50 protein-coding genes, 1 tRNA gene, 1 pseudogene and 1 riboswitch (1 of these 53 running past the window's edge) are annotated in these 57,671 nt (G+C 48.2%); of the genes and pseudogenes, 20 read left to right on the top strand and 32 right to left on the bottom strand.

What is annotated here, in order from left to right; all coding sequences use genetic code 11:
- Positions 1–68, bottom strand: partial view of a YcxB family protein gene (locus ACLTD4_RS10495; RefSeq protein WP_117623551.1) — the 5' portion only. The gene continues 1,078 nt to the left of window position 1, outside the view; the window shows 68 of its 1,146 coding nt (coding positions 1–68); the start codon lies at positions 66–68; its stop codon lies off the left edge, out of view.
- Between the two features lie 316 nt (positions 69–384).
- On the opposite strand from ACLTD4_RS10495, the gene ACLTD4_RS10490 reads away from it, so the two are divergent.
- From ACLTD4_RS10490 to ACLTD4_RS10480, 3 genes are all read left to right on the top strand, one after another.
- A complete protein-coding gene (locus ACLTD4_RS10490; protein ID WP_117623550.1) occupies positions 385–819 on the top strand; it encodes a MarR family winged helix-turn-helix transcriptional regulator in 435 nt (144 codons plus the stop codon).
- Positions 820–2,112: an MATE family efflux transporter gene (locus ACLTD4_RS10485; protein WP_412331299.1), complete on the top strand. Its 1,293-nt coding sequence runs from the start codon at positions 820–822 to the stop codon at positions 2,110–2,112.
- 126 nt (positions 2,113–2,238) lie between these two features.
- Positions 2,239–2,886 (top strand): class I SAM-dependent methyltransferase, encoded by a 648-nt coding sequence (locus ACLTD4_RS10480; RefSeq protein WP_172683599.1) that lies wholly within the window; start codon positions 2,239–2,241, stop codon positions 2,884–2,886.
- A gap of 221 nt (positions 2,887–3,107) precedes the next feature.
- Here the strand turns inward: ACLTD4_RS10480 and ACLTD4_RS10475 are convergent, their stop codons facing one another.
- On the bottom strand, positions 3,108–3,875 hold the full coding sequence (locus tag ACLTD4_RS10475; protein ID WP_029467140.1) for a DUF6062 family protein: 768 nt from the start codon (positions 3,873–3,875) through the stop codon (positions 3,108–3,110).
- 264 nt (positions 3,876–4,139) lie between these two features.
- Entirely contained in the window at positions 4,140–4,352 is a 213-nt protein-coding gene (locus ACLTD4_RS10470) for a hypothetical protein (RefSeq protein ID WP_147342759.1), read from the bottom strand.
- Positions 4,353–4,814: 462 nt separating this feature from the next.
- On the opposite strand from ACLTD4_RS10470, the gene mobV reads away from it, so the two are divergent.
- Positions 4,815–5,771, top strand: coding sequence for a MobV family relaxase (mobV, locus tag ACLTD4_RS10465; protein WP_009297867.1), 957 nt, complete (start codon positions 4,815–4,817; stop codon positions 5,769–5,771).
- A gap of 18 nt (positions 5,772–5,789) precedes the next feature.
- Positions 5,790–6,179 (top strand): hypothetical protein, encoded by a 390-nt coding sequence (locus tag ACLTD4_RS10460; protein WP_009297866.1) that lies wholly within the window; start codon positions 5,790–5,792, stop codon positions 6,177–6,179.
- Between the two features lie 46 nt (positions 6,180–6,225).
- Here the strand turns inward: ACLTD4_RS10460 and ACLTD4_RS10455 are convergent, their stop codons facing one another.
- Positions 6,226–6,801 carry a hypothetical protein gene (locus tag ACLTD4_RS10455; RefSeq protein ID WP_009297865.1) on the bottom strand — a complete coding sequence of 192 codons (576 nt, stop codon included), beginning with the start codon at positions 6,799–6,801 and terminating at the stop codon, positions 6,226–6,228.
- Positions 6,802–7,005: 204 nt separating this feature from the next.
- On the opposite strand from ACLTD4_RS10455, the gene tnpA reads away from it, so the two are divergent.
- From tnpA to tnpC, 3 genes are all read left to right on the top strand, one after another.
- The gene (tnpA, locus tag ACLTD4_RS10450) at positions 7,006–7,401 is read left to right on the top strand and encodes an IS66 family insertion sequence element accessory protein TnpA (RefSeq protein WP_057571583.1); all 396 of its coding nucleotides are present in this window, start codon (positions 7,006–7,008) and stop codon (positions 7,399–7,401) included.
- Entirely contained in the window at positions 7,395–7,769 is a 375-nt protein-coding gene (tnpB, locus tag ACLTD4_RS10445; protein ID WP_057571582.1) for an IS66 family insertion sequence element accessory protein TnpB, read from the top strand. Before tnpA ends, tnpB begins: the two co-directional genes overlap by 7 nt.
- Before the next feature lie 64 nt (positions 7,770–7,833).
- On the top strand, positions 7,834–9,369 hold the full coding sequence (gene tnpC, locus ACLTD4_RS10440) for an IS66 family transposase (RefSeq protein ID WP_117624477.1): 1,536 nt from the start codon (positions 7,834–7,836) through the stop codon (positions 9,367–9,369).
- A gap of 202 nt (positions 9,370–9,571) precedes the next feature.
- Here tnpC and ACLTD4_RS10435 read toward each other — a convergent pair whose 3' ends face one another.
- A complete protein-coding gene (locus tag ACLTD4_RS10435) occupies positions 9,572–9,982 on the bottom strand; it encodes a hypothetical protein (RefSeq protein ID WP_009297863.1) in 411 nt (136 codons plus the stop codon).
- A gap of 159 nt (positions 9,983–10,141) precedes the next feature.
- On the opposite strand from ACLTD4_RS10435, the gene ACLTD4_RS10430 reads away from it, so the two are divergent.
- Positions 10,142–10,432 (top strand): helix-turn-helix transcriptional regulator, encoded by a 291-nt coding sequence (locus ACLTD4_RS10430; protein WP_009297862.1) that lies wholly within the window; start codon positions 10,142–10,144, stop codon positions 10,430–10,432.
- Positions 10,433–10,462: 30 nt separating this feature from the next.
- Here the strand turns inward: ACLTD4_RS10430 and ACLTD4_RS10425 are convergent, their stop codons facing one another.
- From ACLTD4_RS10425 to metK, 7 genes are all read right to left on the bottom strand, one after another.
- Positions 10,463–12,013, bottom strand: coding sequence for a hypothetical protein (locus tag ACLTD4_RS10425; RefSeq protein ID WP_147342758.1), 1,551 nt, complete (start codon positions 12,011–12,013; stop codon positions 10,463–10,465).
- Positions 12,014–12,211: 198 nt separating this feature from the next.
- On the bottom strand, positions 12,212–13,465 hold the full coding sequence (locus tag ACLTD4_RS10420) for a tyrosine-type recombinase/integrase (protein ID WP_009297860.1): 1,254 nt from the start codon (positions 13,463–13,465) through the stop codon (positions 12,212–12,214).
- Positions 13,466–13,622: 157 nt separating this feature from the next.
- Positions 13,623–14,312: a response regulator transcription factor gene (locus tag ACLTD4_RS10415; protein WP_002605020.1), complete on the bottom strand. Its 690-nt coding sequence runs from the start codon at positions 14,310–14,312 to the stop codon at positions 13,623–13,625.
- Entirely contained in the window at positions 14,309–15,805 is a 1,497-nt protein-coding gene (locus ACLTD4_RS10410) for a sensor histidine kinase (protein ID WP_002605021.1), read from the bottom strand. Before ACLTD4_RS10410 ends, ACLTD4_RS10415 begins: the two co-directional genes overlap by 4 nt.
- Before the next feature lie 105 nt (positions 15,806–15,910).
- Complete coding sequence (locus ACLTD4_RS10405; RefSeq protein ID WP_117623549.1) at positions 15,911–16,561, bottom strand: hypothetical protein; 651 nt, start codon at positions 16,559–16,561, stop codon at positions 15,911–15,913.
- A 21-nt stretch (positions 16,562–16,582) separates the two neighbouring features.
- Positions 16,583–17,245 (bottom strand): hypothetical protein, encoded by a 663-nt coding sequence (locus ACLTD4_RS10400; protein WP_117623548.1) that lies wholly within the window; start codon positions 17,243–17,245, stop codon positions 16,583–16,585.
- Between the two features lie 285 nt (positions 17,246–17,530).
- Positions 17,531–18,718 (bottom strand): methionine adenosyltransferase, encoded by a 1,188-nt coding sequence (metK, locus tag ACLTD4_RS10395; RefSeq protein WP_117623547.1) that lies wholly within the window; start codon positions 18,716–18,718, stop codon positions 17,531–17,533.
- Between the two features lie 178 nt (positions 18,719–18,896).
- Positions 18,897–19,027, bottom strand: a riboswitch (SAM riboswitch).
- Positions 19,028–19,232: 205 nt separating this feature from the next.
- Here metK and ACLTD4_RS10390 point away from each other — a divergent pair.
- The 3 genes from ACLTD4_RS10390 to ACLTD4_RS10380 all read left to right on the top strand — a co-directional run bounded on the left by ACLTD4_RS10390 (position 19,233) and on the right by ACLTD4_RS10380 (position 22,221).
- The gene (locus ACLTD4_RS10390; protein WP_055653186.1) at positions 19,233–20,150 is read left to right on the top strand and encodes a hypothetical protein; all 918 of its coding nucleotides are present in this window, start codon (positions 19,233–19,235) and stop codon (positions 20,148–20,150) included.
- 151 nt (positions 20,151–20,301) lie between these two features.
- Complete coding sequence (locus ACLTD4_RS10385; protein WP_055653185.1) at positions 20,302–20,691, top strand: GntR family transcriptional regulator; 390 nt, start codon at positions 20,302–20,304, stop codon at positions 20,689–20,691.
- Positions 20,692–20,778: 87 nt separating this feature from the next.
- On the top strand, positions 20,779–22,221 hold the full coding sequence (locus ACLTD4_RS10380; RefSeq protein ID WP_117623546.1) for a hypothetical protein: 1,443 nt from the start codon (positions 20,779–20,781) through the stop codon (positions 22,219–22,221).
- Positions 22,222–22,273: 52 nt separating this feature from the next.
- Here the strand turns inward: ACLTD4_RS10380 and galE are convergent, their stop codons facing one another.
- From galE to ACLTD4_RS10365, 3 genes are read right to left on the bottom strand one after another with little or no spacing between them, the layout of a single operon-like run.
- Positions 22,274–23,290, bottom strand: a complete 1,017-nt coding sequence (gene galE, locus ACLTD4_RS10375) for a UDP-glucose 4-epimerase GalE (protein ID WP_117623545.1) — start codon at positions 23,288–23,290, stop codon at positions 22,274–22,276.
- 20 nt (positions 23,291–23,310) lie between these two features.
- The gene (locus ACLTD4_RS10370) at positions 23,311–24,417 is read right to left on the bottom strand and encodes a phosphotransferase enzyme family protein (RefSeq protein WP_055653182.1); all 1,107 of its coding nucleotides are present in this window, start codon (positions 24,415–24,417) and stop codon (positions 23,311–23,313) included.
- The gene (locus ACLTD4_RS10365; protein WP_117623544.1) at positions 24,417–25,346 is read right to left on the bottom strand and encodes a nucleotidyltransferase family protein; all 930 of its coding nucleotides are present in this window, start codon (positions 25,344–25,346) and stop codon (positions 24,417–24,419) included. Before ACLTD4_RS10365 ends, ACLTD4_RS10370 begins: the two co-directional genes overlap by 1 nt.
- Before the next feature lie 282 nt (positions 25,347–25,628).
- Here ACLTD4_RS10365 and ACLTD4_RS10360 point away from each other — a divergent pair, with 282 nt between their 5' ends.
- Positions 25,629–26,567 carry a helix-turn-helix domain-containing protein gene (locus ACLTD4_RS10360; RefSeq protein WP_412331298.1) on the top strand — a complete coding sequence of 313 codons (939 nt, stop codon included), beginning with the start codon at positions 25,629–25,631 and terminating at the stop codon, positions 26,565–26,567.
- A gap of 14 nt (positions 26,568–26,581) precedes the next feature.
- Here the strand turns inward: ACLTD4_RS10360 and ACLTD4_RS10355 are convergent, their stop codons facing one another.
- Genes ACLTD4_RS10355 through ACLTD4_RS10340 form a run of 4 tightly spaced genes read right to left on the bottom strand, consistent with a single transcriptional unit; the run spans position 26,582 to position 29,518 of the window.
- A complete protein-coding gene (locus ACLTD4_RS10355; protein WP_117623543.1) occupies positions 26,582–27,190 on the bottom strand; it encodes an ABC transporter permease in 609 nt (202 codons plus the stop codon).
- Positions 27,183–27,956, bottom strand: a complete 774-nt coding sequence (locus ACLTD4_RS10350; protein WP_055653178.1) for an ABC transporter ATP-binding protein — start codon at positions 27,954–27,956, stop codon at positions 27,183–27,185. Before ACLTD4_RS10350 ends, ACLTD4_RS10355 begins: the two co-directional genes overlap by 8 nt.
- 15 nt (positions 27,957–27,971) lie before the next feature.
- Complete coding sequence (locus ACLTD4_RS10345; protein ID WP_055653177.1) at positions 27,972–28,874, bottom strand: glycine betaine ABC transporter substrate-binding protein; 903 nt, start codon at positions 28,872–28,874, stop codon at positions 27,972–27,974.
- The gene (locus ACLTD4_RS10340) at positions 28,871–29,518 is read right to left on the bottom strand and encodes an ABC transporter permease (RefSeq protein ID WP_117623561.1); all 648 of its coding nucleotides are present in this window, start codon (positions 29,516–29,518) and stop codon (positions 28,871–28,873) included. The genes ACLTD4_RS10345 and ACLTD4_RS10340 overlap by 4 nt, the downstream gene beginning before the upstream one ends.
- Positions 29,519–29,685: 167 nt before the next feature.
- On the opposite strand from ACLTD4_RS10340, the gene ACLTD4_RS10335 reads away from it, so the two are divergent.
- From ACLTD4_RS10335 to zwf, 3 genes and pseudogenes are all read left to right on the top strand, one after another.
- Positions 29,686–30,576, top strand: coding sequence for a beta-propeller fold lactonase family protein (locus ACLTD4_RS10335; protein ID WP_412331297.1), 891 nt, complete (start codon positions 29,686–29,688; stop codon positions 30,574–30,576).
- Between the two features lie 199 nt (positions 30,577–30,775).
- Positions 30,776–32,152, top strand: a pseudogene (gene gndA, locus ACLTD4_RS10330) (NADP-dependent phosphogluconate dehydrogenase).
- Entirely contained in the window at positions 32,142–33,539 is a 1,398-nt protein-coding gene (gene zwf, locus ACLTD4_RS10325) for a glucose-6-phosphate dehydrogenase (RefSeq protein ID WP_117633871.1), read from the top strand. Before gndA ends, zwf begins: the two are co-directional and overlap by 11 nt.
- Before the next feature lie 105 nt (positions 33,540–33,644).
- Here zwf and ACLTD4_RS10320 read toward each other — a convergent pair whose 3' ends face one another.
- From ACLTD4_RS10320 to ACLTD4_RS10280, 9 genes are all read right to left on the bottom strand, one after another.
- Positions 33,645–35,249 (bottom strand): AAA family ATPase, encoded by a 1,605-nt coding sequence (locus ACLTD4_RS10320; RefSeq protein ID WP_117623560.1) that lies wholly within the window; start codon positions 35,247–35,249, stop codon positions 33,645–33,647.
- Between the two features lie 168 nt (positions 35,250–35,417).
- Positions 35,418–37,292 (bottom strand): glycoside hydrolase family 2 protein, encoded by a 1,875-nt coding sequence (locus ACLTD4_RS10315; protein WP_117623539.1) that lies wholly within the window; start codon positions 37,290–37,292, stop codon positions 35,418–35,420.
- Positions 37,293–37,420: 128 nt separating this feature from the next.
- On the bottom strand, positions 37,421–38,719 hold the full coding sequence (gene ltrA / locus ACLTD4_RS10310) for a group II intron reverse transcriptase/maturase (RefSeq protein ID WP_117623538.1): 1,299 nt from the start codon (positions 38,717–38,719) through the stop codon (positions 37,421–37,423).
- A gap of 487 nt (positions 38,720–39,206) precedes the next feature.
- Entirely contained in the window at positions 39,207–40,046 is an 840-nt protein-coding gene (locus tag ACLTD4_RS10305) for a carbohydrate ABC transporter permease (protein WP_002605040.1), read from the bottom strand.
- A complete protein-coding gene (locus ACLTD4_RS10300; RefSeq protein WP_412331296.1) occupies positions 40,030–40,965 on the bottom strand; it encodes a carbohydrate ABC transporter permease in 936 nt (311 codons plus the stop codon). The genes ACLTD4_RS10305 and ACLTD4_RS10300 overlap by 17 nt, the downstream gene beginning before the upstream one ends.
- Positions 40,966–41,141: 176 nt before the next feature.
- Positions 41,142–42,497, bottom strand: a complete 1,356-nt coding sequence (locus ACLTD4_RS10295) for an ABC transporter substrate-binding protein (protein WP_117623537.1) — start codon at positions 42,495–42,497, stop codon at positions 41,142–41,144.
- A 447-nt stretch (positions 42,498–42,944) separates the two neighbouring features.
- Positions 42,945–45,770 carry a glycoside hydrolase family 2 TIM barrel-domain containing protein gene (locus tag ACLTD4_RS10290; protein ID WP_117623536.1) on the bottom strand — a complete coding sequence of 942 codons (2,826 nt, stop codon included), beginning with the start codon at positions 45,768–45,770 and terminating at the stop codon, positions 42,945–42,947.
- Positions 45,771–45,901: 131 nt separating this feature from the next.
- Positions 45,902–46,774: an AraC family transcriptional regulator gene (locus tag ACLTD4_RS10285; RefSeq protein WP_117623535.1), complete on the bottom strand. Its 873-nt coding sequence runs from the start codon at positions 46,772–46,774 to the stop codon at positions 45,902–45,904.
- 24 nt (positions 46,775–46,798) lie between these two features.
- Positions 46,799–47,680: an AraC family transcriptional regulator gene (locus ACLTD4_RS10280; protein ID WP_243008232.1), complete on the bottom strand. Its 882-nt coding sequence runs from the start codon at positions 47,678–47,680 to the stop codon at positions 46,799–46,801.
- 131 nt (positions 47,681–47,811) lie between these two features.
- Between ACLTD4_RS10280 and ACLTD4_RS10275 the strand changes: the two genes are divergently transcribed.
- Positions 47,812–51,084, top strand: coding sequence for a tetratricopeptide repeat protein (locus ACLTD4_RS10275; protein WP_117623534.1), 3,273 nt, complete (start codon positions 47,812–47,814; stop codon positions 51,082–51,084).
- Between the two features lie 206 nt (positions 51,085–51,290).
- On the opposite strand, the gene ACLTD4_RS10270 is transcribed toward ACLTD4_RS10275, so the two are convergent.
- From ACLTD4_RS10270 to ACLTD4_RS10255, 4 genes are all read right to left on the bottom strand, one after another.
- Positions 51,291–51,363: transfer RNA gene (locus tag ACLTD4_RS10270), tRNA-Ala, on the bottom strand.
- Between the two features lie 158 nt (positions 51,364–51,521).
- Positions 51,522–52,814, bottom strand: a complete 1,293-nt coding sequence (locus ACLTD4_RS10265) for a UDP-N-acetylglucosamine 1-carboxyvinyltransferase (protein ID WP_002605048.1) — start codon at positions 52,812–52,814, stop codon at positions 51,522–51,524.
- A 108-nt stretch (positions 52,815–52,922) separates the two neighbouring features.
- Positions 52,923–55,400 carry a hypothetical protein gene (locus ACLTD4_RS10260; protein WP_117623533.1) on the bottom strand — a complete coding sequence of 826 codons (2,478 nt, stop codon included), beginning with the start codon at positions 55,398–55,400 and terminating at the stop codon, positions 52,923–52,925.
- A 125-nt stretch (positions 55,401–55,525) separates the two neighbouring features.
- Positions 55,526–55,780, bottom strand: a complete 255-nt coding sequence (locus ACLTD4_RS10255; RefSeq protein WP_117623532.1) for a helix-turn-helix domain-containing protein — start codon at positions 55,778–55,780, stop codon at positions 55,526–55,528.
- 159 nt (positions 55,781–55,939) lie between these two features.
- On the opposite strand from ACLTD4_RS10255, the gene ACLTD4_RS10250 reads away from it, so the two are divergent.
- The 3 genes from ACLTD4_RS10250 to ACLTD4_RS10240 all read left to right on the top strand — a co-directional run.
- The gene (locus ACLTD4_RS10250) at positions 55,940–56,143 is read left to right on the top strand and encodes a hypothetical protein (protein ID WP_055653165.1); all 204 of its coding nucleotides are present in this window, start codon (positions 55,940–55,942) and stop codon (positions 56,141–56,143) included.
- Positions 56,144–56,330: 187 nt separating this feature from the next.
- A complete protein-coding gene (locus ACLTD4_RS10245; RefSeq protein ID WP_181988756.1) occupies positions 56,331–57,203 on the top strand; it encodes a GNAT family N-acetyltransferase in 873 nt (290 codons plus the stop codon).
- Positions 57,204–57,405: 202 nt separating this feature from the next.
- A partial coding sequence (locus tag ACLTD4_RS10240; protein ID WP_412331295.1) for a hypothetical protein occupies positions 57,406–57,671 on the top strand: 266 nt, incomplete at its 3' end.

The following is a 57,671-nucleotide window of genomic DNA, read 5'->3' as shown; positions in this document are numbered from 1 at the left end:
TTAAGCCTCATATCCGACATCATGCGCAGAATATCCTTTTTTGAAAGCTGAACTTCGAGTTCACGCATTGACGATACCCCCTATCCTTTCTATTATCGCAGTACTTTATGTATTTCTTCCCTGTCGTCCTATCTCTTCCTCTTCAAATTATCCCTTCCATTTCACAGCACCTCTTCCGCCCCATTATATATCATAGAAGAAACTACCGCAAGACACAAATCCCTCACCTCTAAAAATCCCCTGTTTTACCTTTGCCCGGCAAGCAAAACCAGAGCCATCTAAACAAAAAAATTCACAAAATATTTCCTTGACAAAATTTCTCCCTGCATGTTACTATTAGTCCGTAATCGGACTATTTTAATAAAAACGGAGGTCAACTCAATCATGTACGATATTCTGACAGAACAGCTAAAACACTACACTGTACTCTGGCGGGAAACCAGCGCCCTGTACGAAGAATGGGCAAAAAAACACGGTCTGTCCTATTATGAACTCCTGGTTATCCTGTCCATCATGGAGCCGGACGGCCCGTGTTTTCAGAAAGACATCTGCTCCCACTGGCAGCTTCCAAAACAGACGGTCAACACCATCCTGAAAAACTTTGCAGGACGCGCCTGGATTACACTTGTGCCTTCGGAGGAAGACCGGCGGGGCAGGGTCATTCTGCTGACTGACGCGGGCCGGTTATTTATGGAAGCCACGGCTTCCGATCTTCAGGCCCATGAAAGGTCCGTCTGGCAAAAGATGGGCCAGGAGAATGCCAGAGCACTGTTAGAGAGCACCGCGCTCTATAACAAACTATTTAAGGAGAGTTACTAAATGAAACTGCATAAAGAATTTTTCCACTACGTCATTCCCTCCATGCTGGCCTTTGCGCTGTCGGGCGTCTATGCCATCGCCGATGGTTTTTTCGTCGGCAACGCCCTGGGCGACAGCGCCCTGGCCGCAGTCAATATTGCATACCCGCTGACAGCATTTTTACAGGCCGTCGGCACCGGAATCGGCATGGGCGGCGCGATCCAGTACGCCATCAGCGCCGGCACGGAAAATCCTAAAAGGGGCCGCCAGTATTTCGGTATGTCTCTTATTATGTTAACCATTTCCGGAATTCTTTTATCTGCGCTTCTGCTGTTAAGCGCCCCTGTGATCCTCCGCTTTTTGGGAGCGTCTGGCACGATCGGGGAGCTGGCGCAGGAGTACATTCTTTATATTGCTTTTGGAGCCATTTTTCAGGTTCTGGGAACGGGGCTCGTCCCCTTCATTCGCAACATGGGAGGCGCGGTTTCGGCCATGGCCGCTATGATCGCAGGTTTTTTAACGAACATATTTCTCGATTACCTGTTCGTATGGCATCTTCCCTTCGGTATGATGGGAGCCGCCGTTGCGACGGTTATTGGGCAGGCGGTAACCTTTCTGGTGTGCGTGGCATTCTTCATTGCGAAAAAGAAGAAACCTTTGCTCCGGTTTGGAAAGGATGGTATCTTTCTCTTCAAAACGATTCTGAAGGTAGGGCTTTCTCCCTTCGGACTCACATTTTCACCTAATATCACGCTGATCCTGATCAATAAAAGCGCGGCCCTGGTAGGCGGTGCGGCGGCCGTCACCTGCTATGCGCCGGTCAGCTATATTTCCGCCATCATCATCCTCCTGCTTCAGGGTGTCAGTGACGGCTGTCAGCCACTGATCAGCCTCTCCTACGGTGAGGGCCGTCACGACCGTACAAAGCAGTTCCGTAACCTGGCGTATAGCTTTGCCGCCGCGGTCTCACTCCTGTGTATGGGAGTGCTGTTTCTCCTTCGAGGACAGGCGGCCGCGCTGTTCGGGGCCTCTCCCCAGATTACAGCGCGCGTCGCCGATATTCTCCCTGTATTCCTGAGCGGTTACTTATTTGTCAGCATATCCAGGGTGACGACAGCCTACTTCTACGCTACGGACAAAGACCTGCAGGCCTACATTATGATCTATGGGGAAGTAATAATCCTGTTCCTGCTGCTGCTCATTTTGCCGCAAATGACGGGGATCGGCGGAACATGGTTCTCAGTACCGTTTTCACAGCTTGCGGCTATGTGTATCAGTATCTTTCTGATAATGAAGGAAAAGAAAAAGGCGTAAAAATATTTTAATGTAAAATGCTATTGACAAACTGCTTTTTTGCTGTTAGGATGTTCAATAATTTATATATTATTATATTTTTGAACAAATTTTTTATTCCAAGGCACACCTTAAGGAGGACAAATCATGAACGGATTGGAGAACATCAGCAGGAAATCAGAGACAGATCACACCATCATACAAACGGAGGCAGGGCAGATCATACCCGCAGAAGAAGAAACCTGGAAGCAGATCTGGACGCGCAAGGGAAGGGCTGAGGGCGGCATAGAGGATCTTCTGGCCTTCGACGGATACGAGCGCACTCAGGTTGACATGAAAGAGGTGGCTGCTGAGATCAGCCGCCGCCTCGATATTCAGAAGGAAGATAAGGTACTGGAGGTCGGATGCGGCGCCGGAGCGCTGGCCCAGTATCTGGACTGCGATTATACGGGCATCGACTATTCCCCTACACTCGTCAGACGCCACATCGAGCTGCTGCACAATCCGGTTTTGGTCGGCGAGGCCGCCAATCTGCCGTTTAAAGACAAGACCTTTGACAAGGTCATCTGCTACGGTGTATTTCTTTATTTTGATGATAAGGAATACGCTCAGAGGGCTGCAGAGGAACTGTTACGGGTGGCAAAAAAGAGTGTACTGATCGGAGAGCTTCCCATCCGGTCCCACAGAACGGAGCATTTGCTGTTCGCTCCGGAGGAATTCGAGGGCTGGGATATCAGCGACGGTTTTTACGATCCGTATAGAAAAGACAGGTTCAACGCAGCGTTGGCGTTCTGACCGGACGCCGGCTTTCTTCCTTATTAGGATCGGGGATCGCCCAATTACCGGTTTTGGTGATTTTACGGCACCTTTCTGTTTTAAGGCACAAAAATGGAGCGTTGTAAAACAGATAGTCACTCCTCTGTTCTACAACGCCCCGTTACATAGATCCAATTCCGGTTAGCAGATTCTATATTCTATTTGGCATACTCTATTTCCTGTTCGGCACATCCGATATCCTATTTCATCCGGTAAACCGGATCCGCCGGATATCCGCCGCGGATCTTCTGCATGCCCCGCTGAATGGCATCCTTGGACTGCTTCCAGTCTGCATCACGGTTTAAGTAATCGTATTTTTCAATAAACCAGTCCACATCCGCGGACAGGCGCTCCATGTTGCGCTGCATCACATCAAAGATCATGGGATAAAAGTCCCTGCGTTCGGCGTCGTTTAAATACCGGTCCGCCCCTGCGCACAGCTCGGCAAAATGGTGGAGGCAGACGCCCTTTCCGTTCTTAACCTTTTCCCGGAAGGCCGCGTCCTTTTTGTACAGATGAAAAAATGTGGCGATATATCGCTCATAGACCTCATGAAAACGGTCGCAGATATAACAGGTCCGCTCCTTTTCGTTCACCCATTTCTCAATGGGATTTCCGCCTTCCCGTTTGCCGGCCTTTCCCGTGATCCGGTCCATCACCGAGGTCTTTCCAGGGGTGTAATCCTTAAACTCGGACTTCATCTCCTGAATCAGCTTCTTATAATACGTCTTTAAAATCCATCCGTTCCCCAGTGCATTGCCATAATCAAACATCTTCTTCTGATGGACCCGGCAGAATCCCGCCTTGTCCGTCGCTTCCCTCGTATCGCTCTCCATATACGAGGCACAGGAACCCAGGACAAAGTCCATTAACTCCTGCTCCGTTTTCCGTTCCACGTAACAGAATGGACATTCGTCATCCGCATCCATCGCGTCATTCATTGGTATTTCATATAGTTTTTCCTTCATTGTCATCGCCCCGTCTTACACCTTAAACCGGTATCGCATAAGCTATGTCATGTCTAACCGCTTTTAACATTTTACACCCTTTTTCACCTTGTTATCTCTAGGAATTTTCCACATCTTACCTTTTCTTTCCCTTTTATATTTTTCTAGCCGTGTAACTTTCGGTAGTATATGCGGTAGTATGGGAGTCCGATACTACCAAGAGGAAAAGACACAAAATCATACCACTCTTTAGATGGGAAAAGGTGTTTCCTCACCCTTTCCCGATTATTCGCCATCATACCACTTCCAAAATGAATTGGCAAAAATCACTATTTTTTTTCCTCCGATACGCTCCGTCCGAAATGGTGGATTTTCCAAATATTTATATATAAGGCTTTCACTACTATCAGTTATGAGCATTAAATCTTGAGGTGTTAAAAACAGCTTACTTCTCCATTCATTCTGAACATTGTAGGTGGCTTCTGATTTTGCTCCCACGTCTAACCTTTCTAGTCGTTTTTTTCGGGAAGGAAGTACAGTACATGGAACACTTAGCCATGACCAATGACCTTCAACGCATTTTTATGCGCCTACGTGTTAAGCGTACTGACTAACAAAATCTATCTCTATTCTACCCGTAAATGTGGGTGTTGTCAATGCCGCCGCAGGCGTTCATTTTAGCATTGACATAAACAAGAGCGACCAGAATAGAAAGAGGTGGAACGGTTTTATCTGTTCCGCCTTGACTACTTTTTTTGGTATTTGGCAAAATCATTCTTCGATACATCAAAATGAAAAGAACAACCACCGTTGTGCAGTGCAATAAATACCACCCCAGTCACGCCGAACGCAGGCTACTTGTAGCCGTAGTGAGTTATTGCTACAACTTAGCAGATGCTTCTAACATACTTAGTAATGTAACTCGTTGTAGCAATATTAAGGATATGGAGGGATAACACTATGGTATGTCAAATACTAAGGGTCGCAACCTATAAAGCGGGAGCGATTAACTACATTGGTTGGGAAGAACACCGCCAAAAATATACTCATAAAAACAGCGATATTGATGAGAGCAGAAGCCATCTCAATCTAAACAACGGAATGAAAAACAAGTCGCTATATCAAGCATGGAAAAGCCGTCTTGAACAACTAGAAATCAAACTTCCAGTAAAGAAGAATCAAAATGTTATGGAGCAGATGGTGATAACTGCCAGTCCAGAATTTTTCAAAGACCTAGGTTGGGATAAAAATGCCGCTAAAAATTGGACTAACCGAGACATTCCAACCGGAATTAAAAAATATTTTAATGATAGCCTTCGCTTTTGCCATCGTTATATCGGAAAAGAAAATATAATTTCAGCCACAATTCATTTTGACGAAAGCACTCCACATATGCACGTTGATTTTATTCCAATTATTACTGGAAAACAAAAGCGAAAGAGCGTCTACGAGAAAGATAAAGACGGGAAATGCGTCCGTGATGCAAATGGAAACGCCATAAGGGCAAGGGATAGCCACGGGAAGATTATTTATGATTATGTTGATGAACCACCATCAATCAATCGAACTGAATTTTGGTTTGAACGTGGCGGACGGCAGTCATACCGTAAACTTCAAGACAAATTTTATAAGGAAGTTGCCAGCCACTACGGTTTAGAGCGTGGAGAAATCGGCTCCAGCAAAGAGCATAAAGATCAGAGCAAGCACAAAGCCAACATTTTAAATAAAGAAATCAAAGCAAAGCAAGCGGAAATATCGACATTGAATACACTTGAAAAACAATCCGTGCAGGGTCTTACAACTGCTTTACAAAAAAATCCAAATATACTTGGGCATATAAATCAAGCCTTAAAAATTGCCATTGGCGAAGAACCTCCACACCAAAAGATTTCATACACCAGAGAGCATAACCGATAACAGCAAAGGAGATTAAAAATGATAATAGATGATGATAAATTAGAAATATTAGTGCAAAAAGTTCTATCAGATGAACGGGAGCGCATATACAATAGTTGGTTCTGCGAAGGAGATATCGTTACTCCCATATTGGAAATCAAGCAATCACGTTTTCGTAAAAAATCTACTGTTTACATGGATTTAGGCGTATGGGAAAATTTCCAATCGGAAATCAAAGAACTTTTACAAGCCTTATATTATGCACACAAACGATTGGAATATTTTGAAGAGGTACAAAATCAAGAAATTCCAATAACATTTGACGAATACATAAGGAAAAATGTATTTGATTATGATACAGCGGCATTTGAACGAATGAGAAATAAAGTCGAAGAATTGTATTACGTCCAAACAGATGATGAACGATAGACACAAAAAATGCGCCCAATACTGGACGCATTTTTTAGCAACTATCCTACCGCTTCACAAGCTGATATGTATCGCCACCGTATAAATCTTCAATAATGAGTGTATTACCGCTGAAACTATATCGCATATATGGACTGGCAAAGACACCATTTCCGGCATAACTCGGCAAATAGTCTTTCCCAAGGTCGCATTCTACCCAAAATTTATTATTACCTTCATTTGCAATGATACAGATTATTCCACTACCCGCATAAGTTCCGGCTACATCTGGAACTTCGGAACTAATCTGTTCAGTGAATTGTGTTTCTGTAGCCTGCGCTTCTGCATTTTTTGTCTGCACCACACCATCAACTGTCCATGCACCATTTTCATCTACGGTATAGCCATCTGGTGTTGTGGTGCTTGCATACATAAAAGAAGTTCCATCAAAGCAATAACATTCGGATATCCCGTCATTATTTCCATCAATCCATAACCATTCACTCGTCGCAAAATTTCCAGTGCCAGTTTTGTCATAGCGCCAGTCATTACCATCACTCGTCCACTGTCCTGCCAGTGCTGTCATACTCATTGTAAATACTATCATTGCTGTGAATACTACCGTTAAAAACTTTCTTCTCATTGTTCTTTCTCCTTTTTAAACTATAAAATGCAAATCCCCAGCCACGCTTTAGTCATTAGGGTGTTTAAGCCAGTTTTCGAGTTCTTGATGGTAAGCGTCAAATAAGAACGTGTAGTGAAATATTTGGCGTTCTCTTGTAAACTTGGGGTTAGAGTTTTTAGAGTTCCCTCCCAAAACTCTAAATCCAGATAAAGGAGAATACCAATGGACATTTCCGCTTTAACTCCGGATAAACAGGTAAAACTTCAGTACTGGCTGGACGTGATCCGGCAATGCAGAGCCTCCGGTCTAACAAACCAGGCATGGTGCGAACAACATCATATCTCCCTAAAAAGCTATTACTACTGGATCGCAAAGATCCGGAAACTGGCGCTTGAAGAACTGCCCCGAAAGAGTCATGGATGCAGGCCGGTCATGGAGCAGACTGCGTTGATTCCGGATGCGGCTCCGGAATTTACGGAGGTATCCCTTCACGGCAGGCAGGATCCCTGTGCCGCTCCTGCAGCAGTACTCCGTGCCGGTACGGTGACTGTTGACCTCTTTGAAGATACGCCCCGCGAGTTGCTGGAGACCATTCTGAAAGCGGTGAGATCATGTTAGGTGACCTCTCCCGGGTGGAAAAGATCTATCTGCGCACCGGGTACACAGATATGAGAAAACAGCTGGACGGTCTGGTGGATATCATCCAGTACAGCTTTCAGCTTGACCCTTACAGCAATTCCCTGTTCCTTTTCTGCGGGAAACGGGCGGACCGGATCAAGGCAGTCCATTATGAAGGGGACGGCTTCTGCCTGTTCTATAAGCGCTACGAAAACGGCCGCCTCCAATGGCCGCGGACGGGCGAAGAAGCCAGACAGATCTCCCACCAGCAGCTCCGCTGGCTGCTGGAGGGCCTGAACCCGGAGCAGCCAAAAGCGGTCCGCAGCTGGGTTCCCCCGAAGCCTGAAAACCCCGGGAATTCCTTGTAAATGCTGGAAAATCCTGCTGTTTTATGGTATAATGAATTTATCAGAACAGGAAGGTTTTCAGCCCATGCAGGATACAGAGCAGGAGTACCAAAAGCAGATCAAAGAACTGGAACAGCAGGTCCGGCTCCTTAGGGAGCAGGTTGATTTCCTTACCCGTAAACTTTATGGAATAAAATCAGAGAAGACGTCTGCCCTTGAAATAGAGGGACAGATGTCTCTTTTTAATGAAATGGAATCCTGTGCTGAGCCGGATGCCCATGAGCCGGATCTGGTGGAGGTCGAAAAACATCTGCGTAAAAGGAAATATGCCGGCCAGCGGGAAAAACTGATAAAAGACATTCCCCGCAGCAAAGTGCTCCACACGATCGATGAAAGTGAACAGATCTGTGAGAGATGCGGAGGTACCATGGTAAAAGTTGGTGAGGAGTTTGTGCGTACCGAGGTACAGTTCATCCCTGCCAGCCTCAAAGTGGTTGACCATTACCGGGAAACCTATGAATGCAGGGCATGCCGCAAAAACGGGACGCCTTATATGGAGAAATCCCCGGTGCCCCATCCTCCGGTCATGCACTCCCTTGCATCTGCTTCCACGATCGCATGGCTTGTCCATCAGAAGTTTGAACTGGGCATCCCCTTATACCGTCAGGAAAAGGAATGGGAAGCCATGGGGCTGTCTTTAAGCAGGGCAACGATGTCAAACTGGCTCCTGGCCGTCTGCCGGGACTGGCTTTCCCATGTGGTCTCCCATCTCAGACGGGAACTTCTAAAGCAGGGATATCTGCATATCGACGAGACCCACGTGCAGGTGCTGAAGGAACCAGGGAGGAAGAACACTTCGGATTCCTATATGTGGGTGTACTGCAGCACCAGGGACAGCAAACGGCCGGTCCGGTATTTTGAGTACCAGCCGGGGAGGGGTGGGAAATATCCGGAAACATTTTTAAAAGGCTATACCGGATATATCCATACGGATGCTTATTCCGGGTATAATGGGGTGAAAGGGGTTACGAGATGTCTGTGTTACACACATCTGCGCCGCGCTTTTGTGGACGCGCTGCCAAAAGACATCCATGGCCCGGAAGCCTCAAAACCTGCGGAAGCAGTCATTCGTCTGAATAAACTGTTTGAGATAGAAAAGGAACTGGACGGCCTTCCCCCGGAACAAAAGAAAAAAGAACGACTTGACCGCGAGAAGCCGCTTCTCGAGGCTTTCTGGTCGTGGGCAGAGATAAGCTCTGCCGGGGAATTGCCAAAGTCGAAGCTCCATACCGCTTTGCAGTATGCCCTGAACAACCGGCAGGAGTTCTTCAACTATCTTGGGGATGGAAACTGCTCCATCAGCAATTCCCTTGCGGAGAACTGTATCCGCCCCTTTGTGATCGGCCGGAAGAACTGGCTGTTTGCCGGAAGTCCGAAGGGTGCTGCCGCAAGTGCGGGAATCTACACCCTGGTAGAAACAGCCAAAGCCAACGGCCTGGATGCAATGAAATACATCAAGTATATCCTGGCAGATATGCCGGGGAGTAGATTTCTCGAAAATCCGGAATATCTGGATGACTATCTGCCATGGGATCCCATGGTACAGGAACGTTGCCGATAACCACTGCCCTTTTAGTATAGAGGGTTAGTGGTTATTTTTCTATCCACCATCTTATTTGACGCTTACTCTTGATGGCTTTCTGCAAGTATTTTTAGCGTATCATTTTGGGCAAATATCAAATAAAAGAGGGATGTTATGATACCGCATAAACCTATAAATATTGCAATAATAAGGTCCTTCATGTTAAATAACTCCTTTAGATTTATATAATGTCTTTACAACATTCCATCGTTATTCCGCAAAGGTATTTTTCATAAAGCAGCGGAACGATTGGTGCACATATGACAGCCATAACGCAAGGTGCAAAGTAAAAAATAAAGACAAGGAATCCAATAATTGTCCCTAATTTCCTAAAAGGCAACACTAACAGTTTTCCGACATAAAACCACGCTTCAGCATAAGTTAGCAGAATTATATTGACAACTACGACTACCATCGACAATGTTTCTAGAAGTTTGTTATCTGCGGTACTGAATTTCATTAATAGTACAGATAACACTGTCAATATAATCGCCGGAACAAAGCATTGCTTAATCTTGTTTAATCTCCTTTCAACTTTTTTCTGACATTCTGTTGCTTGTGTTGAACTTCGGAACTCGTCTACTCCTAACATTTTCGCACTCCTTTAACTTTTTTATACGGAATTTGTCACACAATTCCGCCATGCCAATATTATACCATTTAGAAAATATTTGTCAATTACAAATAATCATTACTGATAAGTATATTTATACTTGTGTTTGATATGCTTGTCATGTGGAGGTGTTCAACTATGATAATTATCACAAACAAAAGAATTAACGAATTACGGATACGATGCGGCATGTCTCAAACCGAACTTGCACAGAAGTTGAATGTTACCCGTTCAAGTGTAAATGCTTGGGAAATGGGTATTTCTGTTCCCTCTGTCCAAAACCTCTTAGAACTTTCTCAAATATTTCACGCATCTGTAGATTACCTAATCGGCACTGTTCCCAATGAATCCGTGTGTCTGGATAACTACAGTGAAGAAGAAAAAGAACTTATATATAGCCTTTTAAAATATTTTGATTCCAAACGTTGACATTAGAAAAGGCTAGATGGAAATCCCCAACTAGCCTTTTTCCTGCTGACGGATAACCGCCTTTACTGATTTTATAGTTCTGATTGAGCAACCTAACTCCTCCGCCAATGATGCGGCGGTGAAATCCATGTGGGATTTTACATACTCATATCGTTGTTGCCTTTTTTCTTGTATGTTAGCACGGTTTTCCGCATAACGCTTTGCATCATAAGACTTGACACTTTTTACCCGCGCCGCTTGTTTTTGTTCGACTGTGTATGCGGAAAATGAATTTTTTATGTCATATTCTTGAAAGTCAAGAAGGGCGGCAATTCGAGCATTTGTATACATATATTGGGTCTTAGAAGCATATGCGTTTCTTACAATCTCCTCTGCTTCATCGAAAAAATCGCGATCTATATATTGTTTGACACGTTCAACGGCGGCTTCTTCCGGCACTAAAATCCTCTTTAAAAAAATCGCCGTTATATGGGTGTATATTGCTCGATGTCCTTTGGGACACCCTTTTCTTCTGGCGGCATAGTTATGCAAATCTCGTAATATCCGTTTATATCTTGATTTTGTAGGCATAGGAAAAGTGTTAATCTTCAATTCCGGATGTACTCCCGTTTTAGATGTGGCTGAATCTGGTTGTATATCTATTTTAGATTTATTTATAGCAGAAACCGTTTTCGCTGTGGTCTGTATGGGTATTGGTGTTGACCTTTTATCTGCTACTTTGATTTTTATAGCTTTCGTTTTCCATGTGCCGTTTTTAATCATGGTCTGCTTGCGCTTTTCTGCCCGTATAAGATTACACGCCTTTATATATGCGTCTATTTCTGATTGAGGGTGTCGAAAGCAATCCAGACGTTTTATATCTATATCTGTTGACGGGTTCAAATGGAACAACCGAGTGGTTTTGATTGCTTCCATGTTTTTGACGTTACGGCTCAATGGGAAACGCAAAACCCTTGATTTATTTCGGCAAGCTATATCGGCTCGGAAATGGGTAATAAGATAGTCTGTGTATAATGCCCGCAACTTTGAATCAGCTTCATTTTTCAAGTCCAATGTGTTTACAATGTAGTATAGGTGTAGCCCATGCCCACTCGAAACCAGCCAGTTCGGAAACATAGCAGAGGTTAGATGGTAAGTGCAGTAAAGATAGTCCTTGATACCTTTTTCGTCCATCTCTGAAAAATCAACACCCTCCACATCATCAATATCTATATAGATGACATTGATGCGGCTGACATTTTTGTCTTTACGCCAACCTTTAAATATCGCCGGTGAATAGTATAAATTCACATCATAATTGAGTAAAGCTGTAAAGCCTTTCAACGCTTCATCAAGTGTTGAAAAAGAAAAATTATAGCTATAGCCTCCAGCGGACGCCATCGCCCAAAGAATGTCACCACCATGTAATTCACAAAAGACATCTTTAAAAAATTCAGCTATGAGCGGATTTGGCTTGACACCGTCTGTCGTTTTTAGCGCAATAAACATATCAAACATAAAGTCAAATTTCTCTGTCCCTTCAATTAGCTGAGGATAATTTTCTATAAAATCAATATATAGTTCTGAATAAACACCCATCATCTTGTCTCCTTTTTTAATATATATTAAAAGTATGAAGCGATATCGCCCAAATGTCAAAGAATTTTACTATTGCTACAGTTAATAAGATTTATGATAATATGAATATGAGAGTATATCTTATTATAGTCAATCGGATTTTTTTGCACCCTTTTGGCATTGGAAAAGCCGAAGCATCTCACTTCGGCTTTAAACATTCTTTTATTTTAAAATATCAAAATCCACAGTTAAACTCTTGTTCCAAAAGTCAATAATTTCCTGCCTGTCTCCTTGATCGTGCCAGTAAGTCTTGGTACTTGTATTGTCCTCTATCACATGACCTGCACAGCCATAAACTTGAAATGGGTTCACTTGACCGCTATTCAGCAGAACACTTATAAAGCTGTGTCTCAAATCATGCAATCGGATAACAGGTAATGGCTCTTGCCCTGCCTTTTCTAATCGTTTATTGATTCTCTTCTGTAATTCCTTAAATCTTCGGCTTACTTTTCCCGGGTGCGGTAAATAGTCAGATACAATATTGGTCTTTGTCAGATACACATATTCACCACATTCAAGTGTCTTTCCTTGAGACCATTCCAACTGTTGTTCCAATGCCAACTGCATAAATTTTTCAAGTACCTCACAAATACAAGTTGTCCGTGTTTTATCCCCTTTTGGCAGCTTTTCTATGAATCCGGTGTTTATCTGCACTCTGGCTACGTCCACCAAAATCTTTTTGTTTTCAAAATCGACCTTGGAATGTCTCAAGCCGCACAACTCTGAACGTCTCATTCCTGCCAAAACCGGAAGTCCAACCATCAAAAGGGTACTTCTATCATCTTCCAGTAAACATTGATTTAAAAGTATATTTATCTGTTCCAGCGTCAAGGGAGTAGCTTCGTATTTTATGATATTTCCATAGTCCGCATCTAAAACCACATTTTCGTTAATACCATACTTTGAAAAATTCTTTTTCATAAACTTCCAGAGGTCAATTAAATGACATTTGTGCTTCTGTATGGTATTGGTACACAAATCCAAATCATTTTGGCAATACAAAAAGTAATTCTCAATTTCAGCCGTGTCCACTCGCTTTAAATCCATGTTGCCAAAATAATTGATGAAGTGGGTGTGTTGGGAGTTTTTTTGTTGCTTATATGAATCGCTCCAATGCTTGTCGCTATCATAATACTTCTCTTTGTAATCTTTGATTACATTCTCGATGTAGACCTTTCCAGTTGCTCCCGTAAGTTTCTTGTGCCTTTTAGCCGCATTATTCTCGCCTAAAATTGCTTTTGCCTCTTTTAACGTGTTTACTACCTTTGTAGTCTTTTTCTGCTTCTCCTTGCGCTTGCCTGTCTTTGGGTCTGTAATGATTTCCCGCCCTAAATCCAGTGAGACAATGTACTTCCCGTCCTTAATACGCTGTTTAATGCCTGCAATTCCTGTCTCTCTTACTTCTTCTTTCCTCATCTTCTGACCTTTCCCTGTGTTCCTATCAGCTTCTACCAATATAACACAGTCCAAAATATTTTGGTAGTTTTTTTGGTAGTATGATGAATGTTTTTCAAAAGCAAGAGTGTGATTTTTCCTTATAAACAAAGGGACTATAGGGTATCTCTATTTCATTTTATACCTTAAACCGGTACCCCACGCCCCAGATCGTCTCGATATACTGCGGCTTCGCCGTATTAAACTCGATCTTTTCGCGGATCTTCTTGATATGAACCGTGACTGTGGCGATATCTCCGATGGATTCCATGTCCCAGATTTTGCTGAACAGCTCTTCCTTGGTAAACACGTGGTTCGGATTCTGTGCCAGGAAGGTCAGCAAATCAAATTCCTTTGTCGTAAAACTCTTTTCCTCTCCGTTGACCCACACGCGTCTCGCGGTCTTGTCAATCTTCAGGCCGCGGATCTCGACAATCTCATTATCCGGAGTTCCGCTTCCGATCAGTCTTTCGTATCTGGCCAGATGAGCCTTGACACGGGCTACCATCTCACTTGGGCTGAATGGCTTCGTGATGTAATCGTCGGCGCCCAGTCCCAGGCCGCGGATCTTATCGATATCCTCTTTTTTCGCAGATACCATAATAATCGGGGTGTTCTTCACTTCCCGGACCTTGCGGCAGATCTCGAATCCATCCACGCCCGGAAGCATCAGATCCAGAATCAGCAGATCGAAGTCTTCATGAAGAGCCTTCGTAAGTCCGGCTTCTCCATCATTCTCAATCTCCACCTCAAAGCCGCTCAGTTCCAGATAATCCTTCTCGAGCTCTGCAATGCTCTCTTCGTCTTCAATAATCAGTATCCTGCTCATTCTGCAATAACCTCCTGATATTTTCTTAGCACAAAGTGTATCTCCGTGCCTATCCCTTCCTTGCTGGTCGCCCATATCCTTCCGCCGTGGTCCTCGATAATCTTCTTTACGATAGAAAGCCCGATACCGCTTCCACCCTGAGAGGAGTTCCTGGAAGAGTCTGTCCGGTAGAACCGGTCGAAGATGTTGGGCAGATCTTTGGCAGCAATGCCTTTTCCATTATCCTCAATCTCAATCTGGATAAAATCTCCCACATCCTTGATGCGGATATTAATAATTCCGCTCTTCTTGTCAATATACTTCACTGAATTGCTGACAATATTGTTGATGACGCGTCTCATCTGCTCCGCGTCGGCGATGACCATCACGTCCTCGTCCACATAGTTGAAATATCCCAGTTCGATATTTCTCGCTTCCATCTCCAGCCCCACCTCATCGACACAGTCCCTGAAGTAGCTTGCCACATTGATCTTGGAAAATGTATATGGGATCTTGTTCGTATCGATCTTCGAGTAGAACGTCAGCTCATCGATCAGCTTATCCATGTCATTCGCCTTATTATAGATGGTCCGTATATACCGGTCTAGCTTCTCCGGTGAGGACGCCACTCCGTCCATGATTCCTTCCACGTAACCCTTGATGGCCGTGATCGGAGTCTTCAAATCGTGGGAAATATTGCTGATTAACTCTTTATTTTCCTTGTCATACTGGATCTTCTCTTCCGCGTTCTCCTTCAGCCTCATGCGCATCTCTTCGAAATCCTGGCACAGCTGGCCGATCTCGTCGTCATTCTCCACTTCCAGTGCAAAATCCAGATTGCCGTCCCTGATCTTCTTCGTGGCCTCCTGGAGCCGCCCCAGCGGGTGTACCACAGAACTGTAGACCCACATCATCAGGATCGCGTCCGTAAACACGATGATCAGAATTACCGCCAGAAGCATCTCCGCCATCATGGCCTTGATCTCCGGAAGAAGTCCGTCTACATTGGATACAATGAACACACTGCCCTTTCCCTCATCCGGGTAAAGGAAATCCATCTGCTTGACCAGATGCTGCGTATCCCCATCCAGATAGATGGCTCCGTCGATGCTGCTGTCCACGTCTTCATACTTGGGCAGCTGATCGAGGAGCTCCTGGGTCACATGACTGTTTCCGTCAAATACGATCTGGTCGTCTTTTCGTACAATCATATATGCATATTTATTCGACAGCTTTTCATTCAGCTTCTGCATATATTCCATATCACTAAACTTCTCCGGGCTGCTGTCTAAAATCTTCTCGATTTCTTTCTGTTCAACCTGCGTCATCCGGTTAAAAATCTGAAGGGAATTGCCGGAAAAGAGATTTACCTGCTCTGTTAAATTATACGCCTTGCGGAACGATTTCATCTGATAATTGCTGAGTCCCGCCACAACCGCGTAAATCAGCGCCAGCGGCACCACGGTTATGATCACAAAAGCGACCGCCAGACGTGTTCTTAATTTTAGTTTCACAACGTGCGTCTCTCCTCTGCTTATAGTATTCCATTTTATACAAAAATATTATAACACAGAATGAAGACCGCATTTATAAAACTATTATAAAATTTGCCTGTCCCTTTATAAACTGCAGTTCCCTTCTGTCATCATTTCATCGGTCAGCAGAAGGCCGTTTGCCTCCAGATTCCGAACCGTGTACTGATTTACGTATGCAGATCCGCCGCATGCGGCCGGAATCACTGCAAATGGTCTGACTGACGGTTCTGCGCCGCCCTGGAGTGCGCTCATTCTCACGGCTCCGTCATCCAGCTCCAGTTCCGTCTGAATTGCGGCCACACTACCCCGGGACCACATCGATACTGCCATGTGCTGTACCGGAGCGAGTTTTTTCATTTTAAAATACCAGAGCGTTTCGCACTCCATCGTTTCGCACTCCATCATCTCCCACTCCGGAATAAGGAGACAAAAACGGATTTCCCGGATTCCGCGGAAATTCATCCAAAAGCCCCGGACCTCCTCATATTCCGAATGGCTGAAATAGACCTGCTTATAATCATTCCTGCCATCCTCCTCGTATCCCAACTCAAAATTATCGTCCAGGTGTGCCTGATTATAGCGAACAAGTTCTTCAAAACTCATGTTTTCCGCCTCATAGCATCCGCTCTGAAATGCAAATCCTACCTGCCCCAGATCCCGGTAAAAATCTGATACAAAACCGGGATACAGCTCTTTTCTCCGAAACTGAAAAACCACACTAAAGTATGCCGGCATAACCGGTCTCACCGCCTTTCTCTAATTGTCAAACCAGAACACGATGCGTACCTCATCATCACTTTTGATTCTCCACTCCTCTTTCAGCGCTTCCAGCCGGCTGATCAGCATGGTCAGGTTCAGATTTAAGTACCCCAGCCATTCCCGGCAGACCAGCCCGGTCTCCGGTGTCTCCTTGCTCTTTTCATCAATGAACGCCAGCTGGTAAGGTTTTCCGGCCGCATCAAACTCCAGCATTTTCTCGTAGTCCTCTTCCCGGACCCAGCCTTTTAACGGCATCCGTCCTCCGTAGCCGCTTTCCTTCAGTTCTCGCAGCGTCAGCCAGGAGAGATCGTGGCAGTCAATGCTTCCGATCTCCATCTCGTCTGTCTCATACCGAAAAACCAGGTCGTCCATCTGCTCCGGCAGGCCTCGCGGCTTCGCAATCGGAGGCCAGGAGCTTTCCTCCTCTTCTCCCCGGACTCCGGCCAGCAGATAAAACAACCCATAATCGCGGTGCCCATCGATCAAATCACGACGGCTGAAGCCTCCATCGCCCTGAATCCTTAAATCCGCCCACACATCGTCCCGATACCAGTGTTCGATGTTCTTCCAACGCCGGTTACCGGTCTCCCTGTTCCAGAGCGTTTTGCCACGAACATCGGCGGTATACCCTTCTGCAAAGAGATGTATGTCACAGCCCATTATGATTCCTCCATTCTCGTGGATACCATGCATCCCAGTCCGCTCACGTATCCCTTATTTTCCTCTAATAATCTGTTGAACTGACTATAACATATTCCTGGCGGAAAGTCACGAGGCGGCGCTCCAGAGTATAGTCACTTGTCACTCCCAGGCGGATTATCACACAAAAACAGGTGAAAAAGAATCTTTCAAGCGCTTTGAAACGCTTTGCCAATTCTTTCTCACCTGTCTTTTCTCACCTGTTTTCCACCCCGGCCGGATACTGGAGTGATCGCGTTATTCCATTTATATATGCTTCTTCAATAGCTCCACCTTATCCAGCTTCTCCCACGGCAGATCCAGATCATTTCTTCCGAAATGTCCGTATGCGGCTGTCTGCTTGTAAAGCGGTCTGCGAAGATCGAGCATGCGGATAATTCCCGCCGGACGGAGGTCAAAGTTTTCACGGATGATCTCAACCAGTTTATCATCGCTTAACTTACCTGTTCCGAATGTATCCACCATGATGGAAGTCGGATGCGCCACACCGATGGCATAGGACAGCTGAATCTCGCATTTATCCGCCAGACCTGCAGCCACCATGTTTTTAGCCACGTAGCGGGCCGCGTAAGCCGCTGAACGGTCTACCTTGGTGCAGTCCTTACCGGAGAAGGCGCCGCCGCCGTGGCGCGCATATCCGCCGTAGCTGTCCACGATGATCTTTCTTCCTGTCAGTCCGCTGTCTCCCTGCGGTCCGCCGATAACGAAACGTCCTGTCGGGTTGATAAAGAACTTGGTCTCCTCGTCGATCATATCAGCCGGGATAATGGCGTCAAATACATACTCTTTGATATCCTTGTGAATCTGCTCCTGAGTAACGGCCTCGTCGTGCTGGGTCGATAAAACCACTGCTTCCAGACGGATCGGACGGCCATTCTGATCGTATTCCACCGTAACCTGAGTCTTTCCATCCGGACGCAGGTACTTTAATGTGCCATCTTTGCGCACCTTCGTCAGCTGGAGCGCCAGTTTGTGTGCCAGGGCGATCGGATAAGGCATATACTCTTCCGTCTCATTGCTGGCAAAACCGAACATCATGCCCTGGTCGCCGGCGCCGATTGCATCCAGCTCAGCCTCAGACATCGTGTGTTCCTTCGCTTCCAAAGCCTTGTTTACGCCCATAGCAATATCCGGGGACTGTTCATCCAGGGATACGACCACACCGCAGGTATCGCAGTCAAAGCCGTATTTCGCGCGGTCATAGCCGATCTGGCGAATCGTCTCGCGGACTACCTTCTGGATATCCACGTATGCGTGAGTGGTCACCTCACCCATAACCAGTACAAGACCTGTGGTACAGCAGGTCTCACAGGCCACACGGCTCATCGGGTCCTGCTTTAACATCTCGTCCAGAATCGCATCGGAAATCTGGTCGCACATTTTGTCCGGATGGCCTTCCGTCACGGACTCGGATGTAAATAATAATTTTTCCATGTTGTCATTTCCTCCTTATGTACATGGGGGAGTCAGAAGACCTGCAGCCAGCTGCCGGTTTTTTGACCCTCGCGGCAGTCGCCAAATTCAAACAAGCTTGATTTTGGCTCGTTGCCCGCGGGAATAACAAAAAGAAAAGCCCGCAGCAATGCGGACTTGATAAATCATGTATCAAATCCTCTTATTGCTCGATTTCTCGCTCAGGTTGGCACCTTCCGCCCTCTCCTGACTGCACACCAATGTGCGCCATTCAGGCCGGGGTTGCCGTGACTTCACAGATCCTTTTATCTCCATCACTCTGAATAAGGGATATTACGTACTTTTCAATTGTTATTCTGTTTCCTGTTACTTCTGTTGCGATATTAATATTATCGTATGAAGGAAGCCTTGTCAAGCATTTTCCATAGGATGCAAACTTTTTTATTTACTGTTCATCCGCCCTCAAAAGTGATATGATAGAGGCAGTAATTACATAAAATGTACGAAAATGTCAAAAGCAGGAGGAAATGAAACCATGAGATTAGTAACACGTTCTGACTTTGATGGTCTCGTCTGCGGCGCTCTTCTAAAAGAGGCAGGCGTCATCGACCATTGGAAATTTGCTCATCCGAAGGACTTACAGGACGGTCTCGTCGAGATCACAGAGGATGACTGTCTGGCAAATGTCCCCTTTGTAGAAGGCTGCGGCCTTTGGTTCGACCATCATTCCAGCGAGTTCGAGAGGCTCGAGCTGGAAGGTAAATACAAAGGAGAGAGCCGTCTGGCCCCTTCCTGTGCCAGGATTATCTACGAATACTACGGCGGAAATGAGCGTTTCTCTCATTTTAATGAGATGATGGAGGCCGTGGACAAGGTGGACTCCGGTCACCTCACCATCGATGAAATTCAGAATCCGAAGGGCTGGATACTGATCGGCTTTCTGATGGACCCGAGAACCGGCCTGGGACGCTGGAGGAACTTTACTATCTCGAACTACCAGTTAATGGAGCGTTTGATCGACGCCTGCCGCACCATGAACACTGAGGAAATCTTAAATCTTCCGGATGTACAGGAGCGGATCGGGGTCTATTTTGAGCAGACAGAAAAATTCAGGGCCATGATTGCCGAACATACCAGGGTGGAACAGGATGTAATCATTTCAGACCTGCGGGGAGTTGATCCCATCTATACAGGCAATCGTTTCCTGATCTACAGCATGTATCCGGAGCAGAATATTTCCGCATGGATCGTCAATGGAAAGGGCGGCATCGGCTGCTCTGTCGCAGTCGGTTACAGCATCTTAAACCGCACCGCGTCTCTCGATGTCGGAAGCCTGATGTTAAAATACGGCGGCGGCGGTCACAAGAACGTCGGCACCTGCCAGTTTGGCGATGAAACCATGGAAGAGCAGCTTCCTAAACTTCTGCATGAGCTGGTTTATCCAAACCTGTAACCGTCATACGAATGGCCGTCGGAATTGTCCGGCGGCCATTTCTATTTCTGTTTCTATTTCTATTTCTATTTCTATTTCTATTGACAATAAGTATCACTTGTATTACTATATATAATACAAGTGATACTTATTTTAGAAAGGAGGTTATTCCATGATTATTCGTCTGAACACGGCCAGCACTGTCCCCATATACGTCCAGCTGCGGAACCAGATTGTTACCGGAATCGGAAGAGGGGAACTGAAAGTCGGTGAAAAGCTTCCCACGGTACGTCAGCTGGCCCTCGATGCGGGCGTCAATACCATGACGGTAAACAAGACTTATCAGATTCTCCGTGCGGAAGGCTTTATCGAGATAGACCGGAGAAACGGCGCGACCGTGCGTCCGATGAAGGACACGACCTTACAGTACCGCGAAAAACTAAAGGAAGAGCTGGAGCTGATTGGAGCGGAAGCCTGCTTAAAGGGAATGGATAAAAAGGAATTTCTGACGATCTGCGAAGAAATTTTTGCGCATATGGAACCGGCGATCGAGCCATCATAAAGACACACTCATAAGGACACATTCATAAGGATACGCTCATAAAGACACATTCACAAGGGCACTGACAGAAACAACGGAGGGACAGACATGGATATTGCGCTATTAGTCATTTTCTTAATCACAGATTGGAGCATCGTGGGAATCTTTGCCGCAGTATACGGCGGAAAACACCGCTACCGGGAAGGCATGATATTTGGTGTCCATGTCCCGGAATCGGCGGTTCTGGATGAAGACACCGCTGCATTGACCGCTCATTACAGGAAAGCAAACCGGAATTTTTACATCATTAATCTGGCTGCCGGAACGGGAGCCGCGTTTCTCTCCCTGGGACATCTTTCCATCTTTATGATCGTTTGGACACTCTGGCTCCTGGAATTCTGCATCGTGTCCATGGGGCTCCTGATTTTTGCCCACCGCCGCATGTATAGCCTGAAAATTTCTAAGAAATGGATAGTAGGCGAGCCCGTCCGGACGGTGATCGTGGATACCTCAGTCTCCTCCGTATCTGAAAAGCTGCCGTTTTCCCACTGGTGGCACTTACCGGTAATTCTGGCCAGCATCCTGGCGCTGTTTTTCCTTCCCCATCTCCGGGAATATTTTGGAAACAGCTATCTGCGCTTTCTTTTGCCAGGAGCGGTTCTTCTTATGGAAGCGATATTCTGGTTCGTACACGTCTGGTACAGTCACCGGGAGAATGTAGTATACAGCAATGACAGTAAGATCAATCTGGCAGTCAACCGTTTAACGAAGCGTGTCTGGTCCGGGATGTGGATTGCCTCCAATTACCTTATGCTTCTCTCCATGGCCATTCTTCTGATTCCGCTGGCCGTACGCGGTTCGACTACTACGCTGGAATTCTTCCTCTTCCTGGCCATTCAGATCACTGTAATCGTATTGATTACTGCCTCCATCCTGTGGCTGGAAAATAAACGGAATGATATCCTGTCTGCCGACCGCTCACCGCTCCTGGTAGACGATGACCTGTACTGGAAAAATGGCTGGTACAGCAATCCTGACGATAAACGTTTCTTCGTTCAGGACCGGATGTGCAGCGCCAACTTCAGCATGAACATGGCAAAACCGGCTGCAAAAGCCATAACCGGCACCATAACGGCGGGGACCATCCTTCTCCTCGTCTGGATCTGCGCCGTCTTTGTGCGGATGGATTTTGTGAAGCCGCAGCTTTCCATTCGCGGCGCCAACGTGGAGGTGACCGCAGGGATGTATGATATCTCCTTTTCCAGAGACGACATTCTGGAGACGGAACTTCTCGACAGCCTCCCGGAAGAACCGCTCCGCCGGACCAACGGAGCAGCCACCAACGACTATCTTCTCGGCAAATTCTACGGGAATCAGACCGGTGAATGCCGGCTGTATATATACAGGAATGTCCGGCCTATACTGGCCATTCGCCTGCCGGAATACACCGTTTTTATCAACAGTAAAACGCCGGGAGAGGTCGAGGCGTGGTATGACAGCCTGAACAATCCGTCACGATCACCCGCAGGCTCTGCCCACGAGTCACCGTGACCCTCGCGGAAATAAATATCCCGGGAAGAATCTCTTCTTCCCGGGATCAATCTTATCTGTATCCGTTCGGATTATTGGACTGCCATCTCCAGGAATCTTCGCACATCTCGTCAATTCCTCTTTCTGCTTCCCAGCCCAGTTCCTTCTTAGCAAGCGCCGCATCCGCGTAGCACTCGGCGATATCGCCAGGTCTTCTTGGCTTGATTGCGTATGGAATCTGTTTTCCGCAGGCTTTGGAGAATGCCTCGATCATCTGAAGCACGCTGAAGCCCTTGCCGGTTCCCAGATTGTAGATGCGTACGTCCGGCTCGGACTGAGCCAGTTTATCGACTGCCTTTACGTGGCCGATGGCCAGATCCACGACGTGAATGTAGTCACGGACACCCGTTCCATCCGGTGTATCGTAGTCATTGCCAAATACGCCCACTTCCTTCAGTTTGCCTACGGCAACCTGGGTGATGTATGGAGTTAAATTGTTCGGAATACCTGCCGGATCTTCTCCGATCAGACCGCTCTTATGAGCTCCCACCGGATTGAAGTAGCGGAGTAAAATCACGCTCCATTCCGGATCCGCGGTATGTAAATCAGTCAAAATCTGCTCCAGCATGCTCTTCGTCTGGCCGTATGGATTGGTAATCTTTCCCTTCGGGCAGTCCTCGGTGATCGGAACGAACGCCGGGTCTCCGTATACGGTAGCTGAGGAGCTGAAAATGATCTTCTTCACGCCATGGTTTCTCATCACGTCACACAGAACGAGCGTGCCCGTAATATTATTATAGTAATATTCCAGCGGCTTTGCCACGGATTCGCCTACTGCCTTTAAGCCGGCGAAATGGATCACCGCATCGATTGTCTCTTTGCTGAAGATCTCCTCCATAGCAGCCTTATCCAGTAAATCTGCCTTATAAAAGGTCACGTCTTTTCCTGTAATCTGTTTTACCCTGTTTAAGGATTCCTCTGAAGAGTTGCATAAATTATCGACAACAACGACTTCCTGTCCCTGATTCAGCAGTTCCACACATGTATGGCTTCCGATATATCCGGCGCCTCCGGTCACTAAAATTCTCATTTATTTTCCTCCTGATATCCTTAATATTTACACACGATCGCTTCCATATCGGCCCACTTCTTCTCCATGTCGGCGACGAGAGCGAACTGGGTTCTGGTTCTGTCCAGGTTATGATTCTCACGGCTGATACGGAAATACGTGTCACCCTGCAGGAAATCAGTCAGGAAACGCACACCGCATTCAAAGGTCATGAGTTTTGCACCCATAGGGAGCATATCGCGCTCCGCCTGGGTTAAGCTGCCCTGGCATCCCTCCAGGAATCCCTTTGTATAGATTTCATACAGCGGAAGGGACAGCGAAACAAGGCTGACATCCGGCTCATCCTCATCGGCTGTATTAGCTCCGAAACGGATGGAGTCGCCGAAATCGAAAATGGACAGTCCCGGCATAATGGTATCCAGATCGATGATGCACAGGGCCTCACCCGTAACATCGTCAATCATGATATTGTTTAACTTCGTATCGTTGTGGGTTACGCGGAGCGGAAGTGTTCCCTCCTTCAGCATGTTCATGGCAGCTCCGGCCTCATCGGCGCGGTCCATGACAAACTTGATCTCCTCTTCCACCAGATGAGCGCGTCCGCACACATCCTCTTCCACCGCCTTCTTAAATGTCTCCAGACGGACCGGTGTATTATGGAAGTTTACAATTGTCTCCGTCAGCTCTTCTGCCGGATATTCGGCCAGCTGACGCTGGAAATGGCCGAACGCCTTACCGCTCTGGTAGAAGTCATCTGGATTGCGCACCTTGTCAAAGCAGGTGGCGCCAGAGATAAATAAGTAACCTCTCCAGTAATTTCCGTCGCTGTCTGTCACGTAATCCTTGCCGTCTCTGGATTTTACGATGTTTAATGTCTCACGGTACGGATCACCGCCCTGTGCGATGATTTTCTCACGCAGGAACGAAGTGACGCCGGCGATGTTTCTCATCAGAGACACCGGATCGGTAAAGATTTCATGGTTGATTCTCTGGAGTATGTATAAATGCTCCTTCTCTCCGTCTCTGCATACCAGCCGAAACGTGTCATTGATGTGACCGCTTCCGTAACGTTCCCAGGAAATCGGTTCCCCTTCAAAGCTTAAAAGGCCGATGGCCTCCCTGATTTTACCACACTGTGCGTCTCCCATCACGCTTCCTCCCATAATTTTTCTGGATAGAATCCGGCTTCCTTGAGCCCCTTTATGGCGTTCACAACCGTTTCCTTGTCCTCTTTATAAGTAACTCCATACCAGCGGTCAATGCTCTTCAGCACCGTCACGTCGGCTTTCCCCTCTTTTAACAGTTCATCTACCACAAATGGCAGGAAATATTCGCATTTAATCGGATTCTTGGGCAGTTCACGATCTAAGAAGGCGGCAAATCTGGCATCGATCTCCTTTAAAACACTGGCCGTAAAGCCCCACATATTCATGGAAACGATGGTCTCCTCCGGAAGTTCCGTCCAGGTCGCACCGTCATCCTCTGTAAATTCCGCGATGTCGCCGTGCTTTTCGATTCTGGTTCTCTCGTGGATATCCACCAGATGGCTGCTCTCGTCCGTGGTGCAGACGCCGCGCGCCACATGTCCGTTCTCTGTCAAAGTATTATAAATCTTGTAGCCTACCATTGTGTACTGATACTTTTCGTTGTCTGAATATTCAACCAGCTGGTCATAAATGGATTTAAATGCGCTCTTGCCATAGTAATCATCGGCATTGATCACTGCAAACGGTCCGTCTACCGCATCCTTGCAGCACAGGATCGCATGAGCCGTTCCCCATGGCTTCACACGGCCTTCCGGTACGCTGTAGCCCTCCGGCAGCTTATCGAGCTCCTGGAACACGTATTCCACCTGCACGTATTTCGCCATGCGGTCTCCGATCTGCTCCTTAAACTCTTTTTCGATGGCCTTCTTAATAATGAATACTACCTTCTCGAATCCGGCTTCCACCGCATCGTAAATAGAAAAGTCAATGATCTTGTTACCGTATGGGTCTACCGGGTCAATCTGCTTAAGACCGCCATAACGGCTCCCCATCCCTGCTGCCATAATTACCAGAACTGGTTTCTTAGTCATTGCAACTACCTCCTTATTTTCAACTCGCCCCGGCAGTCCGTAGTGACTTGATTGCCGAACACGTTTTACTAACTCCAGTATAGTGAATACACAGGAAAATATATTTGCACTATCTGCTATTTTATTTGCATTATCGTACACATTTTACTATTTTACCACAGAATATGATATACTGTAAACACGAAACGGAGTCGTTTCACATTTCACACAGGTACAGCCGTTGCCGTTCACAGGGGGTGGCGCGGGCTGTGAATGGTACGTACAGTCTGAAAGGAGGCGTTCATGGAATACAAGAGTACGGTGCTCCGGACCAGCGCCGTTGTACGCAAAGTCATTTCCATACACTATTTCGAATATATGAGTAATTTCTCATTTCCGGGTGAGAGTCATGATTTTTGGGAATTTGTCTGTGTGGACAAGGGCGTGATTGACGTAATGGCCGGAGAGAAACGAGTCCCTCTGAAACGTGGAAATATTATCTTCCACAAACCGGGGGAATTCCATAACATCATTACTAACGGAGAAGTGGCGCCGAACCTGGTGGTTATTGGATTTGAGTGTCATTCCCCCTGCATGAAGGCGTTTGAGGGGAAAATGCTCACCGTTTCAGAGACGGAACGGGAACTGCTGGCAAGAATTATTATAGAAGCCCGCAACGCATTTTCCGGCCGGATGGACGACCCTTATCAGGAAGAACTGGTACGGCAGTCCGCCCCTCCGGCATTCGGGGCGGAGCAGATGATCGCCAATTATCTGGAGGAACTGATCATTCATCTCTACCGCAGATATTTTGAGAATCCGGGACAGTTCGGGCCCCGGCGGCAGCCGGAGGTCCGCATTAAGAGCGACGCCTACAGCCGGATCGTGCGCTACATGGAGGAACACATCGGAGAGCGTCTCTCCATCGATACCATCTGCCACGATACGCTGACAGGGCGTTCTCAGCTCCAGAAGATTTTCCGGGAGGCGCACGGGTGCGGGGTGATCGACTATTTCTCTTCCATGAAGATCGAAACAGCCAAACAACTGATCCGCGACAATCACTTGAATTTTACTGAGATATCAGACCGGCTCGGCTATACCTCGGTACACTACTTTTCCAGACAGTTTAAGAAGCTGACGGGGATGACGCCTTCCGAGTACGCCACCTCCATACGACGCCTGTCGGAATACAGGTCGTTCGGGAGCCGGAGCCAACCGGACGACGGCGTGAACAGCTGACCGCACGCCGCCGCCTAAAGTCTCCTCTCAATCCGCTCCAGCCCTGCATTTAGCGCGATGGCCAGCCCTGCGGACAGTACGGTTCCCCAGAGTATTTTCACCAAATTCAGCGTCCGGAGGCCGTCAAAAAGGATTGTTCCCAGGCCGCCGGCGTTGATGGTAGCCGCGATCGTGGCGATTCCGGTAGTCGAGACAATGGCGAGGCGGATTCCTGTAAAGATGGACCGTTTTGCCAGAGGCAGGCGGATCTTTAACAGGATCTGCATGGTCGTCATCCCCATTCCCGCGGCCGCCTCGATGATGGCGGAATCGACGCCGTTTAAGCCTGCCGTAAAATTACGCAGGAGCAGGTACTGGTTATAAAGAGTAAGTACAATCAAAGCCGTTTTCATTCCCAGCCCTGTCACGGGAATCAGCATGGCGAACATGGCCAGACTCGGGATCGAATAGACTACGGAAAACAGATGGACCAGGGCATTCGACACGGTCTTAAAATACATGGCGCAGACGGTCAGCACAGCCGCCAGCAGCAGAGAAAGCACCAGCGTGACGCCGACCAGTACCAGATGCTGCCCCAGCGCCCCATACAGCTTCTCGGGATATTTTAACGCATATTCAATCAATGGTCATCCTCCAGAATTCTTCCTGCTCCCTGGCCGATCGGATCAGGGAGGCCACAAAGTCATCCGCCGGATTCTTCACGATACGGGCGGGAGTATCGAACTGCCTGACCGTTCCCTCATTCATCACAATCACACGGCTTCCCAGCTTGAACGCCTCGTTAATATCGTGAGTCACGAACAGGAAGGTCCTCTTAAGCCCTCCGTGGATTCGAAGAAGCTCATCCTGCAGCTTCATGCGCGTGATCGCGTCGATCGCTCCGAACGGTTCATCCAGAAGCATAATCTTCGGATTCACTGCCAGCGCCCGGGCCAGCCCCACACGCTGCTGCTGGCCGCCGGACAGCTGGGAGGGATACCGGTGTTTGAACTCCTCCGGCAGGAGTCCCACCAGGTTAAGAAGCTCATCCACCCGCTCGTCGGTCTGTTTCTTATCCCAGTTAAGCAGTTTGGGAACCACGGAAATGTTATCCGCTATGGTCATGTGGGGAAAAAGACCGATCTGCTGTATGACGTAACCGATGCGTCTGCGCACCTTTACCACATCCACCGTGGATATGTCCTCGCCAAACAGAAATATCTTTCCGCCTGTCGGCTCATATAAGCGGTTTACCATTTTCAGAAGAGTGGTTTTTCCGCTTCCAGATGATCCGAGAATCGTTATAAACTCGCCTTCTTCGATGGTCAGGCTGACCTGATCCACCGAAGGAAGAGCGGCGTTGTCAAATTGTTTCGTTACATTCTGAAATTCAATGGCAGTCTGAGACATGAGTCCCTCCTCTCCTTACTTAATCGTATCGTAATATTCCCGGGCGACTTCCTCATACTCCCGTTTATTCACATCTACCTCTGCATTCAGCGCGGTAACCGTATCCGTGTCCAGAGATGCGCTGATCTTATTTAAGATATCTGCAATCTCGGGATTCTTTGCAAGTGTGTCGTCACGGATTACCGGAGCCAGATTATACGGAGGCCACACCTGTTTGTCGTCTTCCAGAAGTATAAACTTGTCCTTCTCTGCCAGCTGCCCTTCCGTCGTATAGGCAGGCGCCACATCGGCTTCTCCGTTTAAAAGAACCTCATACTTCAAGCCGCCGTCGTATACACGGCTGGATTTCCAGTCAAAAGTGCCGTACTTATTTTCCAGCGCCGGGAGTCCATCCTCTCTCGCGTCAAATTCCCCCTGAGAGGCGAAGCGCAGCTCCGGAGCATGCTCCTGTAAATCAGAAATGGTAGTGATCCCCAGCTGCTTTGCCACATCCGTCCGGATCACCAGTCCCTGTCCGTCGTTCGCCTTCGAATAATCCAGCCATGTCACGCTGAAACGCTTCTCATATTCATCCTTAACCGTCCGGTATACTTCCTCCGGATCCGTTATCATGTCCATCTGTAAAATCGAAAGCAGACCAGTTCCCGTATACTCCGGATACAGATCAATCTCATTATTAATCAGGGATGTATGAACGACCGATCCCGCAATATCCTGTTTTCTTTCCACCTTATAACCGGCATTCTCAAGGGCCAGCGCATAGATTTCCGAGACCACCAGGCTCTCAGTGAAATCTTTGGAGCCCACCCGGATGGTCTCCCCTCCGGAAGCGGATCCCCCACACGCGGTCAGTCCGGCCGCCATCACGCCGGCAAGAGCCAGTGCAGCTATTTTCTTGATTCTGTTCTGTGTTTTCATATGATTCCTCTCTTTCTCTCTCTTATATTCCTTCTGCGCGGCGCCGTCCTAAGATACGGCGTCAGCATTTTTTCGATTCCATCCAGAATCGCTCCCGATGCAAGGGACAGCAGAGCCACGGAGATGCCTCCCACCAGAAGCAGATCCAGGCGGTTTAAGCCCAGGCCGGTAAATATCAGGCCGCCAAGCCCGCCCGCTCCGATCTTAGCCGCAAGGGCGGCACTGGCCACGATCTCGATCATGGCGGTCTTCACACCGGTCATGATGAGGGGAAAGGCCATCGGAAACTTCACGCGGAACATCACCTGCTTTTCTGTCATTCCCAATCCTCTCGCCGTTTCCAGCATAAAATCCGGCACTTCCGTCAACCCTGTAACTGTATTGAGCAGTATGGGCGGAACCGCCAGCAATACCAGCGCTGCCAGAGCCGGTTTCACTCCTGTTCCCAGCAATGGAATCAGCAGAATCAGGATCGCCAGGCTGGGAACGATACGCAGGGTCTGAAACGTCCCAACCAGCCATTTTTCCAGCTTTGGAGTGCGGACACAGACATATCCTGCGGATATTCCCAGAAGCACGGATATGGCCAGCGCCATGAGACTGATTACCACATGCTCCCGGAGCACGGTAAGATAGTCTCCCATATGACTGCCAAAATACTCCAAAATAAGTGATATCGTATTAATCTCCTCCTTTCCTATAGAAATTATAGGAAAAACCATTGACATCCTTAACTGTAATCATTATAATAACAGTTAGAAACTGTAACTATTTTTATTACATATTTTATTATAAGTCAGGAGGCAAAAGTTTGCAAGTACAAAATGGTTATCTCGGAACATACTTCTCTGCGCAAAGTGACGGTATTTACCGTTTTCAGTTTGATTCTGATACGGGTATCATAACCGGACCGGAATTGTATTATACAGCACCCGATTCCAAATACCTGTCCCTATATCACGGGCAGCTCGCCTCCCCCATCGTAAAAGACGGGAAAGCTGGTGTCTGCCTTATTGATACCGCAGGAGAGCGCCCGCGGCTGACAGGCGAATTATTCGAGGAGACAGGAAGCGCCTGTTACGTCACTCAGGATGACGCATTTATCTATACGGCTAATTACCATGAGGGCAGCATCCTCATTTATCGGAAAGAACCTGGCGGCATCACCCTTTACAAACGCATAGAGACCGGATATAAGGCCGGCTGTCACCAGATCCTGTTTCATGGCCGCATTATGATGGTTCCCTGCCTTCTTCGTGACCGGGTCCTGCTGTTCGATATGGACCGTGACTTTGCCGAAGCCGGTTCCATCACGTTCCCGAAGGGCACCGGCCCAAGACACGGCGTTTTCGACCAGGCCCACAAACGTTTTTTCCTCGTCAGCGAACTCTCCAATGAATTGTTCCTGTACGAGGCCGGAGACGGCCCCCAGTTCACATTAAAGAGTGTACAAAAGCTGCTTCCGGAGGGCAGAGTCTGGTCTCCGGCCGCCATATCCGCGGCCATCCGCCTCTCTCCCGATGAACGCTTTCTCTATCTGTCAACCCGGCACGCGGACCTCATCACCGTTTACCGGCTGCATGGCTTCGAGGTGGAAATGATTCAGCAGACGGAAAGCGGCGGCAGCTATCCCAGAGATTTCATAATCACCGGTGACAGTAAATTTCTGCTCGCAGTCAACCGCTATGAAGGCGGCTGGTAAGCTTCCGGCTGGATCCCACCGGCATGCTTACCGGCTGTGTTCAGAGTCCCGCTCCCAGGCGTGCCGTGGTCCTGGCTCCTCCGCTGAGCAAATCCGAACCTGTTGTTGACCTTCAAAAGAAAAGTGACGTGAAGAAAATTTAAAGAAATCAGAACCCACTCCCGAGCTTTTGGATATCGGCCTGATCGGCCTGTCCGTCATGGGGCGCAGCCTCGCCCTGAACATGGCTGATCACGGCTTCCTGGTGGCGGGCTATAACCGCAGTCCTGAAGTCACGCAGAAGGTCATGGAAGAACATCCGCATCATAATCTGATCCCATTTTTCAGTCTGCCGGAACTGGTCTCCGCCCTTAAAAGGCCCCGAAAGATCATGCTGATGATTCAGGCCGGCGCGCCCGTGGATGCCGTGATCGATCAGCTGATTCCGCTTCTGGATAAAGGTGATTTTATCATGGACGGCGGCAATTCCTATTTTGGAGACACGAACCGCCGCGCTGCGCTGCTGAAAGAAAAGGGGCTGCGCTACCTCGGCGTCGGTATATCCGGAGGGGAGGAAGGCGCACGGTTCGGCCCTTCCATCATGCCCGGCGGTTCCCGTGAAGCCTATGAATCGGTTCAGCAGATCCTTGAAACCATTGCGGCTAAGGCAAAAAATGAACCCTGCTGCACCTATATCGGTCCTGAGGGCGCCGGACATTACGTAAAAATGGTTCATAACGGCATCGAATACGCCGACATGCAGCTGATTGCCGAATCATTCCTCCTGCTCAAGTACGCCGGCGGCTTCACCAACCGGGAACTGGCGGACATCTACCGTACCTGGAACGAGGGAGAACTGCACAGCTATCTCATCGGAATCACCGCCGACATTTTCCTCGAAGCCGACGACATGGCTGACGGGGATATCATCGATCATATTCTCGACAGTGCGGGACAGAAGGGAACGGGCCGCTGGGCCAGCATCGAATCCCTGAAACAGGGCGTCGATATCTCCATGATCACCGCTGCCTGCAATGCCCGCGTCATGTCAAACCATCTGGAGCGGCGCCAAAAGGCATCTTCCCTCATCCAAGCACCGGCAGTCACGGCCGTCGAAGACAAGCAGGCTTTTGCAGAAATGGTCCGCGAGGCGCTCTATACGGGTAAAATCATCGCCTACGCCCAGGGATTCTCGCTGATGCAGGATGCCTCCCACCACTTTGGCTGGAATTTAGACCTCGGCAGCATCGCTTCCATCTTCCGCGCCGGCTGCATTATTCAGGCGGAGTTTTTAAACGACATTACCAAAGCCTTCTTAAAGGATCCGGAGCTGGAGAGTCTGATCTTGACGATTTCTTCTTATCCCGTATCAACCGGTACCAGGAGAATTTAAGAAGACCACAGGCCTGGCCGTCTCCTCGGGTCTGCCTGTTCCGGCATTCTTTAACGCAGTTTCTATTTAGACAGCTTCCGCGCGAAGGCGTCCGGAGCCAATTTGATTCAGGCGCAGCGCGACTTCTTCGGTGCACATACCTTTGAGCGCACTGACAGAAAAGGTATATTCCATCACGAATGGAGGGCCGGCCATGAAGTATGACACCTGCATTACCATCTTCGGCGGAACCGGCGATTTGACCTTTCGCAAGCTGCTTCCGGCTCTGTATACCATGAGCCGGACCAGAAAGCTGTCCGCCCGCAGCAAGATCCTTCTGATCGGCCGCCGTGATTACGATACCGCCTCCTATACCGCCCTGGCCCGGGACTGGATCCGCAGATTCTCCCGTCTCCCCTATTCGGAGGAGTCCTTTGCCGACTTTGCCGGGCATCTGGATTATTACCGTATGGATTTTTCGGATGGGACTGCCTATGATGGACTGGGACAAGCGTATGAGTCAATGCAGGCTGCGTCCCATATCTTCTATCTTGCCGTCGCCCCCCGCTTTTTTTCCGTCATTGCGGCGGGTCTGAAGACGATTTCCAATTTAAAAGAAGGGAAAATCATCATTGAAAAGCCGTTCGGAGAAACGCTTTCCTCAGCAAAAGAGTTAAACCACCAGCTGGAATCGTGCTTTGGCCCGGAAAATATCTACCGCATCGACCATTATCTCGGCAAAGAAATGATACGAAACATACAGACAATCCGTTTTTCCAACCCGGTCTTCGCAAATGCCTGGAACGGGGAAATGATCGAAGCAGTAGAAATTTCCGCACTGGAAGACGTGGGGGTGGAAACCCGCGGAGGCTATTACGATGCCAGCGGAGCCCTCAAGGACATGGTGCAGAACCATCTGTTTCAGATACTGTCCATTCTGGCAATGGAACGACCCGGCGCATTCACAAGTGAGGAGATGCACGCGCGGCAGCTGGAGGTCTTAAGGGCACTTAAGCCGGTGGCGCCGGAAGATCTGGAGCAGTCCCTCATCCTGGGACAGTACGACGGCTACCGAAGCGAGCCTCTGGTATCCCCGGAATCCGGTACGGAGACCTATGCCTGTATGCGGCTCTTTATCGACAATGACCGCTGGAACGGGACGCCCTTCTATATCCGCACCGGCAAGAAGACCGGCCTGCGTGAAACCGAGGTGGCAGTCATCTTCCGCCGCCCCGATCCCGAAACAGAGCCCGATATTCTTCTGATCAAGATTCAGCCGACGGAAGGCATCTATCTCCGTTTCAACATCAAACGGCCGGGCGATTCGGAAGAGGTGGTGACCGCCAGCATGGATTTCTGTCAGAACTGTATTTTAGAAAATCAGGTCAATACACCGGAGGCCTATGAACGGCTCCTCACCGCCTGCATCGAAGGCGAGCGTTCCTGGTTTTCCCAGTGGGATCAGATCGAGATCAGCTGGAACTACATTGAACAGCTAAAACAGCTTGCGGCCTCCCGGAATCTGCCGCTGTACCCCTATCTCCCCGGAACCCGCGGCCCCAGGGAGGCGGAAACACTCTTAAACACCTTTGGCCACCACTGGCTGGAATAAGGAGGGCCATGGTACAGTTCGCAAAAGAAGAGCAGAAAAAAACCGCGGCCGTCATGGCCGCGGGTGAACTGCGGGATGGTATGGTTATTGGCCCGGAAACCGGCTCTACCTTATAGCAATCACTTTGCAGTAGTGTTCTTTGCTGTCTCTATTATAAGTCATTCCGACAGCCAGTATTCTGCCTGTATACGCACTCTCGTCTCCAAGACGCCCTCGGAATTTCAGAGCGTACTTCTTATCGACGATTTGGCCGATTGCGTCGTCGGGATTCCTATCTACCTTTAGTTCAAGGATTATGCAGTCTTTCTTTGGATTAAGCGGATAAAAAAGAAAGTCTGCAAACCCTTTGCCGGCCCGGTCCTCTCTCTCTATTCGATATTCGTTCCTCGCTGACAGATAAACCAGATTTACCAATGCAGCAAGGTCGCCTTCATCGTTATAGTTTAAAATAGGGATCTCTGTATCGTGAGCAAATGACAAAATTCGCTCCATTTCTTTCGTATCCCCATTCAGCGTAGCCGCCAGCATCCGGTCAGACTCCAATGCTAATTTCGATATATACCCCATATTTTTATTGGTCAGAACGTCCTCAAACTTTTGCATCAGCTCCCTGTTAGGGATTGATACCCGGCCGTCATAGTAACTAAGGAAACCGTACACGACCATTGCGGAAAATATTTCATCTTTCGTTTCCAAATCCATGGAGACCGCAGCATAATTTTGAATTCTTACGGAAATTGCCTCTCCTGCAACCATACGCACCAGGTCTTCCCGAACCTCTGCGATATTGTTTTTGATGTAGTAAAAAATCTCGTCATATGGTCCAGAACCGGTCCAATAGCTTTGAATCTGATTAGAGCTCAATGCACAGATAACCGCCCGCGGATTAAAAATCCTGTCACCATTTGCTGTTTGGTAACCATTGTACCACTCTCTTAAACTCTCAAAATCAAAATGCGGAGTTTCCTCCAAAGACACATAACGCTCATACAATTCCGCTGTTTCTTCTTCGGTGAAACCGAAATATTCCGAATATTTTATAGATGTAGCCATATTGTATTCCACAAACATATTAAGTTCGGAACCGCTGCTGTACTTGGCAATTGGCAGTATTCCTGTCATGTATGCCAACTCCACATACCCTTTTGATTTTAAAAGTAATCTTAGAAACTGCAGGAATTTTGCCTGGTCATCTTTTGAGAACAGTTTATTATGGAACATGGAATCCCACTCATCCATAATAAAAACAAATTGTTTTCCTGTCCTGGAGAAAACCCTGTCAAGGGCTTCCCACGGGCCAGCCTCCGGTATGATACCACACTCCGGGTATTCTGCTTCCAAATCATCGGATATCTTTTTTCCGACAAAATTGATATACGTCTGATAAGAATCACAATTCCATGGCATATTGCTGAAATCGATGAATATAACATCATGTTTATTCAGATGCTTTTCGTAACAACTGCTTTTTCCAATATTCAGGTCTGCGAATATGGAACCAGAATCTACGCCCTTTTCCAGGAAAGCCGTTAACATATGTGCCATGACGGTCTTACCAAACCGCCTCGGCCTTGTGACACAGATATACTTATTAGCCGCAGATAACTCATTTAGCACTTCTTCAATCATTATCGTTTTGTCAACAAAATAATCTCCTTCGCAGATTTCTTTATACAGCGTATATGGTGCAAGTGCATTTAGATAATTCATAAAATCCCCTTCCAATATGATTATCAGCATATAGTATTCTTTTCTATTATACCAGTAATTTCATTTATAAAACAAGTCAATAATATTCAACAAAAAATTTATTCAGGAGCTTAAATAGGGAGCTGGCGCACCATGTCAGTGCGCCAGCTCCTCTTTCTCCATTTCCCCTTACATAACCCGTTCGCCATTTGGCCGGAATATTTCAATTCTTTCTTCTTCCCCGATCCCTTTCGAAGGCACACACCACCGGTCTCCCGGCTTCAGATCCGGAATATCAAGCATCTGTGTCCCGATTCTCATCCGGTATCCTTTTACCTCATAGCAGGGAAGAGTATCCCTGCATATCAGAGTAATCTCCCCCTCCTGGACGGATACCTCTACCGGAGCATACTCTCTTTGCACCGCGTAATAGGAAGGCTTCGGCTCTCCCTTAAGCCCGGCGGAACCATGAACCCGCTTCTTCCATTTTCCTTCACCGTCTTCCCCCATCTGGGTCCGGTAGTCATTCAGGCAGAAATAAATGGTTCCTGCAATATTCGGATAGCTCCTGTAGCAGTTCAATTTCTCCAGGAAAATCTCTTCTCTTCGTTCGTCTCCCCCCGAAAAGGCTGGCTCACACAGGCCAAACTCAGACGGTATGACCGGTTTATCCGGATTGGCAGCAACAATACGGTCCCATTCTCCATACTGATCCAGATCTCCGTGCCAGGTTCCGATATAATCATTGACCATAATGATATCCCCGTGTGCAGTCCCGTCCAGCGCGGGAGCTTTGAAAATCGAGTTAGAGACGTAGTTTGCCGGCCTGTCCGGATCCATACGGTGGGTATAAGCCACTGCATCCTTGATATACTGAATCGTTTCCTCCGCCTGGCCGTCCAGCTCATTTCCGACACCCCACGCAAAAACAGAGGGATGATTCCGGTGAGCACTTACCATTTCCTGAAGCTGTTCCTTAAATATTTTCCACTGCTGCTCCCCTGCTGCGGGAGGGGTTGCCCCCCAGAAGGGAACCTCCTCCTGCACCAGCATACCATGCCGGTCACACCAGTCATACACCCAATCATCCTGCTGCCAGTGAAAACGGGTGAGGATACTGTTGGATTCCTTCAGGCAGAGCAGCATTTTTTCAAGCGCTTCTTTGGGTTCTGCCATTCCACATGCGGGGTCTGAGCCCGGCATCCACTCCGTACCGGTGAGACGGACCGGCTCTCCATTCAGTATAATCTGGCTGCCTCTCACATGAATGTCCCGGAAACCGAAGACAATGGACTGCCGGTCTGTAACAGCGCCCTCCGCCTTCAGCACCAGCTTCAGCGTATAGAGGCTGGGACTGTCGAAATGCCAGAATCTTATAGAATCCAGAAGCCTCCCGGAAATCTCAGCCTGGCTTCCCCTGCATACCCCGCAGCCTTCGGTCACCAGGGTCTCTGCACCATCGCAGCCCTCGTACAGCTCCCATTCCAGAGTATGCTGCTCAGACGTACTCCCATTGATTCCGGCCTTTAAGCCAAATACGGCGCTGCCTCCGTCCTGGCGGCAGTCACTTACCGTAATCACAGGCCTGGCCGTCACCTGGGGACTGGTCAGAAAACTTCCGCCCGTAACCAGCAGTTCCACAGGCCGGATCAGACCTCCGTCATTCGCCCAGTCGAAGCTCCTTTCATAAGGGAGCATGTCAGGAGAGAAACGATTGTCCGCCTTCACCGAAAGCAGATTCTCCTCCCCGAACTTCAGATAATCCGTAAGCTCTACCGCAAACGGCGTATAACCGGAGTTCTGGTGGCAGACCACTTCCTCGCCGTTCAGCCAGACACAGGCGTCATGATAGACCGCGTGAAACAGAATCTGTACTCTCTTATTCTTCCAGTCTTCTTCCGGTATAAAGGTATAACCATACCACCCGGTTCCCCAGTAATCCTCTGTCCCTTCCTCCACATTCCACGTATGAGGAACCGACACTTCTGCCGCCTGTTCCGGACAGATCATTTCCTCTCCCAGATTGAATTTCCAGTTTTTTAAGCTTATTCTTTCCAATGCCATAATTTTTGCTCCTTATATATAATGTTCCCAGTTTAGTAAATCCACACCTCGCGATGTGAACTCCTTTGCAGAACCGTACGTGCGGCTTTCCCGCATACGGCTCTTCATAATAACTTTCACAGTCGTTGTTACTCATAGAGGTTCACATATCTTTTCGGATATGCCAGCGGATAGTATTTTAACATCTCCCGGAATCCCTCCCAGTTGTAACTTCTCTTTTGGCTTCTTCGGTTCATCATTCCATACAACAGCTTGGTTGCATGGTAATGATACTTTATCAGCATTGGTATGTTGTACGTCACTCCATAATATCGATAATGTCCGCTCAGTTTTCGATTCAGTATTTCCATGGTTTCTCTTATCGGCTTCATCAGACGCCCTTTTAACCACTTCTTTAACTCTTTTATCTTCATTCGATACTTCTTCCCGCTCGTCTTTGCTTTTACCACGAACGTTCCTTTACGGCTTTCTCCACAATAGAATGTAAATCCCAGAAAATCAAAGGTTTCCGGTTTCCCCTTCCCTTTTCTCTTCCTTCTTTCCTTCGCATACCTTCCAAACTCTATCACCCTGCTTTTGCTCGTCTCGATTTCCAGTCCAAACTTTCCCAGTCTCTCCTGCATCTGCTCATAATACTTCTCCGCTTCCCACTTATTTTCGAATCCCGCTATGTAATCATCTGCATAATTCTCCAGAAAATTTTCTCCGCTTCCTCTTTTTGTCCAGTACTCACGAAACCACAGGATCAGTACATGGTGCATATAGATATTTGCCAGCAGCGGACTAATGATATTTCCCTGGCTTGATCCCTCTTCGGCTGCGTGGTATTCCCCCGCCTCCAGCCCCCCTGCTTTTAAATACTTTTCTACCTGTCTGAGTATGTTTGGGTCTTGTATGTAATATCCCACGAACTTTAACACCCACTCGTGGTTCATATGGTCGAAGAACCCTTTGATGTCCGCATCTACGATATAGTTGATTCTTTTCCTCGTGATTTGGCCTATCATTTCTTTTACCGCCATATGACAGCTCTTTTCCGGACGGAATCCATACATGTTCCCGCGAAACTTTGGCTCATATACTGCCTCGATGATTTTCTTCAATCCCAGCTGGACGATTTTGTCTTCGTACACTGTGATTCCCAGCGGACGCATCGTTCCATTTCCTTTCGGTATGTAGACGCGCAGAGAGGGAGCTGGCTTATATGCTTTGTTCTTCAGCCGTTCCACCAGGTTTCTAATGTTCTCTTTCAGGTTTTGACTGTATTCTTCTTTTGTTACTCCATCAACACCCACTGCCTTCCTGCCGTCCAGTTCCTTATGACACTGGGTCAGCAGTTCTTCATTCAGCAAATGATAAAGTGACGTAAACTTTGGTCTGATTTCATGCGATGCTTTGTCTGCTATTCTTTCTAATTTCGTTTCCATTTATCCTCCGTCCCTGAGTACGGTAAATGTGTCCTCAGAAAGAGCGTTATTATGTACCCGCCTTCCCTCCGCCGGCATTACCCGGTTTCTTTGGTACTATGCGTGATATCCGACTGCCTGCCGTCCATTTGATTTCCTTCTTTTTATCGTTGTACGTCATACTTGCATGATTACAAGAGACAACAGGCTCTCCCCAGTTGACTGGATAGTCATAGTGAAACATGATTGGCCCTCTGACCCCGCCAGAGCCACAACACACTCGCGCTATCGCATGTCATGATACTGCCTTCCGCATGGTTAGACTGCGTCGGCCTCTGAGACTTTGTAAAATTTCGGGGCTCTATAGCATTGCAACCCTGCTTCCTTGCTGTCTACGCTTAGCCCTGCCTGTTACCAGACAACACCCAAGACTCGCTAACGGCGGCTCGCTACGCTTTGCCGTGCGGGTGTTCCACCCGCTAAACTATCCGCCCTTTTCTGGGCGCACCTAGCCTTTCACCGCGCCTGCCGCTATTCCTTTGATAAAGGTTTTGGAACAGAGGCTGAAGATCACGATCATGGGCAGAACAGACAGCGCCAGTGCGCACATAATGGCGCCATAGTCGCTTCTGAAGGAATTGGACAGGTTATTTACCATCAGCGGAATCGTGAAGAGTTCCTGTTTGTTAATCATGATAACCGGCAGCACGTAATTGTTCCAGGACCATAGAAATACCAGTGTGGAGAGTGTAAGAATCCCCGGCTTCACACAGGGAACAACGAGCCTGAAAAAGATGCCCGGCTCCGAACAGCCGTCCAGCCGTCCCGATTCCAGGAGTTCATCCGGTACCCCGTCACTGATAAACTGAGTCATGAGAAACACGCCCAGCGGATGAGCCGCCCATGCGAAGATCAGCGGAAGCAGCGTACTGGAAAGCCGCAGCGTTCTCATTTCCAGCATGTAGCCGATCAGTGAAATCTGTCCGGGGATCATCATAATAGCCATGACAAACCCAAAGATGATTTTTTTCCCTTTGAAATTATACTTTGCAAGGGCGAAGCCAATCATCGTGGAGATGAGTACACTGATCGCTACCGAACAGACAGAAACGATGATAGAGTTTAAATACGCCTGAAAATACCCCTTCGAGATAACCATGCGAAGATTATTCAGCAGATAGCTGCTCGGCAGGATCGGCATTGCCTTAAATATATCTTCACTGTAATAGGTACCCATGATAAATACGATATAGAGTGGGAAAAACATAATCAGTGTCATAAAAATCAGAAGGAGCTGTTTTACAACGGAACCTATACGTCTTCTTGCTTTATTATTCACCTTTCCCATCCTTTCCCCTGCTGAGTCTGAAGCCAACCACAGAAAACAGCATGATTATGACAAACAGTGTGTAGGCCATGGCGGAACCGTAACCCAGTCTGGAATCCTGACTGAATGCATCGTTAAAGAATTTCCATACGGTAGTAAGAGCCGTGTGGCCAGGGCCTCCGGTCTGCCCGTTCCCCAGAGAAGCCCAGCCGCTGAATAAAAGCTTAGGTTCCTCGAACATCTGCAGACCGCCGATCAGGGATGTGATAATTAAGAATCTGGTCGTATTGCGCAGCATGGGCACGGTAATCTTCGTAAATATCTTAAAATTTCTGGCTCCGTCTACAGCCGCGGCCTCGTATACCTCTGACGAAATGGACGTCATCGCCGCCAGATAAATGGTCATGTAATATCCCAGATACCTCCACACGATCATAATCACTATAATTACTTTAGAAGCAATCTCACTTCCAAGCCAGAAAAACGGTTCGTTTAAAGCTCCCAGCCAGATCAACAGCTTATTTACGTATCCCGACTGCCAGTCGAATAAGTAAGAAAAGATGAAGCCGATTGCCACAGGCGTTGTAATATACGGGAAAAAGTTTACGGTTTGATAGATTCTCTTGCCCCGCCCAATATCAAAGAGCAGATAGGCAACGCCTAAACCAAGCAGCACGGTAATGGGAGTGGAAAACGCCATTAAAATAATCGTATTTCCAAGAGATTTGAGAAACAGAGGGTCTTTCGTAAACAGATCCAGGTAATTCTTTATTCCCACAAAGGTCTTTGCCCCGAAACCATTCCAGTCATAAAAGCTGATTTTCAGAGAATACAGCATGGGAAACATGCTAAACAGAAAATAGGCAGACAGAAAGGGAAGGCAAAATAGATAAGGCCATTTACCCGCTTTATGCAGGGCACTTTTTTTCTTTTTATTCATGATTGGCTCCAATCTGTGCATTTTACATTTTGCTCCTGTTCGAACGATTGCCAGTACAGCTTTGCAGGCGTGAACAGCGAGTGCTGTTACCGCAGGATTCATGCAAAGCAGTACTGGTATGAGTCGCCGTGATAATCAGGAAAGCTGCCATTCCCGGCAGCTTTCCCTTAATCGTTCTATTTTAAGGTCGCACCCGGAATCAGTGTCTGGGTCTCTGTTTTCAGTATTTCCAGAGTCTGATCCGCTGTCATGGATGAATTGGCAGTCATCTGGGCAGCCACACTTCTCAGAGCGGTCTTCACATTCGCCTCATGCTTGGTCTGAACCTGGCCCTGCGTCGTAACGGCGATTGTATTGATAAAGTAATCAGCCAGCTTCTGGCCGCCGAAGAAATCATCATACTGTCCTTTTTCTGAGAAGAAATAGGAATTCTCATCTTCATATGGCGCCTTGAAGCCTGTCATGAAGCCATACTGCTCGTATGCTTCCTTCACACCGTCTCCCGTACAGTAGACCTCCTGGATATACTCCCATGCAGCTTCTTTATTTTTACTTCCTGAATAAATACTTACCGACGTGCCGCCGTATGTATATCCATTTCCCGGAGCCTTGGTCAGTCCCCAGTTGCCGGAACCATTGGGATCGTTGCTGGCAATTCCCCATTTTACACTCCATGGAGCACAGGGGTAGAACATAATCTCTCCCGATGAATAGCTGTTATTGTATGCCGGTGTATTATCCTCCTGTTTTCCCAGAAGTCCCGCCTGGTTAAACCGGGCTGCCGTTTCCAGAACGGATTGATACCGTCCTGTAAGGTCCACCGTATCTCCATCAATATAATTGCTTACATTCTGATTCACTAAAATACCATTCAGAAAAATCGTCATTCCAGGGAATATCGTTACCTTGCCGCCGCTCTTTTCCCTGATCTGCTCACCAACTTCAAATACCTTGTCCCAGTCGGAAATCATGGCGCTTATTTCGTCCGGATCATCCGTTCCCAAATATTCTTTTGCCAGATCCCTGCGGTATGCAAAACCGCTCGGACAGATCTGCTGTTCCACGCCGTACAGCTCACCGTTTGGCCCGGCTCCCAGCTGGGTAACAAAGTCAAACATCTCATCCGCTTTTACATTGTACGGTTCTTTATAGAGGTCCTCCAGAATACCTAAATCGAACACTTTGCCTCTGTAACCGATCTCACTCAATATAATGTCGGGGGCGCCGCTTCCGCTGGCCAGAGCGCTCTGCAGCTTCTGGAAGTAATCGTCTGTTGAGACTACCAGTGTATCAAAATTTACATTCGGATGGCGCTCATGATACCACTCCGTCATATGAGTCAGATGAGCTTCATCCCAGTCCCAGATGGTCAGAGTCACTTCCTCCCCGTCTCCGCCCCTGGTATCAGATAATGTACTTTCTTCCGCAGCCGTCGTTTTTTTACTGTCACCACTGTCAGCACTTTTGCAGCCGCTGAGAGACGTCATCACCATGGCCGCTGTAAGCAAAATAGCAAACATTCTTTTCTTCATAACAATTACTCCTTTCCTTCTCCTCGTTACGAGCACTTAGAGGCCGCATTCTGGTCTCTTACGTGCGATACATGCCGCTGTCACTCTTCAGGCGTCCTTTGGACGCTTAGTACAGCGGCTTGTAAAGCCTGTCAACAGTTACCATTTTTTTTAATTTTTGCTGAACCCCTGAAGGTTCCTGCCTGCTTTTAATAAAACAAGTATATCATCATTTATGCACAACAGAAATGATGTATATTTCCTTTTGATGGATTATTTTACACTGCTCCGTTTTTTAAAAGTGCCATTTATTCGTCATTCTGCTTATTTATAAAATATTTTTTCATACTATTTCAGCATTGTATACGATCAAGTTCCCTCTCTTTGCACGAGTCACCACACTCAGACAAGGGCCATCTCCCATAATCCGGGAGACAGCCCTTTTCCTCTAAACACCGCGTACTATATTTATCTTACCAGTTCCTCAATGATCTCCGTCTCCATACTCTGTTCAGGGTCAAATCTTTCTGAGTCCATATAATGGTAAATGGCAGACAGAAGCGCCCTCGCTTCAGGGTACTGCTGCAGCTCCTGAAGTCCCAGAGAAGAAAGCATCAGTTTTCCGTTCCCGCAGCGGCATTCCATCAGCTGAATCATGGGACGCATATAGGCATAGCTGTCCATCTCCGTAATAATCGCCTTCATCGGCTGAGGCAGAATGACCGCCCGCTGGCCGGCCATCGGCCACCACTGCCAGTTTGTATGAAATTCCGTAGGAAATTCCTCAAATAGAGGGTGTTTCTCATCTATAAGCTGCCCCATGCCGCCCTCCTGAGCAGCGAAATTACCGACAGACCAGAAATCTGTTGTAAACTGAGCCCGAATGGAGTGGGGCAGATTCTCTTCTCTGGAAGGCGGCGTCAGGTACACACGCCCGCCTGCCTCCAGAACTTCTTTCGCCCTGCTGTCCAGACGCTCTGTCTCATAGACAGATTCAGGACACACTGGATTTTCGGCAGGATAAACCCATACCGGATATGTATTGCTCATTTCTCCGATTCTTACGGTCAAATCGAGGCGGGCTGCTTTTTTAACCATATTCAGCGGAATTTCCAATGTCCCGGCATGGGTCAGCTCTCCCATCCGGCAGTCAGCCTCGGGCAGAGTCCCTTCTACTGAGATTCCGCTTCCTCTTAACTCATACACCGGTCTTTCACAGACATCCTTTTTGCCGAAATTTGCCGCCAGAATGTCCGCCTTCAGCACTTCATCCGCGCAGTATGTATATTTTTCCATCTGTACCAGAGGAAGCTGGTCTCTGAAGAAGGACTGGAACCGCTCCGGTCTGGCGAAAGGATATGGTTTGGGCTGCATATGGGAATTCATCATGCCTACAAGCGCCGTTCCCTGTCCCGGGAAATCCTGAAGCCCCAGGAGTGAAATACCGGACAGCTCTTTCGTGCGCATGGCCGCTTCTATCTCCTCCCGGTATCCAATGCGGGAAAGCTCCCCCGATGCCTCCACATACCGTTTCCATACAGGGGAAAGCCCCAGCATGTCCGCTTTTTCCTGAATTATACGGAAATTTGCCGGATCAGAAATTCCCTGGAAAGCGGTCAGCTCCTCGAAATCCGGAAGGACCTCAAACTGTCCCACCTCAAAGCTGAACACAGACTTTTGGAATGTCTGCCGCAGTTTCTCCATCGAAGCGTCATAATCAGTTCTGGTATTGGGGTACTGATTATTAATATATCCGCGGATACGCCCGGTCTTCTTCTGCGGCTCTGCTTCTCCTGCAAAGGTCCCGCGCAGAGGCGCTTCAAAATAGGACTGGGATGTATAGAAGTCGCTGTCCGGATCACAGCCAATTCTTCCATAATGTACGTTGGACCCGTTCGCGTACAGCCGCGTGCTGTCCAGAGCGCGCGCCTGCTCCAGCATACGGCTCATCCGCTCACGCCCCGTCTCGCCGGTACACAGTTCATTGCCAAAGGTAAGCATAACAAAAGAGGGATGATTGGCCAGCCAGCGGATCGTCAGGGCAAGCTCCTGCTGGTAATAGGAAAAGCTCTCCCCGGACTCAAAGGCGTCATTGGGATTCCAGTGGGACAGTTCCGGCTGCATCATCATACCGAGCCGGTCAGCCGCCGCAAACGCCGCTTCCGATGGGCAGTGAGAGTGGAAACGGACGCAGTTAATTCCATAAGCCTTGTAAGTATTCAGAATGTCCGTCCATTCATTTTCCGTCATAGGCGTATATCCGGTTTCCGGGAATTCCGCGCAGTTTGCCTCGCTTCGCAGGAAAATGGTTCTCCCATTAAGAGCGAGTCTTCCCTTTCCATTATCCCCGAAGTCCCTCACACCGAAGGTCACCCTTTTTTCTTCATCTCCTGTCAGCAGTGCCGACAGTTCATATAAGTTTCCTTCATATTCATCCCAGCGTTTTACATGTTCAGCGAGGGGAAGTCCCTCTATTCTGATCTCATTCATGCCCTCCGATAACGTGACGGGAGTGGTAATACACGTCTCCGCCAGAGCTTCGGACCGAATCGTCAGCGTCCCATGCCATACACCGTCCGCCTCCGGCATACCGGCACCGTTTGCCATGCCGGAACCGTCTTCCATTCCAGAGCAGTCTGCCGTACCGGAACCATCCTCCATTCCCGTGCCAGCCCTCAGCCCCATCCCACTCACAGACAGATCGGCTGCCACCGTAAGGGTCTGCTGCACAGGGTATACCCGCAGCGACGATAAAAAGACCTCTTTTTCTGTGCGAAGCCTCACGTATCCCAGAACTCCGTTCCAGTTGGTCTGTGTCTCGTCCGTGGCCGCCGAGGAAAATACAATGGCATCATGCGGCAGTCCGGGATAGCTGTTATCCGAAACAAGAGTCAGCTCTGTATCCTCACCCAGCATTCCCGTCACCTCAAACACCTGAGGCGTATTAATGGAGGCCGGAATAAAATGAGGCACCTCATTGCCATCCACCAGCAATTTCAGGCAGCGTGAGCGCTCCGCCTCCAGAAAGACCCGTTCCCCCTCCTCCTGCTTAAAAGATATTCTGCGGGAAAAAAGCGCCTCTCCTTCATACGTATACTTTCTGGTAAAACGCGTGGCTATGGGCGCATCGGGATTAAACCCTTCGCCGCCATTCTCTGCGTCAGAATGCCACTGGTTCAGCCCCAGATCCTTATGCCCCAGCCTGTTTTCATCCAACGTTCCCGGCAGTCTGATATCCCCCTCTGTTCCGTCACTTAAAACCGCTTTCCAATTCCCCTCTAATGAATAATACATGTCCCGCTCCTTCTGCTGAAATACTTAAGCCTTTTTCTGTAACTGCTGCAACTGTTTTTACTATACTATAAACAAAAGCAGAAGTATTTCCTAATGTTGCGGAATTTGTTTCAAAAAAATGCGGTTATTCCCTATGCCGTACTGTTGCGGTACTCCGTAGGTGTAATCCCCATTTTCTTCTTAAAAGCCGTGCAGAACGCGCTCTCACTGGGAAATCCCGCGTCCAGGCCAATATCCTTAACCGAAAGGCCGGTGTTCTTCAGCATATACTTTGCCGCGCTGATTCTGATATTTACGATGTATTCGTGAGGCGTAAAACTGGTATAGCTCTTAAACATGCGGATAAAGTGGTACTGGCTGAGCATCGCCTGTTCGGCCAGCGTCTGAATCGTAATTTTTCCGGTAAAATGCTCATTGATATAAGAAATTACATTTTCCATTCCAATGGAATCCCCGTCCCACACGGAGACTCTCCCAACCTTCCTGGATCCGGGCCGCTCCGCCTGATCCATGAGAAGAGCGGTCCAGATGTCGGTCAGCTGCTTGGACAACAGCGCCTCACGTATGGGCCTTCCCTCTGCAAAGGTCTGATAAATGGCTGTCATCTTATTCAGCACAGGATAGTCATCAACAAGCGTAAAAATATTGCCCAGATAAGACACCGTCAGGTCGTAATACGCCCTGACCATTTGCCCGTCAAAATGACACCAGATGCTCTCCCATCCCGTGTCTGAGTAATAGGCATGAGGGCGGTAACAGTCCAGGAGGACAAAGCTGCCCATACCGGCCGTCTGCTTTTTCCCCTCACATTCCAGTATAAACTGCCCTTTTTGTACGTACATCAGCAAATAGCTGTCGTAGGAGGTCCTGCGCAGCACATAATGGGGTTCATAAATAAAGTGTCCGGTGCATATTGGATAGAAAAATGTATTTCGTGCCACCGCACTGGGAGAATAAACAAAATATTCCGATTCCGGCGCAATCCGGTTTTCGTTTACTTTCACGCAGAATTCCTCCCTCCAGGCCCGTCATTCTTTATAATGAAAATAGTCGCTGTTTTTATATTCCTTCGGCGACATCCCCACCACATTTTTAAATACACGGGAAAAATAATACTGGTCTGAGTAACCCAGATTCTGAGCCACTTCATAGATGTACATGTCGGTGGTGCGCAGCATGGCGCACGCCTTTTTCATCTTCAAATGTATAAAGAAGTCCAGAGGCGCATGGCGGGTATATTTCTGAAAAATAGAATTCAGATAACTCCTGGACAGCTCAAATTCATCCACGATCATCTTAAGCGTAAGGTTTTCATTTAAATGCTTGTACATATATCGGATCACATTGGTCACGTGCCGGTTCTGTTCCTGAGTCGAATTGTGCTTTTCACGGTCGTAGGTCTCCGCCAGAATCAGGGACAGAACCTGTGAAATATAGATGAAATTGCCCAGAGTATAGTTCGCCTCCAGAACCCGGAACAGCAGCTCAAACAGAAACAGCATACGGTTCGTGGCATTCTGAGAGTTCAGTTTTACCACACGATACTCCATAAGGGGGAAATACCGGACGTCCTCTCCCTTAAAATGCACCCACAATATACTCCATGGATCTTCCTCACACGCATAGTAACGGTGTCCCGTAAACTGCGGAATACAGAACGCCTCATTTTCATAGAGCACATATTTGCTGCCCGCTACTTCAATGGTACCACTGCCCTCCATGCAGTAAATGAAGATAAATTCTTCAATTCCATCTCTTCTCTCCCGGTAATGGTGCGCCGCACAAGGGAAAAATCCCACATCGGTCAGATACATTCTTCTTACCTGAGGATGCTCCACATAATCCCGGAAGGATTCCGTAGGAAGCACAAACATCCGCTCTCCCTTAAACCCGTCTCTTTTCCATCCCATAAAATTATCCATGAATGGAGAATATCATATTTGCGGAATATTGTCCATCTTTATTCATGATAAGGCATTTCTATTTCTATTTTTGCCATGATAAAATAGCGTTATAATTAAAGTAGAGAGAGGGATTTATTATGGCAAAACATGTAAGAATCTGGGAGGAGGATTGTATCATCCCTACCTATTCGATGGCTCCTCCGGAAAAAAGTCCTTTATTTATTGAAAAAAGAGCTTATCAGGGAAGCACGGGCAAGGTATATCCCCTTCCTGTCACTGAAAAGGTATTGGACGATAAAAAGGATGTATCCTATCGTGCCGTATATCTGGAAAACGAATATCTAAAGGTCTGTGTGCTTCCTGAACTGGGCGGCAGGATCCAAAGGGCCTACGATAAGACGAACGGGTACGATTTTGTCTATTACAATCATGTGATTAAACCCGCCCTCGTCGGGCTCACCGGACCATGGATCTCCGGCGGAATCGAATTTAACTGGCCCCAGCATCACAGGCCATCCACCTACTCACCAGTCGATTATACATTTACCTCCAATGACGACGGTTCCTGCACCATATATGTCGGTGAGACGGACAAGATGTATGGCACAAAAGGGATGGCCGCTATCTCCCTTTATCCGGGAAAGGCCTATATTGAAATCAAAGGCCAGCTTTATAATCATACGGATCTTCCCCAGACCTTTTTGTGGTGGGCAAATCCCGCGGTTCCGGTTAATGATGATACGTTTTCTGTCTTTCCTCCGGATGTTCATGCCGTCATGGACCATGGAAAACGGGCTGTTTCCACATTTCCCATCGCCACCGGTGAGTATTACAAATGCGACTATTCCGCAGGCGTGGACATCTCCCGCTATAAAAATGTAAAGGTTCCTACATCCTACATGGCCGCTCACTCCGATTATGATTTTATCGGAAATTACGATGAAAATCTGGAAGCGGGACTGCTCCACGTCGCGGATCACCATGTCTCTCCGGGTAAAAAACAGTGGACCTGGGGAAACGGCGACTTCGGCCGTACCTGGGACAGGAATTTAACGGAAACCGACGGACCCTATATTGAGCTGATGACCGGCGTATTCACCGACAATCAGCCTGATTTTACATGGCTGAAGCCTCACGAAGAAAAGACCTTTGTACAGTATTTCATGCCCTATAAAGGGGTGGGACGGGTAGGAAACGCCACCAGAGAGGCAGCCGTAGGTCTGTCTGAAGGCACGGATGGGACTGCCGTTCTAAAAGTTTACACGACCGGCGTATATGAACAGGCAAAAATTCAGGTTACACAGAAAAATCCCCGGGCCCTTCTTTATGAGAACACCGCAGACTTAAGCCCGGAAACAAGCTACGCAGCTTCCTTCCCCGCGCCGGAAAGGCTGAGCGGCTGCACCGTGACGGTTTCCTGTGGGAATAAAGTATTAGTGGAATACACCGTCTATGAGAAACAGCCCGAGCCGATACCAGAGCCAGCGGAACCGATGAAATCCCCGGAGGAAATGAAGTCCACGGAAGAGCTGTATCTGGCCGGGACTCATTTGGAGCAGTATCGTCACGCCACCTTTGAACCTGCGGATTATTATCTGGAGGGGCTGAAAAGGGATTCCACGGATATCCGTCTGAATAACAGCTACGGTCTTCTGCTCTATAAGAGAGGACGTATCAAAGACAGCATCCCTTATTTCCGGGCTGCCATTAAAAAGCAGACGTGGAAGAATCCGAATCCCTATTCGGGAGAGTGCTGGTTTAACCTGGGTCTGGCCCTGATGGCCGACGGACAGAAGGAAGAGGCTTACGATGCCTTCTATAAGGCCACCTGGAGCGCGGAAACACAAAGCTCCGCCTTTTACTGGCTGGCCTGTCTGGCCTCGGAGAAGGGCGCGTACGAGGATGCACTGGATTTTGCCTCCAAGTCCATGCTAAGAAACTGGCATAATATGAAGGCCCGATCCCTAAAAGCGGCTCTCCTCCGTAAGCTCGGGCTGGATCCCTCCGCCCTGTTAAAGGAAAGTCTTGAGATCGATCCGCTTTATATGAGCTGTCTTTATGAACAGGCTGTATATGACGGCCGCTTTGACTACTGGAAAGAAAAGATGCGCGGAGAATCCCACAATTACCTGGAGGTCTCCCTGGACTATATGAATGCCGGCTTCTATGAGGATGCGCTCTCTGTTCTCAATGCCTGCAAAGACAGCAATCCCATGTGTCAGTACTATCAGGGCTATATCCATACCAGACGGAACGAACCGGATAAAGCCATATCCTGCTTCACCCAGGCGGAAGCGGCCTCGCCGGACTACTGTTTCCCCAATCGTGTGGAGGAAATACGTATTCTGGAAACAGCGGTCGAATTACTGCCTGAGGCGCCCATGGCTCACTACTACCTTGGAAACCTGTTATACGATAAGAAACAGTATGAATCCGCGATCGCCCACTGGGAGAAGGCCGTAGAACAGAAAGACGGTTTGGCCTTAGCCCACCGGAATCTGGCCATTGCCTGCTATAACAAGCTGCAGGATGGGGCCAGGGCTGAAAAGGAGATGAAAACGGCCTGCGCCATTGATCCTGATTATCCACGTTTTCTGTTGGAATACGACCAGCTGGCGGCCAGACTGAACCAGTCAAACACAGAGAGGCTGGAACGGCTGGAGTCCCGCCCTGATCTGGTCCATGACCGGGACGATTTGTATCTGCGATATATTACCCTGCTGAACTGTACCGGAAAATGGGAGGCTGCCCTGGATGCGCTATGCACCCACCATTTCCATCCATGGGAAGGCGGAGAAGGCAAGGCAAGCACCCAGTACCGCTATGCGCTGATCCGGCTGGCTCAGCGGGAGCTGGAGGCAGGACGCCCTCACGATGCCCTGACCTGTTTGACGGCGACGCTCTCCTATCCGGAAAACCTGGGTGAGGGAAAGCTGCCCAACGTGCCTGACAATGAAGCCCACTATTACATGGGAATCGCTTACCGTCAAATGAAAGAGGAAGAAAAAGCCACTGAGTATTTTCTCCTGGCCGCCTCGGGTCCTCAGGAACCGGGAAGCGTACTATACTATAACGATCAGCCTTCAGACTTTATTTTCTATCAGGGTCTGGCAAATCTGGAACTGGGACGGCCCGAAGCCGCCAGAAAGGCATTCCATCAGCTGATCTTTTATGGAGAAAAACATTTATTTGATGAGGCAGCCTATGACTTTTTTGCCGTATCCCTTCCTGAAATTGAGGTTTTCCAGGATGATATTCAGCTGCGCAGCACGCAGTACTGCAATTATCTGCGGGCGCTCGGAGCTCTGGGACTGGGTGAAAAGGAGAAAGCAGCCGGACTCTTCCGGGAACTGCTGGAGAAACAGGCCGACTATCAGGGCGCACTGGCCCTGCTTGACAGAGTGGAGTAGCCAAAAAGAGTGTCACATCAACGATATCGGCTGATGTGACACTCTCTTTGATTGCAAAGCGCAGAAAAGTAATTCCACGTACAACTTTCTGCACAGGCAAGAAAAATCGGACCCTTTCACGTAAAGCAGAAAAAGAAAAATCCGAACCTGCTGTTAAAAAGTTCAATACAAAAATAAAAGGCCTGGTATCTACCAGACCTTTACCGTGGAGCATATGGGATTCGAACCCACGACCTTTCACATGCGAAGCGAACGCGCTCCCAGCTGCGCCAATGCCCCTTACCTTGCACAGTATAGCACGATTATCCAAATTTTGCAATCCTGTTTCTGCACGATTTTTATATCGATTCATAACAAGAGCAGCCGTATTGAAAAACAAATGACCTGTTTTCAACACAGCGCTCCTCCCTTTTTCCCTTACTGCTGGTCTAACTCACTCATCCGACCTTCAATTTGAATTTCTTCGCGTCTTTTTCGGAATCCACTTTTTCAATCATCGCGCCGAGTCCCTGAAGCTTCTCTTCAAAGCACTCGTAACCACGCTGTATATATCCGATCTCTTCCACAATCGTATAGCCTTCTGCTGCGAGTCCCGCGATCACAAGCGCTGCTCCCGCACGCAGGTCAGGCGCGTTCACCGATGCACCGGTAAGCTTCTTGACGCCGTCGATAACGGCTACGTTGCCTTCTACTTTTACGTTGCCGCCCATACGGGACAGCTCATCTACGTAGCGGAAACGATTCTCAAAGATACTTTCGGTTACAACACTGGCTCCTTCCGCAAGCGCAAGCGTCACCGTCATCTGCGGCTGCATATCGGTCGGAAATCCCGGATACGGCAGTGTCTTGATATCGGTATGTCTCTGAAGGGTCTTGCCTACCACGCGCACCGCGTCGTCAAATTCCACCACTTCACAGCCCATCTCAAGAAGCTTGGCTGAAATAGCCTCCAAATGCTTCGGTATCACATTCTTTACGGTAACGTCACCGCGGGTAATCGCCGCAGCGCACATAAAGGTGCCCGCCTCGATCTGGTCCGGAATAATGGAATACTCCGTGCCGTGAAGCTTTCTTACACCCTTGATACGGATGGTATCCGTACCGGCTCCCTTAATGTTGGCGCCCATACTGTTTAAGAAGTTCGCCACGTCAACCACATGGGGTTCCTTCGCCACATTCTCCAATATGGTCTGTCCTTCTGCAAGGGTTGCCGCCATCATGATATTAATGGTCGCACCCACAGAGACCACATCCAGATAGATATGGCTGGCAACTAAATCAATGGCATGCGCAATCACCGCGCCGCGCTCGATCTTTACTTCCGCACCTAACGCACGAAAGCCCTTTAAATGCTGGTCGATCGGCCTGCTGCCGATGTTGCATCCGCCCGGAAGCGGCACCTGAGCGCTCTTATACTTGCCCAGCATAGCCCCGATAAAATAATAAGAGGCTCTGATTTTACGGATATATTCGTCATCCACGGAAACTTCGTGGATGTACTTCCCATTAATACGGACGGTATGTCTGTCAATACGCTCAACATCAGCTCCGATTTCCTCGATGGCTTCCAGTAATACATTGATATCCCTGACGTCAGGAAGATTCTCGATAACAACGTCTTCATCCGTCATGATGGAAGCAGCAAGAATACCCAGGGCAGCATTCTTGGCTCCGCCGATGGTTACTTCTCCAGCCAGCGGATTGCCGCCTTTCATAATATATTGTTCCATTCCACACCTCTGATTATGATCTAATCTATTACAAATTTATTAAGTTTTTCTTTTGTGTCTTTAATGATTATAACATATCCTGCGGATTTGTAAAGAGAACGCACTTTCTTATTCCGTAAAAACGCCGCAGACGAAGTCATTTCCGACATTTGAAAAATACTGAGAGGCGTCATTTAAGCCCATTTTACGGGCTTCTTTTGTCGTTGGATTGTAAATGGTTACATTGTACTGATCGTATCCGCTGATTAGCTCGTAACCGCCGTTTTCCATATAAACAGCCACCGGACAGCCCCTGCTAATAAAGTACAGAACCTGATTTAAAATACAGCCTCGGGCATCCAGCATCAGGATTCCGTCATCGTAATGCATGCTTCCGCTGAATTCATCCATATGGCGGATCAGCAGTGCTCCCTTGTTCTCCGGATCCTTGATGCTGCGGGCAGGCGAACGGTTTACACGGTTCCAGACGATCTCCTGGTTTTTGTCCGTCACCACGCCCATCTTATCGTATGCCAGATTCAGCGCCTCCGTAAAGCTCCGGCTGCTTCCCAGATAATGGCCGGCGCCATAGGCGTAAAACAGGCTTTCCGATGGCCCTGCATTTGACTTTAACTCCACCACCTCGGCGGACTCATACGCCATCTTCTTCGGTACGGAAACCTTCACGTCATGAGACGCAGCCTCCTTATCGAGCTGCACAAAATACAGCTTTCTCCGGTCCTCAGATGCGTACCAGCCGATCCCCTTTAACGGATCTTCCTTCAGCTCCTCATTGCAGACAATAATATCATCTTTTAATTTCGTATAGGACTGGTCTCCGGTCCCCGCGATCTTCGTCAGACGAATCCGGTTCTCCTCTACCTCCACATCGGCAATATACGTATCGGGATACTCATACTGGTTGACGATTGCTCCCGTATCATCCATGATCTCCAGGCGGTACATGGGGGCATCCTTTACGCGTCCGTTTTCAATCCACATATCGCCCTCCCGCGCCAGTCCATAGATGAAATCATCACCGACGAAGCCCAGAGGCCGGCAGAGACTGCCGTCTTCCCCGGTGATCTCCTTCTTGCTTCCCGTGTCTAAGTCCATCAGATGGATCACCCTGGAGCCGTAGGGATCACTGCCCTCCTGCCATGCGAAACGCCGTTCGCTTCTGCTCACCGCGAAGCTTCCATCCGTCAGGGAATCTGCCAGAACCATGTATTCGTTGCTGTTTAAATCGATGCCGTAGACGGCGTGATCCGCCATCATATACAGCATACCGTTGCTTCCCAGATGGGCCAGCTTATCGATGTCATCCTTCAGCATCTCAAAGGACTGGGTCACGGGCGTAAAGAATTTCTCTTTAATGGCGTTCTCGTCACTGCTGTACTGGTACATGGCGATTCCCATAGCACCCTCGTGAATCCCCCGGTTCATATATCCGTAAACGATAAAATTCACATCGCCGTTATCGCCAATGGAGAGAATCCTGATATCGTGCTGGTCGTAGCCGTTACGGATCTCATCTTCGTCGCCGCTGCGGAAGGAGAAGATCTTGACTGCCTTCTCGGAGGACTGGTCATAGGACCACAAGTCTCTGTTGACCACATATGCGATATGGCGTCCATCCGGACTCGCCTCCGTCCGGACTTCACTGTCATTCATGATCCCCAGCATAATACGCTTGCCGGAAAACAGATCACGCTGTCCGGAAAAAATCTGGTTGGTATTTCGCTCAAAATCCATCAGATAAATGCGCTTGCTGTCCCACTTCATGGTGAAATCATCTTCCACCTCGTAGAGCTCGTTGATTCCGTTTTCCGCGGTCCTCGTTATCTGGTAATCCAGGCGGACAGTACACATAATTCCGTCTAAATCCTTCAGCGTCACACGGATATCCCCGACAGGCTTCACGTCCAGGCCGGCCCAGGTAAGCTGGGAGAAGCTGGATCGTATGGTCACGTGACCCAGAGAGCTGTTGTCCTCCGTCGCATTTGTCTCCAGATATGTCGTCAGCTCTCTCGCCTGATCGTAGTCAAAAGTCTTCGTGGTGAAGTTTACGGCGAAATCTATCATATCCTTGACATTCTCATTGTCTGTCCACAGGATACGGGTGTAATAGCGGACCTCGCCCTGTTCCGCCGTGTCCAGAGAGAGAATCAGCAAATACTCCCTGTCCTTGGACAGAAGATTCTGAATAGGAAGCACAGCCGTCGTCTTCCCATCCGCCGTATCCCATTCAGTCAGGCTCGTGCGCTCCACGAGGCGCTCCAGATTCAGACTTCTCACCTCATAACTGATGCCGCGTATGCTGCCGCCAAAGTCCGCGATCCGGATATTTAACGCGCGGTCAGACGGAAGGACGGTAAGCGAATCTCTCGCCACCGCCTGCTTCATATCCTGTGTATAACCGTGCAGAAAATTAACGTCTCTACCGAACATGGTGGCCGAGACCACCGGAAGAGCCGCCTCATCCATGGCAGTATAAACAATGGAGTCAGGTTTTTCTGTTCTTTTCTGATTCCACACAAAGTAGATTGCGATCGCCGCAATAAATATAATAAATAGTATTCCTATCTTTTTCCCTAATCGTTTCATGTCAGACTTCCTCTATTTTCCCTATGTTTCCCTTTTATTCTATACAATATCCAACAAAACTACAACTTAAAACTTTATTAACCTGCAGCCGGGAAGGGGGATAAAGCCGGCATTCTCCGAAAATATCAGGATTTTCTCTGATCCGGAATCGGTACAAAGAACTCGCTGTAGTCAGCTCCGAATATCCGTTTTAACACCATCATTTCCGTGGCCCGGATATTTGCCAGGCCGACTTCAATTTTCGCATAACTTCCCCTTGTTATGTTGCACTCCATCAGCTGCATCCGCGCCACAGTCTGTTCCTGTGTAAGCCCCGCCCGTTTCCGTAATTTTCTGATATTATAACCGATTACAATATCCTGTTTAATCTTCTGCTCCATCTCATTTTGCTCCTTATAACGAACATTTTCAATTGATTCTATCTTATCCAGGTTCTATAATTGCTCTATATACGGAGCATTATTCATTTACTGTTTTATTCCAGTCATATTTTGTCCGTTTATGTAATATATTAGTAATATAGAAAGGATTGATACGGCATGATAAGAAAAAACACAGGGGAACTCACACCAAAAGAGGAAAGGGAGCTGCTGCAGGAATTTGAATGTGTGGACAGGTATTGTGACGCAGTAATACCGCCTGCTCCAAAAGGTGAATTCGAAAAAATAATTGCGGAGATGAAAAAAAGGAACATTGTTCCACAAATCAGGGAGGAATTAAGAAAAAGATTTGGAAGATGGTGAAATCTGCAGCGGATGGCCATTTTACATTCCATATACATAAAATATTTGACATCACATGATCCGGATTCTATACTATAAGTCTGATAGCCGCAGCAAAAAAACTGACTCTGGTTTCTGAAGCGCGGTTGATAACAACGAGTTAATCCGGCGCATGTGCCATTGTGCTGCACTGCTCGGAAAGGATGGGATGATGACTGACCGTTATATACTGGACAAGTCTGTGAGGATAAACGATGCGGTTCGGGCATCCTACAATGAACTGACGGCAAAAACATTCGGATTTACGTTTGAAGAATGGTACCGCCAGGGATTCTGGACTGACAAAAATGTCCCTTACGCGCTGCGCGATGGGACGAAAGTGATATCAAATGTATCCGTCAACCCCATGGATATTCTTTGGAATGGGGAAATGCGGAGGTATGTGCAGCTGGGGACTGTCATGACGGATCCGGAATACCGGGGCAGAGGGCTGGCGCGTATTCTGATCAGTGAGATTTTAAAAGACTGGAGGGACCGGTGCGATGCCATGTTTCTCTTTGCCAATGACTCCGTTCTGGACTTCTATCCCAGATTTGGCTTTATCAGGGAATCCACGTACCAGTTCCGCCGGCCGGTGATTCCCAATCCCGGCGGAATGAGAAAGCTGGATATGGAATGCAGTGCCGACAGGGAACTGCTTCGTTCCTGCTATTTGAAATCCAATCCGTTTTCACAGCTGACAGTCGTAAACAATTTTGAGCTTCTAATGTTTTATTCTATCAGTTTTATGAAAAACTGTATATTTTATTTGAAAAAATTTGATGCGGTTATAATAGCCGAGTATGAAGATACGGTAATGACGTGTTACGATATCTTCTGCGATCCCCATCAGGAACTGGATGCCATTCTCTCCGCGTCGGCAAAAGAAGACACTGCATTTGCAGATCTGGGCTTTTCGCCAGTATCCGGGGGCACCTGCGTTCCCACGGAAGAAAAGGGGGACACGCTCTTTTTGCTGAAGGGAAAAGAGAATATATGGAAGGGAAGGCAGCTCACCTTCCCACACCTGTTTCATACTTAGAGCATGTTTGAATAATGCTTTCCGCCAGAGACGTGACAGTGACAACGACGGCGGCAACGACGGCGCAGCAGATCTACGACCAGCTTCGCAGACGTGAAACGGAATAAGGCCCGGGATATCCTGTAATAAAAGGAAATCCCGGGCCTTATCCCATATCCTGCTGCCATAATCCCTGGTCCGTTATCCAGGGGCAGTCCAGGAGGTGACTCTTTCAGAAAAGCGAAGCTTTAAAAACAGAACCCTGTACGGCACCGTCTGCGATGCATCTCATTCAAAAGCAGAATCTTTACAATATCATTCAGCCAGTTATTTCCCGGATTCTGAGGCGGCCGCGGTGGTTGCGGCGGACGCGGCGGCTGCGGCGGACGTGGCGGCGGTCCCCATGGAGGCGGCCCCCACGGTGGCTGAGGCGGGCGCGGCGGCTGCGGTGGCTGCGGCGGACGTGGCGGCTGCGGCGGGCGCGGTGGC

The sequence above is a fragment of the Hungatella sp. genome, from assembly GCF_046966825.1.
Note: the sequence above shows the minus strand (reverse complement) of the source record. Positions and strands in the feature narration are given on the sequence as shown.

What these genes read in the sequence shown, in the direction of transcription:
- ACLTD4_RS10460 (WP_009297866.1), top strand. Translation starts at nt 5,790, where the DNA reads ATGATAATAGATGATGATAAATTAGAAATATTAGTGCAAAAAGTTCTA.
- metK (WP_117623547.1), bottom strand. Translation starts at nt 18,718, where the DNA reads ATGGAAAAATTATTATTTACATCCGAGTCCGTGACGGAAGGCCATCCG.
- ACLTD4_RS10360 (WP_412331298.1), top strand. Translation starts at nt 25,629, where the DNA reads ATGGAATACAAGAGTACGGTGCTCCGGACCAGCGCCGTTGTACGCAAA.
- ACLTD4_RS10350 (WP_055653178.1), bottom strand. Translation starts at nt 27,956, where the DNA reads ATGTCTCAGACTGCCATTGAATTTCAGAATGTAACGAAACAATTTGAC.
- galE (WP_117623545.1), bottom strand. Translation starts at nt 23,290, where the DNA reads ATGAGAATTTTAGTGACCGGAGGCGCCGGATATATCGGAAGCCATACA.
- ACLTD4_RS10390 (WP_055653186.1), top strand. Translation starts at nt 19,233, where the DNA reads ATGAGATTAGTAACACGTTCTGACTTTGATGGTCTCGTCTGCGGCGCT.
- ACLTD4_RS10420 (WP_009297860.1), bottom strand. Translation starts at nt 13,465, where the DNA reads ATGAGGAAAGAAGAAGTAAGAGAGACAGGAATTGCAGGCATTAAACAG.
- tnpA (WP_057571583.1), top strand. Translation starts at nt 7,006, where the DNA reads ATGGACATTTCCGCTTTAACTCCGGATAAACAGGTAAAACTTCAGTAC.
- ACLTD4_RS10320 (WP_117623560.1), bottom strand. Translation starts at nt 35,249, where the DNA reads ATGAATTATCTAAATGCACTTGCACCATATACGCTGTATAAAGAAATC.
- ACLTD4_RS10280 (WP_243008232.1), bottom strand. Translation starts at nt 47,680, where the DNA reads ATGGGATGGAAAAGAGACGGGTTTAAGGGAGAGCGGATGTTTGTGCTT.
- ACLTD4_RS10380 (WP_117623546.1), top strand. Translation starts at nt 20,779, where the DNA reads ATGGATATTGCGCTATTAGTCATTTTCTTAATCACAGATTGGAGCATC.
- ACLTD4_RS10480 (WP_172683599.1), top strand. Translation starts at nt 2,239, where the DNA reads ATGAACGGATTGGAGAACATCAGCAGGAAATCAGAGACAGATCACACC.
- ACLTD4_RS10435 (WP_009297863.1), bottom strand. Translation starts at nt 9,982, where the DNA reads ATGTTAGGAGTAGACGAGTTCCGAAGTTCAACACAAGCAACAGAATGT.
- tnpB (WP_057571582.1), top strand. Translation starts at nt 7,395, where the DNA reads ATGTTAGGTGACCTCTCCCGGGTGGAAAAGATCTATCTGCGCACCGGG.
- ACLTD4_RS10300 (WP_412331296.1), bottom strand. Translation starts at nt 40,965, where the DNA reads ATGAATAAAAAGAAAAAAAGTGCCCTGCATAAAGCGGGTAAATGGCCT.
- ACLTD4_RS10290 (WP_117623536.1), bottom strand. Translation starts at nt 45,770, where the DNA reads ATGTATTATTCATTAGAGGGGAATTGGAAAGCGGTTTTAAGTGACGGA.
- ACLTD4_RS10425 (WP_147342758.1), bottom strand. Translation starts at nt 12,013, where the DNA reads ATGATGGGTGTTTATTCAGAACTATATATTGATTTTATAGAAAATTAT.
- ACLTD4_RS10475 (WP_029467140.1), bottom strand. Translation starts at nt 3,875, where the DNA reads ATGAAGGAAAAACTATATGAAATACCAATGAATGACGCGATGGATGCG.
- zwf (WP_117633871.1), top strand. Translation starts at nt 32,142, where the DNA reads ATGAAGTATGACACCTGCATTACCATCTTCGGCGGAACCGGCGATTTG.
- ltrA (WP_117623538.1), bottom strand. Translation starts at nt 38,719, where the DNA reads ATGGAAACGAAATTAGAAAGAATAGCAGACAAAGCATCGCATGAAATC.
- ACLTD4_RS10250 (WP_055653165.1), top strand. Translation starts at nt 55,940, where the DNA reads ATGATAAGAAAAAACACAGGGGAACTCACACCAAAAGAGGAAAGGGAG.
- ACLTD4_RS10275 (WP_117623534.1), top strand. Translation starts at nt 47,812, where the DNA reads ATGGCAAAACATGTAAGAATCTGGGAGGAGGATTGTATCATCCCTACC.
- ACLTD4_RS10370 (WP_055653182.1), bottom strand. Translation starts at nt 24,417, where the DNA reads ATGGGAGACGCACAGTGTGGTAAAATCAGGGAGGCCATCGGCCTTTTA.
- ACLTD4_RS10400 (WP_117623548.1), bottom strand. Translation starts at nt 17,245, where the DNA reads ATGGGCTGTGACATACATCTCTTTGCAGAAGGGTATACCGCCGATGTT.
- ACLTD4_RS10485 (WP_412331299.1), top strand. Translation starts at nt 820, where the DNA reads ATGAAACTGCATAAAGAATTTTTCCACTACGTCATTCCCTCCATGCTG.
- ACLTD4_RS10265 (WP_002605048.1), bottom strand. Translation starts at nt 52,814, where the DNA reads ATGGAACAATATATTATGAAAGGCGGCAATCCGCTGGCTGGAGAAGTA.
- mobV (WP_009297867.1), top strand. Translation starts at nt 4,815, where the DNA reads ATGGTATGTCAAATACTAAGGGTCGCAACCTATAAAGCGGGAGCGATT.
- tnpC (WP_117624477.1), top strand. Translation starts at nt 7,834, where the DNA reads ATGCAGGATACAGAGCAGGAGTACCAAAAGCAGATCAAAGAACTGGAA.
- ACLTD4_RS10405 (WP_117623549.1), bottom strand. Translation starts at nt 16,561, where the DNA reads ATGCCGGCATACTTTAGTGTGGTTTTTCAGTTTCGGAGAAAAGAGCTG.
- ACLTD4_RS10345 (WP_055653177.1), bottom strand. Translation starts at nt 28,874, where the DNA reads ATGAAAACACAGAACAGAATCAAGAAAATAGCTGCACTGGCTCTTGCC.
- ACLTD4_RS10385 (WP_055653185.1), top strand. Translation starts at nt 20,302, where the DNA reads ATGATTATTCGTCTGAACACGGCCAGCACTGTCCCCATATACGTCCAG.
- ACLTD4_RS10295 (WP_117623537.1), bottom strand. Translation starts at nt 42,497, where the DNA reads ATGAAGAAAAGAATGTTTGCTATTTTGCTTACAGCGGCCATGGTGATG.
- ACLTD4_RS10415 (WP_002605020.1), bottom strand. Translation starts at nt 14,312, where the DNA reads ATGAGCAGGATACTGATTATTGAAGACGAAGAGAGCATTGCAGAGCTC.
- ACLTD4_RS10490 (WP_117623550.1), top strand. Translation starts at nt 385, where the DNA reads ATGTACGATATTCTGACAGAACAGCTAAAACACTACACTGTACTCTGG.
- ACLTD4_RS10255 (WP_117623532.1), bottom strand. Translation starts at nt 55,780, where the DNA reads ATGGAGCAGAAGATTAAACAGGATATTGTAATCGGTTATAATATCAGA.
- ACLTD4_RS10315 (WP_117623539.1), bottom strand. Translation starts at nt 37,292, where the DNA reads ATGGCATTGGAAAGAATAAGCTTAAAAAACTGGAAATTCAATCTGGGA.
- ACLTD4_RS10305 (WP_002605040.1), bottom strand. Translation starts at nt 40,046, where the DNA reads ATGGGAAAGGTGAATAATAAAGCAAGAAGACGTATAGGTTCCGTTGTA.
- ACLTD4_RS10260 (WP_117623533.1), bottom strand. Translation starts at nt 55,400, where the DNA reads ATGAAACGATTAGGGAAAAAGATAGGAATACTATTTATTATATTTATT.
- ACLTD4_RS10430 (WP_009297862.1), top strand. Translation starts at nt 10,142, where the DNA reads ATGATAATTATCACAAACAAAAGAATTAACGAATTACGGATACGATGC.
- ACLTD4_RS10455 (WP_009297865.1), bottom strand. Translation starts at nt 6,801, where the DNA reads ATGAGAAGAAAGTTTTTAACGGTAGTATTCACAGCAATGATAGTATTT.
- ACLTD4_RS10365 (WP_117623544.1), bottom strand. Translation starts at nt 25,346, where the DNA reads ATGACTAAGAAACCAGTTCTGGTAATTATGGCAGCAGGGATGGGGAGC.
- ACLTD4_RS10245 (WP_181988756.1), top strand. Translation starts at nt 56,331, where the DNA reads ATGATGACTGACCGTTATATACTGGACAAGTCTGTGAGGATAAACGAT.
- ACLTD4_RS10340 (WP_117623561.1), bottom strand. Translation starts at nt 29,518, where the DNA reads ATGGGAGACTATCTTACCGTGCTCCGGGAGCATGTGGTAATCAGTCTC.